Source organism: Cupriavidus sp. U2, from assembly GCF_009663685.2.
Classification (GTDB): Bacteria; Pseudomonadota; Gammaproteobacteria; order Burkholderiales; family Burkholderiaceae; genus Cupriavidus; species Cupriavidus necator_C.
In genome coordinates, this window is sequence record NZ_RCOG02000027.1 from 1 (window position 1) to 57671 (window position 57671).

Sequence of the window (57671 nt, forward strand, 5' to 3'; positions counted from 1 at the left end):
TCACGGGCCAGCACGCGGGCCGGCGCCTCGCGCATGTCGTCGGTATTGGGCTTGAATGCCAGGCCCCAGACACCGAAAGTCTTGCCGGTCAGATCCTCACCAAAGCGATTGACCACCTTGCGGCCCAGCACCTGCTTTTGCGCATCGTTGACGGCCTCCACGGCCTCCAGCACCCGCATCGGCTTGCCATAGGCGCTGGCTGTGCGCATCAGCGCCTGCACGTCCTTGGGAAAGCAGGAGCCACCGTAGCCGGCGCCCGCGTACAGGAAGCTGTAGCCGATGCGGGGGTCCGAGCCGATGCCCATCCGCACCAGTTCGATGTCGGCGCCCACTTCGTCGGCCAGGTTGGCCAGTTCGTTCATGAACGAGATACGCGTGGCCAGCATCGAATTGGCCGCGTACTTCGTGAATTCGGCCGAACGCACGTCCATGTAGAACGTGCGCTCGTGGTTGCGGTTGAACGGCGAGTACAGCTGACGCATGATGGCCTGCGCGTGGCGGCCGGCGACATCCGGCGCGCAGCCCAGCACGATGCGGTCCGGACGCATGAAGTCTTCCACGGCCGCGCCTTCCTTCAGGAACTCGGGGTTGGACACCACCGAGTACTGCAGGTCTTCCAGCCCGCGCGCCGTCAGTTCCTCGCGGATCACGGCGGCCACGCGGTCGCCAGTGCCCACGGGCACGGTCGACTTGTCCACCACCACCTTGAAACCGGTCATATGGCGGCCGATGTTGCGCGCGGCGGCCAGCACGTACTGCAGATCGGCCGAGCCGTCCTCGTCAGGCGGGGTGCCCACGGCGATGAACTGGACATCGGCATGCTCGGCGCTGGCGGCGACATCGGTGGAAAACGTCAGCCGGCCCGCCGCGCGATTGCGGTCGATCAGCTCCTTCAGGCCCGGTTCGTAGATGGGCACGCCACCGGCGTTCAGCAGGGCGATCTTCTTTTCGTCGACATCGAGGCAGAACACGGAATTGCCGAGTTCGGCCAGACAGGCACCGGTCACCAGGCCAACATAGCCGCTGCCGATAATCGTAACTTTCATTGAACAAACATCCGATAAATGGAATTCGCCACTAATGACATGCAGGTTGATGTCCAAACAAGATTGGCAGCACCGAGTTGGGGCTGTCGGACGTCAAAGCTGCAGAATCATTTCCAGCGAGATGAAACCTATTGAAGACAACGCCAATGGCGAAATCAGCGCACGGGTACCCGGCCGTAAACGTCCTCAAACCGGACGATATCGTCCTCACCCAGGTACGAGCCCGATTGCACCTCGATCAACTCGAGCGGAATCTTGCCAGGGTTTTCGAGCCTATGAGTGACACCCAGTGGGATGTACGTTGACTGGTTCTCAGACAGCAACATCTCGTTATCGCCGTTAAAGACCTTTGCGGTGCCGCGAACCACAATCCAGTGCTCGGCACGATGGTGATGCATCTGCAAACTCAACGAAGACCCGGGATTGACGATGATGCGCTTGACCTGAAACCGATCACCTTGATCGATGCCCTCATAGGATCCCCAGGGACGGAAGACCTTGCGATGGGTCACTGACTCGTGCCGGCCGGACTGGTTGAGTTGCTCTACGATCCTTTTTACGTCCTGCGCGCGATCACGATGCGCCACCAGCACGGCATCGGCAGTTTCAACCACCACGAGGTCTTCGACGCCAACCAGAGCCACCATACGATGCTCGGCGCGCACGTAGATGTTGCTGACATCTTCGGCTAGCACGTCACCGATCAGGGCGTTGCCTTTGTCATCCGTCGGCGCGATCTCGGCGAGAGCCGTCCAAGATCCGATATCGTTCCAGCCGAGACCCGCGGCCGTGACCACGGCGGCGCGCTCGGTTTTCTCCATCACCGCATAGTCGATAGAGACGTTTGGGCATTCGGCAAACGCTGCCGCGTCCAGACGCACAAAGTCAGCGTCTCGCTTGGCGGCCTGTACAGCCAGCTCTGCCTGGGTCAGGATCGCTGGTTCGTGTCGGCCAAGTTCCTCCAGGTATGCGGACGCCTTCAGCATGAACATACCGCTATTCCAGTAGTAGCCGCTCTCCTGCAGAAAGCGCTGTGCGGTGGCACTGTCCGGCTTTTCAACGAAGCGCTCGACTTGGTACGCTGCGTCATTGCCTCCGAGGCTCGCGCCGCCGCGAATGTAGCCATAGCCGGTATGCGGTTCGGTCGGTTCGATGCCGAAGGTAACCAGGTAGTTGTCGCGAGCAATGCTCGCTGCAGAGGTTGCCAGGCTGGCAAACCGCTCCTCATCCATGATCACGTGATCGGATGGCAGCACCATCAGCAGAGCGTCGTCGGACTGTTGGCGAGCCAGCAGTGCGGCCACCGCAACCGCAGGCCCCGTGTTGCGTCCCACGGGCTCCAATACGATCGACGACGGCGCGACCTGAACGCCGCGCAGTTGCTCGGCAACGAGAAAGCGTTGTTCCGCGTTGGTGATCACGATCGGCGCCGCGACATTGGACACGCCGTTCAAACGCAATGCCGTTTGCTGTACCAGCGTATTCTCGCCAGTCAGCCTCAGGTATTGCTTCGGATACCCCCCTCGCGACATCGGCCAGAGACGGGTGCCACTGCCCCCGCAAAGAATGACCGGATAAATCTTCATTTCCACCCCTCGTTGGTAACTCATGTTGTTGAAAGCCGTTCACACAGGCGTGCTGTTCCTTCGGTTCCGCAACGTCCATACGCCAAATAGGGCCGCGTTGCACGTCCAGCGCCAAATCTTGCGAGGCCAGCGCATAAGGTCCCCCGCTACGTGCCTCATTGGACGGCCCGCTGTCTTCCCGAGCAAGCGAACTACCGCCTCAGGTGTCGTAAACATTCGCGTGCGCCAATCCCAGTAGAGCGGATAGCGCAGCAATGCTCCGGCCACTAGCATATCGAGCGTCAGTTCTCTTTCACGCCACGGCTGCGGCAATTCATCGTGGGTCAGTCCCCAGCCCGCGTAGAACGGAAGCCCATAGGTAAAGACGCGCTTGCCGCGCAGCAAGGCGTCGAAGCCCGCCAACGATGACAACACGTGAATTTCGTCAGCGCGATCGATCAACGACAACACGTCGGCGTGCGCATCCACTACATCGGCTAGTGTGTTCGCGTGTACGAGGCCATTGCGATTGCCCGACAACACGTCGGGGTGCGGTTTGTAGACGAGGAAGGCATCGGGATTTCGCTGCCGCACCGTTTCCAGCAGCGCCTCCGCGGTACCGATCGCTCCGGTGCCGAAGCGGATGGAGGCGTCGTCCGCCACCTGCCCCGCGACCAGGATCACTCGTTTGCCCCCCGGCGCCTGCCAACAGGGCATACGGCGGCCCAGGTTGTACTTGGTCACGCCACGCCTGCAGACGAGTTGCCGCAGCGCGGCTGCTCGTGTCAGTTCAACGACGTCAAAATACGTGCAATTCAGAATATGCGTCAGTTCACTGGGCTGGCGCGCATCGAAGTACAGTCCCTGTCGATCCAGCACCTGGCTGCATGGAGCCTTCATGTCCGATCCCAGACCATCCGAATGAAAAAAACCGTCCTCCATACGAATAATTGGCGCACCGGAGGGAACGCCTTCAGCGCTCTTGCCGCCCCAAAGGGCGACGCACTCACCCGGAAAAACCTGCAAGGGCAGGTTGCTCCAGCGCAAGCCGCCTCCGGCAACGGTAAGGAATGGCATAGCCAAACGCCGCTTCCACACTTGGAATCTCACGCCAGCAATACTGGCGCAATCGGCATAACGCGCTCGTACGGACCGTTGGAGCTCGATGCTGTCCAACACCTGCACGAGCGTGCCGGGACCATGCGACTCTGGATCCAGGTAGCGTGTCAGACGCAGATAGACCACCTCGAACAACGCCGCAAGAGTCGGTCGCGCAGTGCGTCCCGGCAATGGCAAGTCATCTCGTGTCAGTCCCCAGCCAGCATAGTATGGAGCGCCGAAGACATGCACCGGAACACCAGCGAGCAACGCCTGCATACCCTCAGGCGCATCCACCGTGTAGAAGCGATCGACGTGTGCGAGCGTCGCAAACAGGCTGAAACCGTTGTGAATCAACTGTGCGCCGGGCAGCAGTTGCGCTTGCATCCGGGACAGGTAACCCGGTTTGCCATCGGCCAGTGGCCATATCCAAAATGCTGCGTCAGGATGGTTTGCTATGGCAGCAGTAACCATACGCGTAATGGCCGCGGCTTCGGCATTGGTACGTGCATGACGATCTGACAGCAGCACGCACTCCCGTTTTTCGGCCCGCAGCATTGGCGGACACGCCGGGATAGCGCCGCGCATAGGATCCGCGTTTGCGGCCACTACACGTGCGATGAGGCCATTCAATTCTGACGATTTACCTGGCGAGGGGCCGCCGCTAGGATTGGCCATCGCCGCCTGTACTGCCTCCGCGATCTGGACATCGAGCCCACCCGCGCCGGGTAGCTCGAACCACGACAACATCGGCAGACCCAGGCGGCATGCAGACCAGATCGGCCCCGGGAGCAAGGTTGGAGCAGTCAGCCCAATAACTCGTGCCAGCGGCAACAGTAGTCGTCCAAGCGTCCGATCCGTCCAGATACCATTCGACAAGGCTCCAAGCGACGCTAGCGAGCGCCAGCCGCGCGTCACTCGGCGTATGCCCCAATTCGCCTGTCCGGAAGGCATCTTGAACGCGCCAACACTACTCATCTACGCCAACGCCTCGATAAAATCGTCGACCGCCTTGAAATGCTGCGACCAAGTCGGGGCCTCGAAATGCTGTATACGAGCAAGCTGGGATTGTCGTTTCTGGCTGGCGGGCTTCGCATAATCAAGCACACTTGAAATCCAGCCGGGGCCATCGAGCGGGTCGAGATACTCGGGAACGTCCGCGGCAATTTCGCGAAACACGGGCAAATCGCTGGCAATGACCGGCACCTTCGTGACCAGTGCCTCGACCAACGGCATACCGTAGCCCTCGACGAACGATGGAAACAGCAACGCTTGGGCATGGTGAAGAAAGTCATGGAGGCGCGCATCGGAACAGTGCCCCTCCTCCACAACCTTTCCACGCAACGGTGCGCAGCGCTCAAGCATATCCACCGCGTTTTCGCACTCCCACCCTCTTCGCCCGATGATGACCAGCGTAGGCGCCTGTTTCCCATGCAGTTCCACAAGGCGGCGCCACACGTGAAGCACAAACCAATGATTTTTGCGTGGCTCTATCGTGCCAAGCATCACAAAATACGGCTCCTTGATCGGTCGTTCACCAGGAGCGCTCACGGTCACCCCTGGTGCGAGGCGGGCTATCGTTGTACGAGGTACGTCCCAGCCTTCACATCGGGACTGGTTCACAAGGGAGTCCAGGGTAGCTTGGGAATTAGCAATGATGCCGGCTGCATGAGACAGCGCTACACGCATTCTTTGTCGATGGGTTTCCAGAACACCGGGGCGACAGTACTCGGCATGCGTGAGCGGAATCAAATCGTGCAGCATGAATACAGCACGAACATCCCGCCTCTTCATCGCTTCGAAATACCGATTGAATTCAAGCCCGGAATGACTGGTATGCAAGAGAACGCCAGGCCCAACACGCTCTTTTTTGACGGCGCCGAGGATAGCACGCACCACCAGAGCTCGCACATCCCTCGAACGGGTGAAGTCCTGATTCAGCAAAAGTTCAAACGCCCGCTCCGAGTCACGCACAGACAAAACGACTTGGAAACCGCGCTCGCTCATGACAGCACGCGTGCCGCCCCGGCCGCCGTAGTGGCGAACATATTCCAGCCCGACGCGATCGATGCCAGTGGGCAACTTCCCGCTCACCAGCCGGCTTAGCAATCGAGAGACATCAAGAAAAATTCCAGGCAATTTTTATCCGGCCAGGGCGCCAATGTGACAAAATTCGTGCGGCTTCTTTGGCGCGCTGTTGGCCCGCTTTTCGAAGGCCGACATTGTCCCAAAAGCGAGACCTGAAATACATGAAATATCGCAAAATTGCCGCACGTTTGTTGCTTTTTTCCACCAGCCTCGGGTTGACCGCGTGTGGCATCGTCCCCTCATCAGGCCCCACTACCCAGCAGGTTCTCGGCGCATCGGAGATCTCCAGTGCCGAAGGTGCGCAACCTACCGCAGGCATTCAGATTGTTGACGTCAACGACACCGTGGCGCGCCGCTTGCTAGCGGAGCGCAAGACAGCAGACTTCGCAAGTACCCTTGGCCAAGAACATCCCGGCCGTCAGCAGTTTGGTCCTGGCGACGTGGTAGAAGTGTCGGTTTGGGAGGCGCCACCGGCCACTTTATTCGGCGCGGCCGCCACACAATTCGATAGCTCAACGGGGGCAAAGGCCACTGTTCTGCCGGCTCAGATCATCGACGCCGACGGCAACATCAACATCCCGTTCGCAGGACAGATCAAGGCTGCCGGCCGCTCGTCTACTGAACTGTCTCAGCACATCGCCTCCCGCCTGAAAGGCAAGGCCAACCAGCCGCAGGTCATCACCCGGCTGGTCAAAAATGCGACATCCTACGTAACAGTGGTGGGCGACGTAAATTCCAGTAGCCGCATGGAACTGACCGCTGGTAGCGAACGCCTGCTCGACGCTCTAGCTAACGCTGGCGGTGTGCGACAGCCCGTCGACAAGACGACCATCCAGGTAACGCGTGGTAACCGGGTGGAGGCGTTGCCTTTGCAAAGCATCATTCGTGACCCGCGCCAGAACGTGCCGTTGCACGCCGGCGACGTGGTCACGGCGCTTTTCCAGCCGCTTAGCTTTACGGTGTTGGGTGCCTCCGGGAAAAATGATGAGATCAATTTCGAGGCTCAAGGCATCTCGCTAGCTCAGGCATTGGCACGCAGCGGTGGTCTCAATGACGCCCGCGCAGATGCCAAGGGCGTATTCATTTTCCGTTTTGAGTCTCAAGACGCCCTAGACTGGCCGAATCAGCCTGTCCGGATGACATCGGATAATCGTGTACCGGTCGTTTATCGCGTAGACCTGAAGGATCCAGCCAGTTTCTTCGTGGCGCAGTCGTTCCCGATGAGCAACAAAGACTTGATCTACGTTTCGAACGCACCAGTTGCGGAAGTGCAGAAATTCTTGAATCTGGTGTTTTCGGTGGTGTATCCGCTTACAACTGTTATTCGGGCATATTGATCGACGGATTTGCAAGCAACGAAATATAAAAAAGTATCTGCCGCCATTAAGGCGGCCTCGTACTTATGAAACAGCGGATGAAACCGCTTGGAGCGAGTCGCGCACTTGCTCCCAACCGCTGCCCTGGTCGCTCCGCGTCCAGGACACCCCCCGCTTGACAATTTTGGCGGGCACACCTGCAGCAACAGAACAAGGCGGGACATCACCCTTCACCACGGCTCCCGCCGCAATCGTCGACCCTGCGCCTATATGGGCATCTCCGATAATGGTCGCACGCGACGCCAACCAAACATGGTGGCCAATGTCCACGATCGGGTTGCTACGGACATTCAGCAATGAGCCAGTCTTCATGTCAAACAACGCATGATTGTCTGTCACATGTATATATCCGTTAGCAAACATGCAATCATCACCGACATTTAGTGTGCTGCCGTCAGTCAGGTACACGTCCATTCCATTCGACGTAACATCATTACCTACGCAAACGTCGGCCCTCCCCCAAAGGTGAAATACCCATCTCCCGGTACAACGCTCTCCAAATTTAATCTTTTGCCCGGAGTGCGATATATCAATAAAAAGATTGGGAATGGAGAGGAGATTTATTTCGACACCCTCCAAAGTGACTGGGTTTATCCCGCCGTGAAATCCGATTGTAAGATTGCCAAGTTTGCTTTCATCCTGCGCACGGTAGCGTATAGTCCCTTCGATCAGGGCACCGCTCTCATTCCGAAAACAAGTTCTAGGGAGTTCTTTTATATTGATAGTTTTCATCTCCATCAACGAAGGAGATGATGTGCCGTGAATAATCGGCTTCACCGACATTTCGCGGGGCGGTACGTTGGCAGCCGATTTGTGAAAGTAACCTTTATATCTCGAGGAATTTTTGAATTCGGACGAGCGAAGCAGACGCTCGATGAGTCCCACCTCGTCGGCTGCAGCCATGTGACTGAGAATAACCTCCTCCGACTCGGGAGCCCGGCCGAGCATGAATTTGAACGCCCAGATTACAGCGTCCCTTGATACCGACATTGTATAACCCCTTCAAAATCACAACGTCCCAAAAATCTTACCCTCGCATGATTCTTGAGCAAATTACTTTGGCTCGTAAGCGTCGCTTATCGGCCTTCAGCGATTTGTCATTTGGCGCGAGTTTTAATGCTTGCTTTATACCCGCCAACCCGGCTTCAAACATCCCGAGCCGCTCGAGCAAACTGCCTTTGAGTCTGAAGAACTCGCTATCGCCCGCATCCCTTTGGATTGCTCTTTCAATTGTAATGAGTGCCTGCTCCAGAAGGCCATGATGAGTCTGAATATGTGCAAATTTCGCGATATCCGCAATAGTTGAATCGCCCAGTCGATCCAAGCACTTTGCAGCTTCCAGCGACACAACATTTGGAAAATTATCGTCACGTGCACGAATAAGCTCATCTCGTCGCGCAGCTGAAATTCTTCGATAATCCTCTTCGACTTCCATTTGATGTGGGAGCAATTCGGCGGCTTTCGCTGCCACTATCTGCGCTTCTTCGAGTCGTCCCATGCGTTCAAGCAAGCTGGCTTTCAGCCGAAAATGCTCGCCGTTTGCAGCATCTAGCACTATCACACGATCAACACTCGCGAGCGCCTCATCCAGGATGCCGTGACGGGCCTGAATATGTGCCAATGCTGCGATGTTACTCGAACTGCAATCTATCCTAACTAACTCTACCGCCGCTACAAGACCATCTTGGGTATCAGGGGCGCTTCCTCGAACGGTCATGAGTTGATCGCGACGTTTAGCAAGAATTCGCCCCAGATCCGCCCGAACTTCACCGTTATTTTTCGAAAGATCAACGGCGTTTTGAGCAGCGTTGAGAGCATCGTGAAATCGCCCCAAACGCTCAAAAATGCTGGCTCGAAATCTCTGTAGCTCACAATCCTGATCCCTATCAGAAACTGAATCGGTCAGCAGGATGGCGTCTTTGAGTTGCCCTGCGTGAGCTAGAATATGTGCTGACGTCAGGATATCTCCGCGATTGGATAGTCCATGCTTCGAAAGCTTGTCGCAGGTCGTCAGCGCTTCCGAAAGCTTGCCCTCGCTGAGGCGTTTGTCACGTGCCCGGCGTAGACGTTCACCCCAATGAGTCCGTAATGACGTAATTTCGCCATCCAAGGCGTCTAGCGCATCGTCGTCCACATCCTTAGTTGCGAGGAAGCGTTCCAAAAGGGCAGATACCGGCTTTTTCTTGCCAGCTTCTTCCAAAAGGCGCTCTGTCACAATTGCAATCAGCGGGAGACTCCATTCAGGATGCCTCCTTAGATGCTCCGAGGCCAACGCCAGCACTTGGGCAGCCTCTTCCAGGGTTCCATCTTGTATACAGGTTGTCTGCAACGTGCGTTCTCCATGCACGGACCTCTTTACCCACGTTCCGGGGAAGATAGTCGGAGTAAACTTATATTTAATTCAATCAACTGACGTTATTCGAACACCAATCACCAATCAGTGGCACCAAAGTGCTTCAAAAAACTCACACTATCGCCAAGTTCTTCGACTTAAACCTACTGGGATCCTTGAGATAAATTTTCGACTGCTCGTTCAACATTTTCGAGTAGGTCTCATCCGTCAGTTCGGCAGCTTCTTCAAGCGGGTCGGGACATACTTGACTAGTCGAGAAACCCATTTTTGAGAACAGCTCCGGCGTACAGTGGACACCTTGCCTACCGATATAAAGGCCGTAGTTTGGAAAGGTGGCAATTCTAACCCCGCCAACCAATAGCGTTGCACATTGCTTAATGTAATCCTGACTGGACGCCCTTCCATGCAATCCGTAACCCTCTAGCCATTCGATAATTTCTTTCGTCGGCCGATCCTTGTATTGAATGTTGCGAACGAAATTTAAATATAAGTCCACAAAAGGCTGGCGGCGACGCCAAAACTCCCGTGATAGGCCGAATGCCCAATTGTGATCCATCGAAACATACCGCGTCCTATTTTCCATTTGAACGGAAATCGGCTGGAAAGCACCTGTTGAGTTTGCTGCGAGCATGCCGACCCGTTGATCGTGGCGGAATTTCTTTCGCAACAGGTCCAGGGTTTGCATATGACCCGGCGCGATTAGTAGATCATCCTCGAAAAAGAACGCATAATCGTGGCCTCTTTCCTCAAACAAAAATCGCTCTATAAAGTCGAAATGCATAGCGATCCCCAGATTTCGAGGTTGCGCGATGTAATCAAGAGAATCTTTTTTTTCGGTCACCAGTTTTGCAATGGCTGAGTGGGCCCGGGAAGTGTCAGAGTCTGCGTTGCCTGATAAGCCATCCTGAAATACATAGACGTCATATAGATCAAAGATGCAAGTACCATTAATTCGTTGATTAACAATTGAAGAAAATACAAGCTCAAAATATCTATCCCGCGAATATGTTACTATGGCTACTGCATCTTTTTTTTTCATGGATTTTCGGTACGTCGGCTGGCGTTTCTTGTACGTGGGGGGGGCAAATGTGCGTGACTTCCGTATTCACCAAATAATTGGAATTAGGAAGTGGCTTTGCTCATTACGTCTTGTACGTTATCTCGATCTAATGCCCCGTTTTTTCCTTTAGTCCTTGCGAGTTTTCCAATGAAGCGCTCCCATTGAGGAAGAATTTCGTCCGGCAGATAACGTGCCGATACGATCTGCCCCTGCTCACGAAGGGTAGTTTGTCGCTGCTCCGATTCCTCATCGTAGAGAACCGCCTTAAGCGCTTTCACCAGGCTTGCTGTTGAATAGGGGTCGAAGTATTCTGCGGCATCGCTGTACACTTCGCGATGCACCGGGATGTCCGAGGCTACGACTACACCGCCGCTTCGCATGGACTCAATCCCTGAAAAATCGAATCCCTCTCCCAGACTTGGGCACACGGTTGCCACCGCGTTCCGGTAGAGCGCACGCAGGTCCGGCGCCGGCACAGCGTTGAGCATGAACAGCTCACCCTGGTCGATCCATGAACGGAATCCTTTGATGGTACCTGCATAGTCCCATCCTAGGCCGCCGACCACGACGAGTTTGATATCCGGGTCAATGTCGGCCTTGAGCACTTCCCATGCCGCCAAAAGACGCGTGTGGTTTTTGCGCGGTTCCACTGTGGAGACGACGAGCAGATACTTGAATGGCCTTTGGGAGAGCACCCGTCGGTAAAAACTCTCCTGCTCTCGCAAGCTGAAGAAATTCGGCTGTACCTCCACGCCCTTTGACTTGTCGCCTTCGTGTAGGCGGGCCCGAATGATGCCGGGTACACGCTCCTCACTTTTCTCTTCCAAGAAATAGTGATGCGAAACCATGTTGTAGATCGTCACGGTTCGATCCTTGGCTTCTGGATGTAGCCGCAACAGGTCTTGCCGGGTGGCCTCCGACACGCAGGCAAAGTACGCCCCCTCGCGCACATTGTTCATAAGCGCATAGAAATGTGTCGCCTGATGAATCGACTTGTCCGGAATGGTATGAGGCATAAATACCGGGATCGCATCGTGGTAACGAACTACAAGCGTGGTGTTCTTCGACACAGTTGCGGGATATGGTGTCTGCGCGATAAAAATATCGAGTCCCTGCGTATCAAGTCGAGCATACTTTGGCGTTGAACCAAACGTGAGCGTTCCCAGCCCCGCCATATGCATAGCATGCCATGGCATAGAGCAAATGCGTTGGTTGGACGTCGAAACCAAGCCGAAATCAGATGCCGGCAAGGTCTTCGAAAATAGCGTACGCCAAATGAAGTCCCCAAAGTGCTTGCTCTCGAACCGAGTTAGCCGTACGCGACCGAACCCGAGCAAAGTACGTGATGAAAGGAACGTATGCGACAGCTTTTTCTCGACGTAACCGAGAGCGATATCGAAAAAGTTTCGATAAGGCTTCTCGGCGAGCGAAACAATGACACGTGAATAGCGATTGAGCTTTCTTGCTTCCGACATGCGGACAAACCGACTCTGCTTCAGCGGCGTCCCACGAGAGAGAACACGATGCGACGTTTGAATCATGCCTTCTACTTCAACGCTTTCGATCATCCGCAAACCGCGAAAAAGCAGGCGGGCCTCCTGCGGGATGCCAGCGAACCCCTCCAATGCCGGCCGCATTTCTAAAAGAACGTTTACCTTTTTGCCGTCTTTCATTTTGAATCCTGATCGCTAATTTGAGTTGTAGTATTCGTACGCAGCATCGATGTCCGCAAAATTCAATAGCGTCCCACTATCGAGAACACATACTCGCGAGCAATGCTCACGAATATTGTGCACTTCGTGCGAGACGATAATCATCGCGCGATCACGTCTTTTTTCGAACAACTCGCTCCGACATTTTTCATGGAATCTGGCGTCGCCTACGGAAATCACTTCGTCAATCAGAAAACAATCGAATTCGATGGCCATAGACATCGCAAATGCCAAACGGGCTCTCATCCCGGCGGAGTAATTTTTTACCGGCTCTCGCAAATATTGGCCAAGCTCAGAAAATTCCTCCACAAACGGTATCGTGTCTTCGTATGATGCCCCGTAAACTCTACAAATGAAGCGTAGATTGTCCAGACCAGTAAGGCTGCCTTGAAAACCGCCTCCAAATGCCAACGGCCACGACACCGTCATTTCCCTGCTAATGCTTCCGTCGGTAGGCTCTTCTGATCCCGCTATAAGACGGATCAAAGTGGATTTTCCTGATCCGTTCCGCCCTAGAATGCCAATTCGCTCACCATGTCGAACCGTCAAATTGAGATCATTCAGAATTTTTCGACGACCCTGGCGAGTAGCGTAATATTTTGTTATTCCCTTTAGTTCTATCATTGTGGCTCGACTTTTTTCGAGATATCCCGAATCACCCAAAGCCCTACAAACGTCATAACCAAGAGGATGGATGCGACGTACGGTACGTCGTAATACGCCTTGACCGCGTCACCGAAGTATCCAAGCCTGAATACCTCCACGCAATTTGGCAAAGGGAAAAGTAAAACAATATCTCGCAACCCAGGCGGTAGCCAAGCTGCCATTGCAAACGCGCCGGATACGGGTAACTGGAAATACGCGATCGGATGCCAGAATCGCTCCACCAATTCGCTGTATTCGCATAATCCTCCAACTAACAAGCCCATCGACACAGCATACCAAGCCAGTAACGCCCAGCCATAGAGCATGTAAAGAGGATCGGCTGGCGGCGGGATAATCTGAGCGACTATAAACAACGTCAGAAGTACTACCAATGAAATCGTCGCACCCGCTATTTCAAGGATAATTCGCGAGAAAAATAAGTCTACAACTCTCACGTTCCGGTGGAAGAGCAAAGCAGTATTGGGCTCGACAGCAAGCGTGCATCGTCCAATTGTGTTACGCCAGATGAGCACTGTGGAATAGCTCACTATTGAGTAAGCTATGACATTAATATGGTGCGAGGTCCCCGTGTCGTGGACCAAGGTCCACAGTGCCGTAACACCAATTGTAAACAACATTGGCTCGGCAAAAAGCCAAGCAAAACCGATGTTGTGGCGTCCATAACGCGTAATAATTTCCCGCATCAACAGCGCATGGAGAACGCGCATCTGGATACGGAGAGATCGCCGAAAAGGCGTTTCGGTACCCATCACCTTAATCCTTGTGTTCTCGGACGGCTGATATCAGAAGTGCGAGTACTCCCCACATGATCATGCCGACGAGGAACACGGTGATAATTCCTCGAATTCTGCGCGGTTCGATTGCCTTGTCCGGCAAACTCGGCTGTGAAATGCGCTCGAGATAAAGCTGCTTGCGTCGTGCCTGGCTGCGCGATGTCTCCAGCGACGTCATGGCAGACGCCAGTTGCTTCTCAGCAAATTCCCTCTCGAGTATCAAACGCTCATACGCTGGCGCCTTGCCTGCAAACGAACCCTTGCGTCCCACCACGCTACCAGAAGCCTTGGCCATTTCGGCTTCAAGCGTAGCGATTTTGTTCTTCAAGACCGGAATCTGAGGATTCTGTGGTGCAATTGCCTGCAATTGCGCGAGCTGCGTGCGGCTGGCTACCAGGGACTCCTGAATGCCGGAGGCCTGCTGTAATTGGAGTGCCGATTGGCGGTCCGGATCGAAAATCGATTGGTCGCTACGGTAACCTGAAACAGCAACAGCAGCAGCTTTTACCCGAGCCTCGGCCCGTGCCACTTCCTCACTGGCAGCCTCCACCATATCTCGGCGCGCCCGGTCATTCATTCGATTGACGAGCTGCTCACCCTGTTCCAGCAGGAGCTGATTGATCCGACGCGCATCCTCTGCCTTGAAAGCATCCACAGTCAGCGTGGTAATGGAGGATGTACTGTCTAGCGTAACGTCGACCTGCTTCTTATAGTAGCGAAACAGGCCCTCAAAGCTGCGATCGAAATCGAACGCAGGAAAGCGGCCGATGAAATCAGCGTCTTTCGTGGAGTATGCCTTCAGGAAATAGTCATCCTGATTTAGCACAGACAGCGCGTCGCGGGACAAGACATAGTCGTTGACCGCGTAAATGTCATCCTGCGACCGGGAGAACCCCGTGCTCTGCAGCAGCGCACCCACCAAACTTGCCTGCGATTCCTTTTCCGGGCTGCGTACAACAAATCGCGATTCGGAGATGTAGACATCGGATGCGATCAAGCCGTAGTAGACCGTCGCAAGAATCGTCGGGATGATGACCGTACATACAAGGAGCCGGTCCAAGTTCCTCACCCGTTGCACAACCTTGTTGACCAGCTTGGTGGACAAGGTTCCTTCGGGTTGCTTCAATACCGTTTCCAACATCTTTTCCAAAACAAAAGGCCCTCAAATCTCAAACAGCGTTCGGGCCTAATCGGCTTACTACGAGTTGAACGACAGCGCTTGACCCCACACCTATACAGCATCACGTCAAGCGCCATGAATGAAAAAAACGGCAAAAAAGCTGACTGTGCGCGGGCGGGAGTATATCTGCCAGAGAAGCAGTGTGCCATACCCCATTCGGGGCAAAGTTGCAGGTAGCACACGATTAAATGACTTCATTTGCAGACAAACGTCGATCTTAAGCTATGCTCGCGCCTCCCAAGGGCGATCCAGGCCACCCGATACGCCTCGACACTGCCAACGTAGTAGGCAGGCGAACCTGAAAAAGCACCTGCCCTATCGCACACTCCAACCGCCATAGATGCAACGCTCGTTCCTGGCCCTGCAAGGCACGGCCTCCCCTTTTTTTCGCCAACTGTTGGCGGCTTTGGCTGAACGCAGACACAAAACACAACGCGTCAATTTTTGCGGTGGAGATCTCGCATATGCCGGAACCGGGCCTTCCTGGAACTACCAAGAGCGGCTTGAGGACTTACCGGCGCGCTACGCGGAAATGCTCCGGTCCGGAAGCTTCACAGATGTTGTACTTTTCGGGGATTGCAGGAAAATTCATCAGGCCATATTTGCCCCCGCCGGTGAGTTGGGTGTAAGAGTCCATGTCTTTGAAGAAGGATACGTACGACCACATTGGCTCACGCTGGAGCAACACGGTGTCAATGGGCGTTCCCGGCTCCCGCGCGATCCCGAATGGTATCTCGCGCATCGTGGCACGATTCCCTCCCCTCCCCGCGTGCATGCAACGGGCTACAACCTTTATGAGCGCGCCTACCACGATATCCGCTATCGCGCCGCAAATGCGCTATACGCGAGCCGCTTTCCGCATTATCAAAGCCATCGCCCGCACAGCGGCTTGCGCGAATACGCCGGGCTTGCTCGCCGCCTTCTCCAGCAGCGGCAGCATCGCGCCGAGGCCCACCGCGTTGCTGAACGCCTGTTGACAACGAAGCAGCCCTTTTTTCTTTTTCCGCTGCAACTCAACTCGGATTCGCAGATACAGGTTCACTCGCCATTCATAAGCATCCGACACGTGATCGATCACGTGCTAACCTCCTTCGCTGCGCACGCACCGGCAGACACCCTGCTTGTCATCAAAAACCACCCGCTAGACACGGGGCTAATCGACTATCGCCACTACACCAGGAAATGCGCAAAGGTGCTGGGCATAGGCGATCGCCTCGAGTTCATCGACGCCGGCCATCTGCCGACGCTGCTCGATCACGCCCGGGGTGTGGTGGTCGTCAACAGTACGGTGGGACTCTCCGCTTTGCATCACCGGCGACCGCTCATGGCGTTGGGAACTTCGATTTACGGTATGGAGGGCATGACTTGGCAAGGCAGCTTGGATGATTTCTGGCGTGATGCACAAGGGCCGAATATGGATTTGTACCAGGCATTCTTGGGCTACTTGTTGCATCACACGCAGATCAATGGTGATTTCTATACGAGTACCGGCATTCCCATGGCTGTGGCCGGAGCAGTAGAGCGGCTGGAGACTGCCTCGCAATGACCAACCGCGGCCCCCGCAACATCGTGATTACCGGCGCCAGCGCAGGCATCGGCCAGGCGCTCGCCCACGCCTACGCGGCCCCGGGTGTCGCGCTAGGCCTAGTCGCCCGCGACCCCGCCCGCCTCGCGGCCTGCGCAAACCAGTGCCGCAAGGCCGGCGCCGTCGTGGAAGCCGCGCAACTCGATGTTCGCGACTCCGCCAGTATGGGCGCATGGCTTACGTCATTCGACGACACCCACCCCATCGACCTGCTGATCGCCAACGCCGGAGTCGCCAGCACCCTGGCTACGGCTTGCGACTGGGAAGACCTCCAGCGCACGCAGCACGTTTTCGACACCAATTTCTACGGTGCCATGCACGCGTTGCTGCCCGTAGTCGAACGAATGCGTGAGCGCAAGCGTGGACATGTTGCGATGATCAGTTCCCTGGCCGCACTGCGCGGCATGGCGATTTCTCCCGCGTACTGTGCCAGCAAGTCTGCCATCAAGGCCTACGGTGAATCGGTGCGACCGCTCCTCGCCCGCGACGGCATCAAGCTTTCCCTTGTGTTTCCCGGCTTCGTAAAGACTGCGATGAGCGATGTTTTTCCCGGGGACAAGCGTATGCTTTGGTCCGCAGAAAAGGCGGCAAAACACATTCGAGCCAAGCTAGCCTCCGGCCGATCGGAAATCGCGTTTCCCAGCCTGTTGGCGATCGGGATGGGCCTACTGCCCCTGCTGCCGGCCCGACTGGGAGATGCGATCCTCGACCTGATGTCCTACGTGCCACGGGAGGAGCGGTAGGGCGCATGTCAGGCTATATCTGCTTTCTCCTGGCGATTGTCACCTCTTTTGTGCCGGACGCTATCGTTCTGCCACGGCCCCGCGCACCTTGGCGCCGCGGCATTCGGGCACTCGGCATTCACTGCCTGTCGGTCACGAGCCTCTTTTCGCTGACGCTCCTTTGCACCGCGCGCCCTGCCTTTGCCTCACTCGTTGCCGTCGCGCTCGTCGCCCTACTCTCGGTCGTCAGCAATGCCAAATTTGCATCGCTACGAGAGCCGTTCGTCTTCACGGATCTGAGCCTTTTCAGCCAACTGTTCCGCCATCCACGCCTGTACCTGCCGTTCCTCAGCGCCACGGATGTCATTGCGATGCTGGTCGGCACAGGTCTCTTTGTCGGCGTCTTCCTCGCTAACTCGGAGCTGCCGGGCATGCCCGCCATCGCGCTGCTGGCCGTATCCGCTGCGTGCCTGGCCGGTTGCATGATGCTCTCCGCCGCCCTGCCACTCACGCTCGACCCCAGCAACGATCAGCAGCATCACGGCTTTTTCGCAGTGTTCGTCGCCTACCTGTTGAACGGCCTACGGCCGTCGGTCGTGCGAAATTTCCGGGCAGCGCTTTTGACCGGCCCCTACTCGCGCCAGGCTGCGCCCGCGAAGCGTCCGGATGTCATCCTGATCCAGAGCGAATCCTTCTTCGATGCGCGACGGCTCGGCGATTCGGTCCACCCCGAATTGCTGCAGCATTTCGACGCAGCCCAACGTTCTGCCCTGCAATATGGTGAGCTGCGTGTGCCTGCCTGGGGCGCCAACACGATGCGAACGGAATTTGCCGTGCTGACGGGATTGCCCGAATCGATGCTTGGTCTGGCCCGTTTCTATCCCTATGCGTTCATCCGCCGCCCATGTGCGTCGCTCGCTGGCTGGTTCCGCCGCGCCGCATACCGCACAGTCGCAGTACATCCGTACTACGCAGACTTCTTCGGACGCAACCGAACACTGCCGCTGATGCACTTTGAGCGCTTCCTTGACATTCGCCACTTCGCCGACGCAAAGCGAGCCGGCCCCTATATTTCGGATGCGGCGGTTGCCAACGCCATTCTCGCGGAGCTGGAAGCCGCCGCCAGTGAGCCCGCATTCATCATGGCGATGACTATGGAAAACCATGGGCCGCTTCACCTCGAGCAAGTGACGCCCGGCGAAGGCGCGCAATATCACACGCGTGGCGATGGTACGCCGTGGAACGACCTAACGGCCTACTTACGGCACCTGGCGGCCGCCGACGCTATGATCGGCCGTCTCATGGAAGCTCTGCGGGCGCGGGAACGCGGCACAATTCTATGCTTTTACGGGGACCATGTTCCGGCGTTGCCCAAGGTGTTCGAGGCGCTCGGGGGCTTACAGACACACAGTGACTATTTCATCTGGAGCAGCGACAGTCGGCAAAATCCTGCCCCCGTGCGCAAAGACATTTACGCAGCGGAACTTGGGCAGGAACTGATCGGGCATATCCCACAAGAGGAGAATGCCCGCCCGCAAGAACAGACAATAAGTACGAACTAAGCAGTAGCAGCGAGAGCAGGATCGAAGAAAAACATGAAAGATGTAATTGCAATTGTCGGTATGTCGTGCAGATTTCCGGGTGGCGTGCGCACGCCGGACGATTTCTGGAGTCTGCTGCTGGCCGAGACCGATGCGGTCACCAACGTGCCGGCCGACCGGTTCGGCACCGAGTTCTACCAGCATCCAGAAAAGCGCGAACCCGGCAAGAGCTACACGTTCTCAGCCGGCGTACTCGACGATGTCGCCGGTTTCGATGCGCACTTCTTTGGCATCTCGCCGCGCGAAGCCCGGCAGATGGACCCGCAGCAACGCCTGCTGCTCGAACTCGCATGGGAGACCTTCGAGCATGCGGGCCGTCAACCGCGCGATATGGTCGGCAGCAACTGTGCAGTCTTCGTCGGCATTGCCAGCCAGGACTATGGCGATCGCAGCGTGGACGATCTGGGCGCGGTTGACGCCTACTCTGCCACCGGCAATACGTTGAGCATCGCCTCGAACCGGGTGTCTTACCTCTTCGACCTGCGTGGTCCCAGCATGTCGATTGACACGGCATGTTCGTCTTCGCTGGTGGCCCTGCACCAAGCCTGTAACGCCATCCATTCCGGCGAAGCCGAGATGGCGCTGGCCGGGGGGGTCAACCTGTTGCTGCATCCTTTTCCCTTCATCACCTTTTCGAAGGCATCGATGCTGTCGCCGACGGGTCGCTGCCGCGCCTTCGATGCCTCCGGCGATGGCTACGTCCGCTCCGAAGGCGGCGCGCTCGTGCTACTCAAGCCGCTCGACAAGGCAATCGCCGATGGCGACACGATTCACGCGGTAATCGCCGCCTCCGGCGTAAACTCGGACGGCTACTCGCAGGGCGGCATCAGTGTCCCCGGTGCGGCCACGCAAGCCGCCTTGCTCGAGCACGTCTACAAGCGCGCGGGCGTGCATCCGCGCGACATCGCTTACGTGGAGGCGCACGGCACAGGTACCGCCGTCGGCGATCCGATCGAAGCGCAGGCTTTGATCGAGGTGATTGGGAGGAACCGCGAGCCAGGCAGGCCACTGCTGATCGGTTCGGCAAAGACAAATCTCGGCCACCTGGAAACGGCGTCCGGCATGGCGGGGCTGCTGAAGGCCATCCTGTGCCTCAAACATAGGGCCGTGCCGACCTCGCTCCATTTCAAGAATCCGAACCCGAACATCGACTTTGCGGGCGGCAACCTGCGCGTTGTTGATCGGTTCCTGCCGTTGCAGGCGGGCGCTGAAGCGTTGCTGATGGGCGTGAATTCCTTCGGTTTCGGGGGAACCAACGCCCACGTGCTGCTGCGTGAACCAGATCCTCGGCCAGAAGCCGTCAACACGGCGCGGCCGCCGGCCAGCACGCCGCTGCCCATGATTTTGAGCGCGCGCGCCCCTGAGGCATTGCATGCGCTGGCCGAAGCCTATCGCGTGCGCCTGCAAGCCGGCGCTGCCTGGGATGCGCTGGCAAGCGGCGCGGCCCGCAGGCGCCAATGGCTGAACCACCGCGTCGTCATCAGCCCCGCCAGCGTGGAAGAGGGGACCTCGGCGCTTGCGTTGCTGGCGCGCGGAGAGCGCGCTCCTTGCGTCGCGGCCGGTGAGGCGCCCGCCGGTGACAACAAGCTTGCGCTTGTGTTCTCCGGCAATGGTTCGCAATGGGTCAACATGGGCCAGCGCCTGCTGGCTGAAGACCCGGTGTTCCGCAATGCCATGCAAGATATCGACGCGCTGTGGCAGGCAGATGGCAGCGCCGCGCTGAGCGAGGTAATGCGCCAGGGTGCTCCAGCGGCCTGGCTCGCCAAGACGGAAAACGCCCAGCCTCTGTTGTTTGCCATGCAGGTTGGTATCGTCCATGTGCTGCAGGCACGCGGCCTGCGCTACGACGCCTGTTTTGGCCATAGCGTCGGTGAAGTTGCGGCCGCTTGGGCCTCTGGCGCCCTCACGCTGGCGCAAGCGGTGCACGTCATCAAAATGCGTAGCCGTGCCCAGGCCAGAACAGCCGGCAGCGGCAAGATGGCGGCGGCCGGCCTGGGCGAAGCGGCCGCGCTGCAACTGATCGAGCGACTAGGCCTGGGTGGGGAACTTGAGGTTGCCGGCATCAACAGTCCCGACGCCGTCACGCTGGCGGGTTCGCCGCTGGCGCTCGCGACTGCACAGACGGCTCTCGTAGAAAGTGGCATCTTTTTCCAGAACCTTGATCTGGACTACGCCTTCCATAGCAGGCAGATGGATGCCATCCGCGACATTGTCTTGGCCGGACTCGAGGATCTTCGCCCCCAAAAGGCGCAGAGGCAGTTCGTCTCCACCGTCAGCGGCGCCCCGCTCTGCGGCACTCAACTGGATGCGCACTACTGGTGGCGCAATATCCGGGAACCTGTTCGCTTCGAGCAAGCCACCCGTCACCTCATGGACGATGGCGTTCGCGTGTTCCTGGAGATCGGTCCGCATTCGATTTTGCGTAGCTATGTGATGCAGACCGCCGAGCGGGCGAAGCTCGGGACGCGCGCCCTGCCGACGCTCAAGCGCAATCACGACAGCGCGATGCAATTGGAGCACGCGCTCTGCGCCGCGATTGCGGACGGTGCAAGCCTCGATCTTGACAAGGCCTACCCGCCAGCCGACCCTGGCCTGGCGCTGCCGAACTATCCTTGGCAGAAGAGTCCGCACTGGTTGGCAGCCAGCAGCGAAGGTTACGAGCTGGTCAACCGGCACCGGGCACACCCGCTTCTTGGGTATCGCCTGAAGGCCGGCTCCGCTATCTGGGAGAACCAGTTGGATCCAGTCAAGCTACCAGCTCTCGCTGACCACGTCGTGGACGGCGCCATCACGTTCCCTGGTGCCGGGTACGCTGAAATGGCGCTGGCCGCTGGGCTAATGCATTTCGGTACCACGACCAGCGCTGTCGAGAATCTGGAAATCCGCTCCCCGGTAGTCTTTCAGCCACAACAAGCCAAGCTGTTCCGCTTCACGCTGGAGCCGCGTACAGGTGGATTCGTGATCGAGACGCGCCCGCGAATGAGCGCCGATCCGTGGACACTCAATGTCACGGGCCGCCTGCTCGCCGGCGGCCCTGCTCTGGCGGATTCGCCGGTACTCGCGTCGGACGAACTGGCAGCGCTAGAAGCAGTGGCGCCAGTCGGTGCCACCGCGCTCTATGACGCCGCTGCAGCGGTCGGCCTGAGCTATGGCGCCGCGTTCCAGTGGGTACAGTCTCTGAAGATTGCAGGCGAGATCGCCGTCGCCGAATTGGCGGCCCCGACCGCACTGCGAGGCGAACTCAGCCGGTATGCCGTGCATCCGGCTGCGATGGATAGCGGCTTTCATCCGCTCTTCGCCTTGCTGGCTCAGGCGGCCAATCTGGCGGACGGCGCGGCGTACGTTCCGGTGCAGATGGGGCGTATCGACTACTACGGCAATGGTACAACAGCCTCGCGCGTGGTCGCCCGGATTGAGCGCCGCAGCCCCCACTCCCTGGTAGCCTCGTTCACCTACCTGGATCACACAGGCAATACCGTCCTGGGTCTGCGTGCATGCCGTTTCCGCCGGGTGGACCTGCTGGCCCGGCGACGCAGCGCGCCTGGCCGCTTTGCCTTCGTAGCCGAAGCTAGGCCTTATGCAGCTCAACTCAGCGCGGCCGCCCTGCCGGCACCCGAGACGCTCCTGGCGTCGGCCGTCAAGGTCCTGTCCGCGCGCGAAGACGCCACGCACAGGCACACGCACCTGACCGAAGTGATGCCCCTGCTCGACGTCCTGGCGGCGGCATATGCCCTGCGCGCAGTCGAGACGCTGGGCGTGCTGGACCAGCCGGAGCTGCCGGCCAGTGCGAACCGGCCATTACTCGAGCGACTGGTCGGCATGCTCGTGGAAGATGGGGTGCTGGCCAAACGGGACGGGCGTCTGTTGCGCGGCGACGAAACCCTGCCGGGCATCGAAGAATTGTGGCGCGGACTGATTTCGGTCTCGCCTGGCCATGTTGCCGAGCTCGCGCTGCTGGCACATTGCGGGGCTTCGTTGCCTGCAGTGCTCAGGGGTGAAACGAAAAGCCAGGCTGTGTTGCCGAGCGGCCGCAGCAGCTTGCTTGATCATCTCTACGAGGCTTCGCCCACCTGGTCGCACATCAATGCGCTGGCCAGCGCGTGCTTGGACGAGGCGGTCGAGGCCTGGCGCGAACCCCGCCCATTGCGCATTCTCGAGATAATCGCGCCTGGCACGAACCTGTTCCAGCCATTCGGGTCGCATCTGCAGTCGCGTTGCGAGTACGCGATTGCCGGGAGCGCTGAGCAACTTGATGCGTTCGATACCGCGGCGCATCCGCTGGTTCGCACGGTGCAATTCCAGACGAGTCCCACCCCGACGCTCGCGACCGAGCTTGGCCGTCCAACCTGCTATGACGTCCTGATCGTCAACAATTGTCTGCGGACCAGCGCTGATCCCGCCCACCTACTGCAAGCGGCCAGGGAATGGATAACGCCTGACGGCCTGCTGATCGTGACGGAGAGCCAGCCGAGCCGCTTCTCGGACATTGTGTTCGGTCTCGACCCCAACTGGTGGCAACATGGCCGCGGCGAGTTTCTCCCGGCCAATGCCATCGCCGCACAGTTGCTGGATCACGGTTACCAGGCATTGGCACGCCATGCCGAAGGCTCGCTGGAGATCGAGGGCGCACCGACACTCATTGTTGCACGGCGCGCCGCCGACGCGGGCGGGCGGGCCAAGTCATCGGAAATTCCCACTGCGGGGGCACATTGGTTGCTGGTGAATCCCGCCACGCGGGAATCCCTCACCGCCGCGTTAGCAGATACGTTGCAGAGCCAAGATCCGTCGAGCCAAGTCGCGGTGTTCAGCTCTGTCGAGGCCCTTCTTGCCCATCCGGATCTTAGCGCTAGCGGCGATGCACCGCGTCATGTGGTCTTCCTGGGTGCGGACCTCGATGCCGTAGCGGGCGACGCCGATGGCGCCGCGTTGATGCGGGCGCAGGAAGACACCTCGATTGCATTGGCACGACTGACGCGCGGCGTGGCTGCAGCGCCTGGTTTGACGCGCCTGTGGGTCGTCACGCGCGGTGGCGCGCCACTTGGCGCGCCAACGGCCGATGCTTCGGCTTTCCGGCCGGAACAGGCGACCCTGTGGGGACTCGGCCGCGTGCTGATGAACGAACACGCGGAGCTTCACTGTCGCCTGATCGATATCGATCCCGCCTGCGAGCGTGCCGCAAGCCGGCTGGCGCGCGAACTGATGTCGACCGAGCATGAGGACGAAGTCCTGCTGACCCGCGCTGGACGCTTCGTGCCGCGCATGATGCCAGCCACCACCGTCGAAATGCGCGCACGAGACGGGCAAATGCCGCAAGCCTCGCACAGCGTACTCGCTTTCGAGTCGCCTGGATCGCTGCGCCACCTGCAGTGGTTTGCGTTGGCCAGCCGCGACCTCGCAGACGATGAGGTGGAGATTGAGCCCGCCGCGACCGGTCTTAACTTCCGTGACGTCATGTACGCCATGGGCCTGCTTTCCGACGAGGCGGTAGAGCAAGGCTTTGCCGGACCGACCATCGGCATGGAACTCTCCGGGCGCATTGCCCGCGTCGGCGCGGACGTACGCAACTTCCGCGTGGGTGACGCCGTACTCGGTTTTGCGCCCGCCTGCTTTGCCAGCCGCGTGCGTACGCATGTCGGTGCGGTCGCGCTCAAGCCAGAGCGGCTCAGCTTTGAAGAGGCTGCCACCATTCCGACCACCTTCTTCACGGCCTATTATGCGCTGTGCGAACTGGCGAGGTTGCGCAAGGGCGAACGCGTGCTCGTGCATGGCGCCGCCGGCGGCGTGGGGATCGCCGCGATCCAGTTGGCCCGCCATCTGGGCGCGGAAGTCTTCGCCACCGCCAGTTCCAACGAGAAGCGCGAATTCGTCCGCCTGCTTGGCGCTGACCATGTGCTTGATTCACGCAGTCTTGCCTTTGCGGACGAAGTACTGCGCCGTACCGGCGGTGAAGGTGTCGACGTCGTACTCAACTCGCTGGCCGGCGAAGCCATGGTGCGCAGCATCGACGTGCTGCGGCCATTTGGCCGTTTCCTTGAATTAGGCAAGCGCGATTTCTACGAGAACAGCCAGATCGGCTTGCGGCCTTTCCGCAACAACATCAGCTACTTCGGCATCGATGCGGACCAGTTGATGCGTGCACAGCCCGCGCTGACTGCACGGCTGTTCACCGACGTCATGGGCCTGTTGGCCGAGGGCGCGCTCGATCCCCTCCCCTATCGCGCCTTCCCGGCCGATCGAGTGGAGGAAGCATTCCGCTATATGCAGCAGGCGCGCCAGATCGGCAAGATCGTCATCACATTCCCCACTGGCGCGCCGGCACCTTCCGCGCCAGAACCAGCTCGCCTGGCGCTCGACCCCTGTGGTACCTATTTGGTAGCGGGGGGCACCGGCGGCCTCGGCTTTGCCACAGCGCGATGGATCGTCGAGAAAGGCGGGCGTCACCTGCTGCTAGCAAGTCGCGGCGGCAAGCTTGCTCCCGAACTTGACGAAGAAGTGCGGCGCTGGAATGCGGAGCTAGGCGTATCGGTGACCGTGGCAGCGTGCGACCTGACCGATGCCAGCGCCGTTGCCGCCCTGATCGCCGGCATTGATGATGGCCGCACGCCGCTCAAGGGCGTGGTCCACTCGGCGATGACAATCGCCGATGGCCTGATTTCCAATCTCGACGACGCAGCATTCCGCGATGTACTGGCGCCCAAGGTAGCCGGCGCGTGGAACCTGCATCAAGCGACCCGCGGGGTGGCGCTCGATTTCTTCATTGTCTATTCGTCGGCCACAACGTTCCTCGGCAATCCCGGCCAGGCCAACTACGTTGCCGCCAACACCTTCCTTGAATCCCTGGTCTGTCTGCGCCGCGCCCAGGGACTGCCAGCCTGCTTCATGGCCTGGGGGCCGCTCGAAGACGTGGGCTTCCTGGCGCGCAACGCGCAGACCCGTGAAGCGCTACAAGCCCGCGTCGGCGGGCGTTCGATCACGTCCCGCGATGCCATGGCCGCACTGGAACATGTGCTGCTCGCGCAACGCGCTGGCGAAGCCGTGCTTTGGCTCGACTGGCAGGCGATCGCCCGCGTCATGCCGGCGGCTCGCTCGCTGCGCTATGTCGAGATGCAGGGCAGCGGACATCGTGACGCGCAGCATTCCATCAGCACCAGTCTGCATGGCGAAGTACAATCGTTACCGCCTGGGCAGGCCTTGCAACTCGTCATCGAAACCCTGCAAGCCCAAATTGCGCGAATTCTCCATCTTTCCGCAAAGAAAATTGAGCCGGACCGTTCCATCGTCGACCTCGGCATGGATTCGTTGATGGGTATGGAACTGGGCATGGCAGTCGAAGAGTGCTTCGAGGTCAAACTTTCAGTAATGCTGCTGGCCGAAGGCGCAACGGTGCGCGCGCTTGCGCAGAAGATCGTCGACTCGATTCGTTCGGACGACACGGCGGGCCAGGAAAACCCCGGGCCGACCGACGCGGAACAGCAAGTGGCAGCGCTGGCCGCGCGCCATGCTCTGGACATGGAAGCCGTGGATATCCGCCACACGGCTGTAGCGGTCGCTGCCATGGCGCCCGGCAACGAGGTGGGCACGTGATCGGGCTCAGCGGCTGGCAGGCAAGCCAGGGCACGCTGGCAGGCGACCTCGTGCTCGCCGGTCGCGGCTTGCACACCGGGCGCCGCGTCAATGTGCGAATCCGGCCGGCCAGCGCAGGGCAAGGGATCATCTTCCGCCGCATGCAGTCCGGCCGCCTCTTGGCCGAATTCCCGGCCTCGCCACGGCTACGTGTGGCGCAGCCGCTATGCACAGCGCTGCAAGTAGGCGACGGCGTGCGAGTGCGCACCGTGGAGCATCTGATGGCCGCCCTACTGGCCTGCGAGATCGACCACGCTACCGTCGAACTCGACGCCGAGGAAGTACCGATTCTCGATGGCAGCGCACTGCCCTGGTTGCAGTGCATCCAAGCTTGCGGCCGCACCGCCCTCCCAGTTCCAAAACGCTTCCTGCGGGTCTTGCGGCGAATTACGGTGGAGGATGACGGCATGCGCCGGCTGGTCGTCGAACCGGCCGAGCGCTATGAGATGCACGTCACCAATGATCTCAAGGGATTCGGCGATCTAAGCTGGGAGGGCACGATCAATCCCGCGCAGTTCGCAAGTGAGATTGCCCCTTCGCGTTCCTATGGCCGCCTCAAATGGGCTGTGCCAGCGATCGTATTTGGTTATATACGTGGCAGGCCGATCCTGCGTGGCGCGCGACCGTCATGCACGGCAACCATCGTCGGAAAATCCGTGATCGGTGGCATGCGCCTTCCCGAGGAATTCGTGCGCCACCGCGTGCTCGACTTGGTAGGCGACCTCGCCTTACTGGGCGCACCTTTGCTCGCGAAAGTGACCGCCCTGCGTCCCAGCCACGAAATGAACCATCGCCTGAGCTCGGCGCTGCTCGCCCAACCCGATGCCTGGGAATGGGTGCAGCCTGCCAACTGTTGAGAGAGTATCTATGGGACTAGCTGACCAGATGCGCCGGCAACTCGCGGCAAAGGCGTTGCAGCGCCAGCTCGAGCGCGTATCCGACGAGATGAGTACACCTGCACCGACAGCGGCCAAGCCGGCGTTATCAGCCGACTTGGCGCAGCTATGTCGCTTCGATACGCTGCCTGCCTACCAGCAAGTATCGATAATGCGCCAGATGAGCGAACGGCTCCAGATCGACTCGCCATTCTTCCGCGTGCACGAAGGCGCGGCGGGCGCCACCACGCAGATCGGTGGCCAGACGTACATCAACTTTGCCAACTACAACTACTTGGGGTTGGCTGGCGATGTCGCAGTATCGGCGCGCGCCAAGGCCGCCATCGACCAGTACGGCACCTCGGCCTCGGCCAGCCGCATAGTGGCGGGCGAGCGGCCTGTTCAGCGCGAACTGGAACACGCCATTGCGCAACTATACGAAGTCGACGATTGCGTCGCCTTTGTCAGCGGACATGCGACTAACGTGACCGTCATCGGTTCACTGTTTGGCCCGGCGGACCTAATCGTCCATGATACGCTGGCGCATAACAGCATTGTCCAGGGTGCGCAGCTCAGTGGGGCCAAGCGGCTAAGTTTCCCGCACAATGACTGGGCTGCGCTCGACGAGCTGCTTGGCCGTGTGCGACGCCAGTACCAACGTGTCCTGATTGTCGTTGAAGGCATCTACAGCATGGACGGCGACTTCCCGGATCTCGATTGTTTCATCGAGATCAAGCGGCGGCACGCCGCCTTTCTGATGGTTGACGAAGCCCACTCTCTTGGCGTGATGGGCACTCGAGGGTGGGGCATTCGCGAACATTTCGGGCTAGCCGGCCGGGATGTCGACATCTGGATGGGCACCTTCAGCAAGACGCTGGCCGGCTGCGGCGGCTACATCGCCGGCGAACAGGCGCTGATCGACGTGCTGCGGCATCTGGCACCCGGCTTTCTATATAGCGTAGGCCTCGCCCCCGTGCTGGCCGCGGCGTCGCTAGCAGCGCTGCAATGCATGTTGCGCGAGCCGCAGCGCGTGGCGAGCTTGCGCCAACGCGGGGTCCAGTTTCTTGAAGAAGCGCGCCGTGCGGGGCTCAATACGGGCCTGAGCGCTGGCTACTCGGTCATTCCGGTCATCACGGGTAGCTCGAGGAAGGCAGCGCAATGGGCCAATGCGTTGTTTGACCAAGGCATCAATGTACAGCCAATCTTCTATCCGGCGGTGGAAGAGAAGGCGGCGCGGCTTCGATTCTTCATCTGCTCGACGCACACGCCCGAGCAGATCAGCGCCACTGTCGACGCCCTGGCGCGGCTTGCGCGGGGCTGACAATTTTGGAGGCTCGGACCATGCGCGGACGTCTCGGCTTCCGACCTGCCATGGCGCGCGACGCAAATGCGCTCGCCTCGCTAGTGCTGGCCTCCGGCGAGCAGGAATTCCAATTCCTGTTCGACGACGTCAACGCAGCTTGCGAAGATTTCCTGGCGTATGCCATTGCGACACCAAACGGGCGCTTTTCGTGGCGGCGGCACTATGTCGCTACCGTCGATGACGCGCCCGTAGCCGTGATGGCTATCCAAGACGGCCGTGCGGGCTGGTTGGACGATCCCGTCGCGGCCGGCCAGTTCCTGCGCTACTTCGGCGCCCGCCGTACGGCTGGCATCATCCGACGCGGCCTGCTGCTGGAGCGCGAGATTCCCAAGCCGTCGCGGCATGAAACGCTGATGGCGCATTGCGCCACTCACCCCGACCTTCGCGGCTCAGGTGTCTTTCGCGCACTGTTCCAGCAAGTTATCGAGACGAACCGGCTGCCTGCGTCCGCCGGACAGGCACTGGTGCTTGATGTGCTCAAGCACAATACGCGCGCGGCGGCGTTATACCGCAGGCTGGGTTTTGTGGTCGCTACGTGCAACCGCCCATCGCCGCGAGGCCTGCCCACTTCTCTTGCTGCGGATAGAATGATCTTCATCCACTGCGCTGAAAACGGCCGTAAAACGGGTGCCGCATGACGACGTTGAGCAGTCACGGCCGCGAACCGCTTTACAATCTTGCTTCCGCATACTGCCAGTCGCCCTATACATGCGCCAAATTCTTCTCTCCGACTTGAACAGCCAACGCTTGCGCGAGCGTGCCGAAACGATCCTCTGGATAAAAACTCAGATGGCAAAACTCGGCTTGCACTTGGCCGACCTGCAGGCGGCGGGCTGTTTTGTCGAGTCGAGGGCCGCCACCCAGCCCGGACCTGTCCGTTTCCGCGATGCCGAAGGTCACGTCTGGGACGGACGGGGTGATCTGCCGAATTGGCTGCAGCGTGCCGTCAATGCCGGCCAATCTATTGAACATTTTCAGGTCAACCGCCAAGCCTTGTAGCTTTGCCGTCTCCACACTACTAGCAGCGGCATTTCTTTAACTGAAACGCGCTCGCCGCTTCAACTGCGCATCGTAAATCAGCTCGGACTTCTAGGTGAGCGTAACTCGCTTAGAAGCAGCAGGCAGCCGCTCCGACGAGCGACACCACACTGGATGCGTCACACTCACGCGACCCACGCGCTGGCGAAGGGCGTCGAACTGAGCGCTGTGCGTGACAACCTGCGCCACGCGTCGATTTCGACCACCTCCATCTACTTGCATACCGATGATGTCAAGCGGGCCCGGCAGTTCGGCCAGGCATTCGCAGCCTGAATCGCTTGTACAACAATGAAATTAGAGGTGCAGGTGCCGTGAGTGCGGAACGTGAGGAGATAGAAGCGTTGGCCGCACTGACTGCACGTCTTGACGCCCAGCAACAGGTACTGACGGACTATCTCATCTCACGCATCTCGGCGCCGTATGGCCCGACAGCCCGAAGTGCGCCAGATTTTTCATGCGCAGGACGGCAAGCGGGAAGTTCGCGACCGCACAAGGCATTGATCTATAAGAAGAATTCAGACCAAACCGCCAGATTTTGCACGGACAGTACGATAACCCCGAACATCGCTGCCGCGAGAGCAGCAACAGTTTGGCTGACAGGGTACCGCACGCCCTCGCAAAGCCCTTAGTGTGTTGCATCGACCGGTTGAATCCGCACTTGCTTCCTGCCATTCACTTGCTACGCTAAAGGTAGGGGATTTCCCCTACTTCATCGATGAACCTTGCGCGCTGGCTAGACATCAACCTGCATCGCTAAGAGACCTCTTGCCCTGCTGCTCGGCGAGCAACGCCCCTCGAATGTCGGACATGTCTACCAGACGGTCAAGTTCATCGATGGGACGAACGAGACACAGTTGAAGGATTAGCACCAACGGAAAGTTTCCGTCATTGCATGCACTTCCAAGCACGACATCGTCAATCAAAACGCCAAGATCTCGAAGACGGAAGGCCACCTGCCGTAGTGGCATGCCGATGTCTAATAGCTCGTGGCGAAGAATTCTTGCGCTGGCATCGTCCCAGTTCGCCGCCCTTGCAACCACGGGCTTCCAGTGAGCAGGATGATCTGACTTAATGGCGCTTAAAATTTGGAGAAACAACGAAAATTTGAAGGTGCCGCGAAGCAGTTTCCCTTCAATCGAGCGTGGCGTTTCAGACGTGCCTACTAGCCGTAAGCTTTCGACCAAGGTCCCTTGGGTGATCCCCTTCCTCACCAACAGACCTCGCGCCGTCCGAGACGCGACCCGCGACCATGGTGTTTCGATGTGACTCACGTTTTTCGTCGTCAGCAGGGTTGTGTGAACTAAAAAACTTCCGTCCGTCGCGTTCCCTCGGAATTCGCCAAAAAGTAGAACTAAATATGGCGAAACGGCTCTGTCTTACGTGACTCAGCGCACAAGTCGGGGCGAGCCCGAGTTGCCCGCACTGGCCACCACTCGAAATTCAGTGGTCCAATGAAGAACAACGTTACTATCTACCTGGGCATCGATGGCGTACTACATCCGCGTCTCGTCAACCTCCGCACAGGCAGGGTTCCCTCGCTAGCAATAGCAGGACATTCACTGTTCGAGAACAATTGGGTGTTGGAAAACGTGATCGTCGAATTCCCGAACACTTACATTATTCTTCATTCGTGGTGGGTGCCATGCTATGGTTTTTCTCCAACACTGCGTAGGCTTCCTCCACGCACTCACGACCACGTTGTCGGCGCTACGTATGCAGGAAACAGGTGCTATCGATTCAGGAATAAGTTAGCTGGTTCCCGCCGTGAGTGGCTCCGCAATGACCTTCTGCGGCGGCGTCCGGTCAATCCTACCATCGTCGATAGCGACTGGATGCAAGTACTCCCTGGAATGGAGAATCAATCCTTCATCTTTGACACTGTAAGAGGAATTGCAGAGCTAAATGGAGACACGTCTTGCCGTCTTTGGACGGCACTCGCGCGGACAGGGCTTTAACCGACGCCCGCTCCGGTTATGTTCTCGCCTCCATATCAAACTCCCCCATGTAACAATAAGCTAGGCGCGGACTTCGAGTATTCGCTTCCGAAATGCGAAGTCTTTGCCATCCTGACCAGCTGGCGTCTCATGCGGACAGCGTTGGGGACCATCCACGTCGTTGGTATCGACGAACACACTGAACCAAAGTGTGGCCGAATTAGCTCCCCCATATTGGTAATGGATCTCGAACGTCGATGCCTGACATCCGCGGGCGGCAAGCAGTATCGCCTGGATGGCCCGTCCGGATCGGCAGAATTTGCATCCCGCGCCTGGAAGATTTTTAGCCCTCTGCTCGCCGAAGACGTCACATCTCAGCTGACCAATGCCAATTTACCTAGATCCAAATAGGCGAGATTCTCCGCAACTCAAATTTTTTGTCGCTAATGAGGGCAACACCGTAGATTCGGCCACGGCAGGGTGCAGATTCTCCCCAACAATAGTCAACCCAAGGCTGGCTCCCCCGCGTGCAGGGGCACGCGACAGAGCCAGTATAGATAGCCACGTTCAGATTGCGACACCTGCCGCAAGCCGTCCGTGCCCGGGCGGGCCGTTGCGACCCGCCCGGTCAGCCCCTCGGGGGACAGGTCAGCGCCCGGTCACAACCCGGTCGCCGCCGCCTTGTCGAAGCGATCGAGGTTCATGACCTTGACCCAGGCCTTGGCAAAGTCCTGCACGAACTTTTCCTTGCTGTCGTCAGAGCCATAGACTTCCGCGACGGCGCGCAGCTCCGCATTCGACCCGAAGATCAGGTCCACCGGGGTAGCCTGCCACTTGACCTTCCCGGTCGCACGGTCGCGGCCCTCATACATCCCCTGGTCGGTCGACGACTTCGACCACTTGGTAGACATGTCGAGCAGATTGACGAAGAAGTCGTTGCTCAGCGTGCCGGGCCGGTCGGTGAACACACCGTGGCGCGTGCCGCCGGCATTGGCGCCCAGCGCCCGCATGCCGCCAACCAGCACGGTCATCTCGGGCACCCTCAGGTTCAGGTAGCTCGCGCGCTCGACCAGCATGTCCGCCGGCGAGCGGGAACTCTGCTTGCCATAGTAGTTGCGGAAACCGTCGGCCACCGGCTCAAGCACGGCGAAGGACTGCACGCTCGTCTGTTCCGCCGTGGCGTCCATGCGGCCCGGCGTGAACGGCACATTCACCTTGTGGCCACCCTTCTTGGCTGCTTCTTCCACGGCCGCCGTCCCGCCCAGCACGATGAGGTCGGCCAGCGACACCTTCTTGCCACTGCCCTTCTGCGCCGCATTGAAGTCCTTCTGGATGGCCTCCAGACGATTCAGCACCTTGGCAAGCTCGGCCGGGTCGTTGACCCCCCAATCCTTCTGCGGCGCCAGGCGAATGCGCGCACCGTTGGCGCCACCGCGCATATCCGTCACCCGGAAGGTCGCGGCCGACGCCCAGGCGGTGCGGACCAGCTCGGGGATGGTCAGGCCCGACGACAGGATGGTGGTCTTCAGGCTGGCCACGTCCTTGTCGTCCACCAGCTTGTGATCGACCGGAGGAATCGGATCCTGCCAGATCAGGTCTTCCTTGGGCACATCGGGCCCGAGGTAGCGCGACTTCGGCCCCAGGTCGCGATGCATGAGCTTGAACCACGCCCTGGCGAACGCGTCCTCGAATTCCTTCGGATTCTCGAGGAATCGCTTCGAGATCTTGTGGTACTCGGGGTCCATCTTCAGCGCGATGTCCGTGGTGAACATCATCAGCTTGTGCCGCTTCTTCGGATCATGGGCATCGGGCACGAAATTGGCGCTGGCGTTGTTCTTCGGCACCCACTGGATCGCGCCGCCCGGGCCCTTGGTCGTTTCCCAGTCGAAGCTGTAGAGCCACGTCAGGAATTCGTGGGTCCAACGCGTCGGATTGGTCGACCACGCGCCTTCCAGGCCACTGCCGACGGTGTCCACGCCATGCCCCGTGCCACATTTGCTGACCCAGCCCAGCCCCTGCTCTTCCAGCCCGGCAGCAGCCGGCTCCTTGCCCACGCAGCCCGCCGGCTTGTGCGCGCCATGTGCCTTGCCGAAGGTGTGTCCGCCGGCGATCAGCGCCACCGTGTCCACATCGTCCATGCTCATGCGGCCAAAGGTCTCGCGGATTTCCTTGGCCGAGGCCAGCGGGTCGGGCTTGCCTGCGGGGCCTTCGGGATTGACGTAGATGAGCCCCATCTCGGTTGCCGCGTAGGGCTTCTTCAGGGCGCCCTTCGCATCCTGGCGCTGATGGGCAAGCATTTTCTTTTCCGGGCCCCAGTTCACCATCTCGGCTTCCCAGTCGTCCACGCGCCCGCCGGCGTAACCGAATGTCTTGAAGCCCATTTCTTCCAGCGCCACGTTGCCTGCCAGGACCATGAGGTCGCCCCACGAGATCTTCTGGCCGTACTTCTGCTTGACCGGCCACAGCAGGCGCCGCGCCTTGTCCAGGCCGACGTTGTCCGGCCAGCTGTTGAGCGGTTCGAACCGCTGCTGGGCGCCCGAAGCGCCGCCCCGGCCATCGAAGACGCGATAGACGCCCGCGCCGTGCCAGGCCATGCGGATAAAGAATGGCCCATAGTTGCCGAAGTCAGCCGGCCACCAGGGCTGGGAGGTCTTCATGACCCCTGCGATGTCCCGCTTGACCGCCTCGATATCGAGCGTCTTGAATGCCTCCGCATAATTGAAGGCCTTGCCCATGGGATCGGATTCCGCCGAATTGAAACGCAGGGGCTGCAGGTTGAGTTGCTCTGGCCACCAGAAACTATTCGGCGTCACATCCGTACTCGCCACCAGCGGATTGGTGTACAGCGCGGCAGATACGGCCACCGCCATGACGGAAAGTTTTAAAGTTTTTCCGATGTTCATGGAATCAATACCTCCTTGTAGTTGGTTACAAAAGCCGCTGCCGTAATGCAAATGAATTGAAATGCAAAATGGGGATATCTCGGCCTTGCTCGCGGGGCTTCCTGCGCGCGTTCGGCAAATATTCACTTGTCAGGGAATACGGCCGGACGCGGCCGGCAGCAAGCGTTTTGCACTCTACGTGGACGGTTATCTCCGGAAAATTCAATTGTTTCAATTGGCTTGATTAGCCAAGTCAATTGGAATACCGCATCGCCATGCGAAAGGCTTGGCCGCGTATATGCTGAGGCCCGATAAACACGAGCATTCCGGGGAATCGATGGGGTGGGGACGCGCGCAGGACATACCGCATGCCTTGCCTTTACGAGACGGCATGGCAATCTCATCGAATTAAAATACCGTCGTTATATTGACGATAATCAAATGTCGCCGCGCCTGCGGGATGACGCCGTCAGAGGGCCGGGCGGTTTCAAGTGCGAAGTGCAACACCCCTCAGTTATTGAACAGGAAGCCGGTCCGTGGGATTGGCCAGAACCTGAGCGAGGACTTGTAGCGGGGAGTGCCAGTTCAGGGTTTTGCGCGGGCGGCCGTTGAGGCTGTCGGCGATGGCGTCAAGTTCCTCCTGCGAGTAGACGGACAGGTCGGTGCCCTTGGGTAAGTACTGGCGCAGCAGACCATTGGTGTTCTCACAGGTGCCGCGCTGCCAGGGGCTATGCGGGTCGCAGAAGTACACGCGCACGCCAGTGGCGGCGCTCAGTTCGGCGTGCCGGGCCATCTCTCGACCCTGGTCGTAGGTCAGGGTCTGGCGCAGCGGGGCCACCAGGGCTTGCAGCTTCCCGGTGAAGCCGGCCAGAGCCGATGCAGCGGTGGCGTCCGGCATCTTGACCAGCAGTACGGCGCGGCTCATACGCTCGACCAGCACACCTACGGCGGATTGGTTGCCCGCACCCTTGATGAGGTCGCCCTCCCAGTGCCCGGGCATGAGCCGGTCGTTGACCTCGGGCGGGCGCACGTGGATGCTGACCATGTCGGGAATCTGGCCGCGCCGGTCGGTTCCACGCGAGCGCGGCAGACGTTTGGTTCGGGCCTGTCGCAAGCAGGCGATGAGCTGGCGGCGCAGCTCACCCCGCGGGTATGCGTAGATGGCGTTGTAGATGGTCTCGTGGGACACGTTGAGGTCGGGTTGATCAGGAAAGGCCCGCTTGAGCGTAGCGGAGATTTCCTGGGGCGACCACTTCTGATCGAGGAAGTGGCGCACCACGCCCCACAGTACGCCATCAGGAGCGAGCTTGGCGACTGGACGGCTGGCCTTGAGGCGTTGCGTACGGCAGGCTTGCGCGCTCATTGCGCCATAGCCGCCACGGGCGGTGGCATTGCGGCGAAGCTCCCGCATCAGTGTCGAAGGCGCGCGGCCAAGCCTGCGAGCCATGGCTCGCAGGCTGACATCTTCGGCCTTCCAAATCTCGATGCGCATGCGTTCTTCAGGTTGTAGTTGTTGGTACTTCGTTCTCGTCATTAATCACACCTTACCGAATGGCAAGGTGTTGCACTTCAAATTTGAGGCCGCCCCGGAAAGAAATAGAGCCGTCCTGACGGACGGCTCGGATCCCCGCGTACTTCACTGCAACACCGCCGTTCCTTCACTGGTGTCTCTGCGGACTGCCATGTGATCCGCTGGAACGGTGCGGCTGCCGGCCCGCGGCGACCCCTCCGGTCGCATATGCGTTCCCAACGTGTTCAGTCGGGCCGACGAGATGACATTCTCGTCATGAAATATTTCGGAAATAAGAACATGGTGCGGCGCCGCCAGCACAATTCGGGAATGGCCCAGGCAGGCGCAACTTCCGCGACCGCCGCCGATCACTAGAATGAATCGACCTCAACGGGGAGCCGACATGAAACATGATCCAGCCGTCGCAACAGAGACCACGGCAGAGGGGCTTGCGGCCCTGATCTATCACATTGCACATGGCGCCAGCCAGGGCCAGTTGGACCCCGAGTTCGTGCGCAAGCTGTGCAAGCGCGTGGACAAGGAAATCGAGGCCATGGAGGACACCGACAAGCTTGCGGCGCCGGACCGCGAGCGCCTGCACCACGCCGTGCAGACGCTGCGTGCGACGGCCGATGCCGAGGAAGGCGCCTTGCTGACGCGGGCGCTGGACCGGTTGCGTTCGGTCGATGCCCAGGCCGACCGGGCAAACCGCCCCGCCGAGGGCGCCGCGACCTGAAGCGGACGCGGGGACCCCCGAAGCAGAACGCCCCTCCTCCCGCCAAGCCGGGTGAGGGGCGTTTGTTATCCGGCAGGCGCGGAGGGAAAGGCCCCGTCTGCCGGCTGTCTCCCTGCTTAGAAGCGGTGACGGATACCGACCACGGCGCCGGTCTGGTTGGCTCCCGGGGTGACCGGAGCGGAGCTGCTCATCGACAGTGCCGACGCATCCTTGTTCTTCGTGTACGCGACGTTCAGGTAGACGTCGGTACGCTTCGAGAACGAGTAGTCGGCCGACAGCACGAACATCCACGGATCATTGCCGCTGTTGTGCGCGTCCTGGTAGTAGGCGGCGCCCGTCAACGACAGGGCCGGCGTCACGCGATACAGGCCACCCAGCCAGTACACGTTGTTGCGCGCCGAAGCCGTGGTGGGCGAAGCGATGCCGTCGTCACGCATCCAGCGGTAACCGGCGAACAGCTTGGCCACGCCAAGGTCGTACGAACCGCCCACGGCCAGGCGCTTGACGGCGCGGTCGGCGACGTTGGCGGCATTGCCCTGGTACTGATCGTAGGCGGTGCCCACCGAGAACGCGCCGGCGGTATAGGCCAGGCCAGCGCCGAAGTTGCGGCCGATGCGATAGTTGCCCGGCACTTCCGTGCTGCCCGACACGGTCGAATCGCGGCCCGTGCTGTAGAAGGCGGTACCCGTCAGGCCACCGAACTTGCCCGTGTACTTGATGGCATTGTCGGCGCGGCCGTTGAAGGCCGAGTCGACCGAGTTCAGCGAGTACTTCGGGCCCACGCCCATTGGGTCGTAGGCACCGAACAGGTCATACAGCGCGTTTTGCTGGCGACCCAGGGTGACGGCGCCGAAGTTGCCTTGCATGCCAACGAAAGCCTGGCGGCCGAACAGGCGGCTGCCCTGGCCCGACGTGCCGGTGTCGATGTCGAAGCCCGATTCCAGGGTGAAGATGGCCTTGAGGCCGCCACCGAGGTCTTCGGCGCCACGCAGGCCCCAGCGCGAGCCGGACATATTGCCCGAGCTCACCATCGCCTTGCTGCCCGTGGCGGCCGGTGCGGTGCCCGAGTGGTTGGCGAATTCGATGCCGGCGTCGGCAATGCCGTACAGCGTCACGGAGGTGTTGGACTGGGCCGATGCAACGCCGGAGACCGCGCAGGTACCCGCTGCCGCCAGCGCAAATAGTGCTTTCTTCACTGTGAGTTCTCGTATTTATTAAGACATTGAGATGCTTCCCCGTCACTATTTCAGAACGGGGCTACGAGATACGTACTGCCGCTTTCCGAAACGATGACCCGTGGGGGCAGGCGAATTGTTTCAATGAAATATGAAACCCATGTGTCTGTTGCGACGCGGCAACGGGCGGGGACACCCCACTTTTGTGGGATATTTGGCGGATGGCAGCGAAGAATGCGGGTTTTCCCCACCCACCTTCAGGTAGGATGCACACTTTTCCGTGAAAGGCATTTGACAGGTCCATGACGGTGCGCACCGGCCCTGCCTCGCCTTGCGTCAATGCGCCTGGATTCATACAAGACCTATATCGGCCCACGGCTGGCCCAGCTCAGGCAACGCCTGCGCCGGCCCAGCCGACGCACCGTCCTGCTGGCCGTGGCCGCGCTTCCCGCGCTGTTGCTGCTGTACCTGCTGCTGCTGATTCCGTTTACGCCCGGCATCAGCGACATCCGCAAGGCCAAGTCGGAGCAGCCGGCCCAGGTGCTGTCGGCCGACGGCAAGGAACTGGCCGTCTACCGCTGGGCCAACCGCGACTGGGTCAAGCTGGCCGACATTTCGCCCAATGTCGTCAACGCGCTGATCGCCACCGAGGATCACCGCTTCTACCAGCACTTCGGGCTGGACTGGCGCCGTACCGCATCGGCGGCGCTGCACACGTTCTCGGGCGACCGCCAGGGTGGCTCGACCATCACCCAGCAGCTGGCGCGCAACCGCTATCCGGACGAGATCGGCCGGGCCCCCACACTGACGCGCAAGCTCAAGGAGGCCATTACGGCGCTGAAGATCGAGGCGCTGTACTCTAAGGACGAGATCCTGGAAACGTACCTGAACACGGTGCCGTTCCTGTACAACGCGTTCGGCATCGAGATGGCCGCGCGCACCTATTTCGACAAGTCCGCCCGCCAGCTCGACGTGCTGGAAGCCGCCACGCTGATCGGCATGCTCAAGGGCAACAGCTACTACAACCCGGTACTGAACCCGCAGCGGGCACTGGAACGCCGCAATATCGTGCTGGCGCAGATGGTCAAGCGCGGCAAGCTCGACGCCGCCCGCTACGAAGTGCTGGCGAGGCGCCCGCTGCGCATCGATTTCGAGCGGCAGGTCGAGGAACCCGGCCCGGCCGCCCACTTCGCGCAGCAGCTGCGCAAGTGGCTGATCTCGTGGGCCGACAGCAACGACTACAACCTGTATACCGACGGCCTGGTCATCCATACGACGATCGATGCCCGCCTGCAGGCCATGGCCAACCAGGCGCTGGCACGCCAGGCCAACCAGCTGCAGTCGATTGCCAATGCCGCCTGGGCGCCGCGCGCCGGCTGGGCCGAAAGCCGGGGCCTGGTGCAGCAGTTTGTGCGCGAAACGCCCGAATACCGCGCCGCCGTGGCCGGCGGCCAGACCGACGCCGATGCGCTGAACCACCTGATGCGCGACAACGCGTTCATGCAGAACCTGCGCCAGAACAAGACCCGCGTGCAGGCCGGCTTCATGGCGCTGGACCCGGCCACCGGCGAAATCCGCGCCTGGGTGGGCAGCCGCGATTTCACCGTGGACGCGTTCGACCACGTGGCCCAGGCCCGCCGCCAGCCCGGTTCCACGTTCAAGCCATTCGTCTATGGCGCCGCATTCGCGCGCGGACAGAGCCCCGACGAGACGTTCATCGACCAGCCCGTGGAAATCAAGCTGGCCGGCGGCGAGATCTGGCGGCCGACCGACGAAACGGCGCCCACCGGCCGCGCGATGAGCCTGCGCGACGGTCTGGTCTATTCCAAGAACACCATCACGGCGCAACTGGTGCAGAACCTGGGCCCCGACCGCGTGGCCCGACTGGCCCGCGCCATGGGCGTGCGCGACAGCAAACTGGAGGAAGTGCCATCGCTGGCACTGGGCACGAGCCCCGTCACGCTCAAGGAGATGGTCAGCGCCTACGGCACGATCGCCAACGGCGGCCAGTACCTCGCGCCGTCGATGATCACCCGCATCACGGACCGCGACGGCAAGGAACTGGCCCGCTTCCGGCCCGCGTCGCCCGAGCGCGCGCTATCGGCCACGGCCAACGAAACGCTGCTCGACGTGATGCGCGACGTGGTCGATCGCGGCACCGGCACGGCCATCCGCACGCGCTACGGCATTCGCGCCGATGTGGCCGGCAAGACCGGCACGACCCAGGACAACGCCGACGGCTGGTTCATCCTGATGCATCCGCAACTGGTGGCCGGGGCCTGGGTAGGCTTCAACGACAGCCGCGTGACGCTGCGCAGCGACTACTGGGGCCAGGGTGCGCACAGTGCGCTGCCCATCGTGGGTGACTTCTACCAGCGCGCCCTGCGCGCACGCATCGTGGACGCGCGCGCGCGGTTTGCCGAAGTCGACGAGAAAACCTGGTATTCGGGGCTGACCGATACGGTACGCGGCTGGTATCAGAAGCTGTTTGCCTCGGACCGCAAGGACGACAGCGCGCCACTGCCGCGCCCGGCACCGCGCCGGCCGGTCTTGCCGGCCACGGACGCCGACGCCATGCCGCCAGCCTCGGCGCCCGCCACGGCCGCATCCGCGGACAACGGCCTGGCGCTGGACCCCGGTGAAGTGGTGGAGGCCGTGCCCCCTGGCGGCCATGAGATGGCAGCATCGAGCGAACCGTCGGCAGCGCCGCCGATACCGACCCCGGCACCGACCCCGGCACCGACCCCGGCGCCCACCCCGGCACCATCCTCCACGCCTGCGCCAGCCTCGGCGCCCGCGGCGCTCTGACCTGCGCCACGCCCCCGCACGGCAAGCGGAAGCGCGGAGAAAACCATCCGCACCCTGTTACCTGGCGATCCTCAGCCGGCCGCGATGCAGCGCGCGCAGGGCTGCATCGGACAGCGACAGCGGCGGTTCCGGCGACGGGCGGGCCAGCAGGTAGCCCTGCGCCAGATCGATACCCATGTCGCGGCACACCAGCAGATCGTCCACGCGTTCGAGGCCTTCGGCAATCAGCCGCGTGCCGGCCGTGCGGGCCAGCTTGCATAGCCCCTGCAGCGCCTCGCGCTGGAACGGCGACGACGCCACGCCGTCAATGATGACGCGCGCGATCTTCACGTAGTCGGGTTGCAGGGCAATCCACTGCCCCAGGCCGGCGTGTCCGGTGCCGTAGTCGTCCAGCGCGAATTGCGCGCCGCGGCTGCGAATCGAATACACGGCCTTGGCCAGCGTGTCCAACGGCCCCAGCGGCGCCTGCTCGGTCAGCTCCAGCACAATGCGTTCGGATTGCAGCCCCTGGGCCTGCAGAAAGGTCCGTACCTCGTCGCGCGTGTCCTCGATATTGCGCAGGGAATCGGCGCTGTAGTTCAGGAACAGCTTGCCCGGCAGGTCGAATTCCATGAACGCCCGGATCGAGATGCGCGCCGCCAGCCGTTCGAGTTCCACGTGCTTGCCCTCGCGTGCCGCTTCGGCGAACAGCGCGATCGGGCTCTCCAGCGGCGTGCCCGTCGGGCCGCGGATCAGTGCCTCGTATCCAAACACCTCGCCCGTGACGAGCGAGCCGATCGGCTGGAAGACCGGCCGCAGCAGTTGTTGCTCGAGGCAATCGGCAATGGATGGCGTCAGGGGTCGCGACAAGGCTTGCACTCAAACTGGCTAGGAATCGTGTTGTACGAATCATTTGGTGGGCAGGTGCCACGCCCACTGTTGAGATAACGGCACTTCCCGGACCGACTTGAGGCGTTGCACGTACTGCTTTGGGAGGGTGACCGAGCCAAGGAGGCTTTTGACAAGGTTGCGCATCGCAACTAATATTGCTTGCGCATCGCAACCAATTCCCTCAATTGACCGCCGGCCGGAGGCCACCATGGACCTGATCGAAGCACCCGCCCAGTCCCGCGACGGGACCATCCTGGAACTCCGCGATTTCTCGCGCCGGCTGGTGCGCGAACTGGGCTTCATGCGCGCCACGCTGGCCGATAGTGACCTGGCGCCTTCGGCCGTGCACGCGGTGCTGGAGATTGGCATGACGCCCGGCATCAGTGCCAAGGACCTGGGCCAGGTCTTGCGGCTGGACAAATCGAACACCAGCCGGCAGGTGGCGCGGCTGGAAGCCGCCGGGTTCCTGCATCGTCGAATCTCCAGCGAGGATGCGCGTGCCACGGAGCTGTTCCTGACGCCGAAAGGGAAAAAGCTGCGGGAGAAAATTGACCAGTTCGCGACCGACCAGGTATCCAATGCGTTGCGCCGCATGCTCCCGTCCGACCAGCAGGCGCTGCTGCGGTCCCTGGCGCTCTATGCCGACGCGCTGGCGCAGGACAACGCCGCCAGGGCCGCCGCAGGCACGCCCGACAGCCTGCCCATCGTCGAAGGCTACCGGCCCGGGTGCATCGGCGATATCGCGAGCCTGCACGGGCGCTTCTATGCCGAGCATTGGGGATTTGGCGCGTTCTTCGAAAAGCGGGTGGCCACCGAACTGGCCGAGTTTGCCGCCACGCTGCCGGCACCGGGCAAGGCGCTGTGGCTGTACCACGACGACGGCCGCACGCTGGCGTCTCTGGCCATCGACGGCGACCCGGCGCTGGGGACGGCCCATCTGCGCTGGTTTATCGTCGACGACGCGCTGCGCGGTTCAGGCGTGGGCCGGCAACTGATGGCCAACGCGATGCAGTTCGTGGACGCGCACGCGTTTGACGAGACCTGGCTCTGGACCTTCAAGGGCCTCGATTCGGCCCGGCATCTCTATGAGTCGTTCGGCTTTGTACTGACCAGCGAGGCGGCCGGCACCCAATGGGGCAGCGAGGTGACCGAGCAACGCTTCAGCCGTCGCAAGCCTTGATCGACGTCGCGCCCTGCCCTACACCAGCCCGATATCGCTTGGCCGGCTACCCGGAAAGACCTGCGCCAGGCGGCCGTCGTCCAGCCCGTACAGCCTTCGGAACAGGCCGCCCAGCACCGACCGGTAGTCGTTGAGCACCGGATAGTCGCGGTTCTGGTTCAAGGTTGACGGGGCAATCGCGACCTGTTCACCCACCATGCGCCCGCCCCGCACGTTGCCGCCGGCCACCCAGTAGACCGTGCCGTGCCCGTGGTCGGTGCCGCGCGTGCCGTTCTCGCGGAAGGTGCGGCCGAATTCGGAGATGGCCACCACGGTGGTGTTGCGCCACGCCGGCCCCATTTCCTCCGAGAATCCGGCGATGCCGCGGCCCAGGTTGTCCAGCAGGTTGGCCAGCTGCCCTTGCGCGCCGCCCTGGTTGACGTGCGTGTCCCAGCCGCCCACGTCGATAAAGCCGAGATTGAATTTATCGCGCATCAGCCCGGCCATGCGGCGCGCTTCCTGCTCGAAACCGCGTGCCGTCAGCGCACGCCGGTTGGCGGCCTGCATTTCCTGCATGCGCCCGGACATGGTGTCGCCCGCCGCGCCCGCGCTGGCCGCGCGCATGGCCGCCTCGTGCTTGCGCATCGCCTCGGCCTGTTCGGCCACGGTCTGGCGCAGATCGAAACCTTCCGCAATCAGCGACTCGAAGCGCGTGCCCTTGTACATCTGCGCCAGTGTTTGCGTCTGGCGGGCATCGAACGGAGCGCGGCCGGTGCCCTTGAGCGACACATTGGGCACGTTGGCCGCGCCGGACAGCACCATCGGCAGGCCATCGGTGAAGGCCACCGGCGCCGCCTGCCCGCCCATGGCCTGCGTCAGCCGGTTCAGGAAGCCGCTGCCTTTGGGTGTGCCTGCGCCATGGCCGTCGCCGGCCAGCCCCGCCTCGATACCGTCCTGCGTTTCGAAGTGACTGCGCGACATGTCGCTGGTGCCCGCGAACGGCACGAACGCCAACTGCTGGCGCTGCCACACCGGCAACATCGTGGCGCCCAGCGCGGGATGCAGGGCCCAGCCATCGACACCCAGCGACAGCGCGGCGGCCGGGTCGGGCGCGGCGCCCTGGGCCACCGGCGGCCAGATGGCGATATTGGGTCGCGACGCGTAGTAGAAATCGCTGCCGGACGGCACCAGCACGTTGGCCGCATCGTAGCCGCCGCGCAGGAATACCAGCAAAAAGCGCGCATCGGCCTGGGCCGGTAGCGCGAACACGCGCGATGTCACGGTCGGCAGCGTCAGCGCAAGCCCCGCGCCGCCCATCGTCCTGAGCCAGTGGCGTCGATTCATGGTTGCCCCTATCGTTGGATGACCGGTGCCCTACCGCTGCATCCATTCCGGCGAACTGAGCAGCACGGCGTTCCATTCCTGCTGCGACCCCGCCTGGGCAAGCGCCTGGCGCGTGGCCGTACCCAGCGTGCCCTCGATGGTGTCGTAGAACACGCGGTTGTTCGGCATCGGGAATCCGCGTTGCGCGGCGGGCTGACCGCTCTCGTCGGAGAACAGCCCGGCCGGCCCGCTGCCGATCGTGCGTGCGATCTCGAAACGCTTGACCAGTTGCCCCGAACTGGCCCATGCGCTCTCGGTCAGCGGATAGCCGTCGGGTGCCACATGGCCATACAGCGGCTCGCCAAGCTGGTTCAGCCAGTTGATCATCGGACGCAGGTTCGACACCGGCCGGCCATCGTAGGCCAGCCGCATCGACGACACCACGAAGACCATCGGGTCCTTGAACTTGCGCGCGCCCTCGGCAGCCGACTGGTCGAACCAGTGCGACAGGAACATCGTGCGCAGCACCGCGCCGATATCGCCGTCGGTGCGCGTGAACGTGGCGGCCATCTGCGTCACCAGCTGCGGCGGCGGGTTGTCCGACACGAAGTACGTGGCCAGCCTGGCCGACACGAAGCGCGCCGTGGCCGGGTCGCGCGCCAGGATCGACACGGCCTGCTCCACCTCGGCAAACCCGCGCGGCGCGATGGTCTGGCCCAGCAGCGTCTTGGCGCCGAAGTCGTGGCGGTTCGGATTGAACTCGAACAGGCCGTCGCTGCGGTACATGGCCGCGCGTTCGGCCGACAGCCGCGGCGGCTCGCCGCGCGCGTTGATGCCCAGCCCGGTCAGCACGCGCGCCAGTTCCTGCACGTCCTGCTGGGTATAGCGCGACCCGCTCGGGCCGCCGGCCACACCCAGGGTATGCAGTTCCATCAGCTCGCGCGCGTAGTTCTCGTTGATGCGATTGGCCGCGCTCTGGGCGTTGTCCAGGTATTCGAGCATGGCCGGCGACGTGACCGTAGCCATCAGCAGGTCGCGGAACTTGCCCAGCGCATGCGGCCGGATCGCGCGTGCCTCGAAATCGGCCAGCGCGTAGCGCACCTGTCCTTTCTCGGCGTAGACGTTGAAATGATTCAGCCAGAACCACGTCATCTGCTCGCGCAGTTGCGACGGGGAATAGAGCGCGCGCAGCAGGTGGCGGCGGCCGGTATCGATCACGAGCTCCCGCCCCTGGCGGTTCAGCGCCTCGCGGGCCTGCTGCTTTTCGGTCTCGTCGGTCAGCGCCTGGATACGCTGCCGCTCGGCGCGCACGGCCTGCGTCCGCTGCACAGCATCGCCCTGGCTGAGCGGCAATGCGGCAATGGCCTGGGCCAACTGGGGCGGATCGGCCAGCGGCATCCGGATCTGCTCGTCGAGATAGCGCTGCCGCCCGATCGCTTGCAGGCGCTGCACGCTGGCCTGGTCGGCACCAAAGCTGACCGTGTTGAGCCAGCGCAGGTCAGCCGCCGACAGCTTGCCATGGTGCGTTGCATCATCGGACGCCGTTGACGCACAGGCGGCCAGCGCCGCCGATAGCGCCAGCCATGCCAGCAAGGCCGGCCAACCGGGTATGCGCCATTGCCGCAGCCTGCTGATCCGTGGGGGTTCCATAGGCGCCCGTTCCTTTGTCCTGTGCGCACATCGCGTGCCGGAATGCCGGTTTGACGTCCGGCGCGCCGGTTGGTTGACCGGGCCGCCCTCGCAGTCTGTTACGAAAATTTTCCCGCCCCGGTCCACGGCACATTCCAAGTCGGTTTTGCATACAATTTACGGATACAATGAACGGCCCGATCGGCCCGGGCGCACGATTCCGGGCCAGCGCAACCCGCATCAATACGGAGGACAGACATGACCGCACACGCCGCCACTTCGCAGCACATTCCCGCCCTGGCACCGCTGGAGCAGTACCTGGAAGCCCATCGCACCGGCAAGGCCGAGCACATCTTCGAGGCGTTCCACGCCGACGCCCGCATCATTTCGTTCCGCGACGGCGCGCTGCATTCGCTGACGGTGGACGAGTTCTCGAAGCGTTTCCAGGGCCAGCCGCAGCCCGACGAGGCCCAGCGCCGCCGCCATATCGCCAGCTTCGACGTGGTCGGCAACGCCGCCACGGCCAAGATCGTGCTGGACTATCCCGAGGTGACGTTCACCGACTACATGAACCTGCTGCAGATCGACGGCGTGTGGAAGATCGCCAACAAGACGTTCAGCGCCGCGCCCAAGACCAGGTAAGGCCGCCCCGGCCAGATCGGACCGGACCCCTCCCCTGTCATCGTCCCGTCACAGAGCCCCGTGACAATGCGCGTCGATGACAGGCGCGGGAGCCTGCGCAGCCCACTTTGCGGCAGCGCAGCGCAAATATTCCTTGACGCCTGATTTTCCGGCACTTCAATGAAAACGTTTTCATCCTGAAGTGCGCCATCCGATGAGGAATGCATGCCAACATCCCGCCGCGCCGTCCTGCCGCCCCGCCTGGCTTCCGCCGAACCTGGCCAGGGGGTCACGCTGGCCGACGTGGCGCTGGCCGCCAAGGTGTCGCTGGCCACTGCGTCACGCGTCTTCAGCCATCCGCAGCTGGTGCGCGAAGCCACCGCCCAGCGCGTGCACGAGGCCGCGCGCCGGCTGTCGTTCCGCCCCAACCTGCTGGGCGCCAAGCTGCGCGCGCAACGCACCCGTATCGTCGGCGTCATGCTGCCCACGCTGGACAATGCCGTGTTTGCCGAATGCTGGCGCGGAATTGAAGAATCGGCCATGGAGGCAGGCTACTCCCTGATGCTGGTCACCAGCAACTACGATCCGGCCCGCGAACGTGCGCGCATCGAATATCTGTTGCGTCACCGCGTCGATGGCATGGTGCTGACCGTGGCCGACGCCTGCGACAGCACCGTGCTGGACCAGCTCGACCGCGAATCGGTGCCCTACGTGCTGGCTTACAACCAGGTGTCGGGCGACGGCATGCAGCGTGGCCGGCATTCGGTGTCGGTGGACAACCAGACCAGCGCCTGCGAGGGCGTCAACGCGCTGATCGCGGCCGGCCATCGGCGCATCGCGGTGATTTCGGGGGCCTTCACCGCGTCCGACCGCGCCCGCCAACGCTTTGCCGGCTATGCCGATGCCATGCGCGCCCACGGCCTGCCGGTACGCGACCCGGTCAACCTGCCGTCCCACACGGCCAGCAACGCGCCCCAGATCCAGGCGCTGATGGCCCAGCCCGACGCGCCTACCGCGTTTTTCTGCACCAACGACCTGCTCGCCATCGGCGTGATCTCCGATCTCAAGCGGCTGGGGCTGCGCGTGCCGCGCGATGTCTCGGTCCTGGGCTACGACGGTATCGCCCTTGGCGCGCTGGTGGAGCCGCCGCTGGCCACCGTTGTCCAGCCCAATGCCGACATTGGCACGCAGGCCATCACGCAATTGCTGCACCGGCTCGATGTGGGCTCGGCGGGCGCCGACGGCAACGCCATGCTGCTGCCGCATGCATTACGTATCGAGGGCACCGTCAGCGCGCCCGCAGTTCCTGCCTGATCCAACCACCGACTGACTGACCGACCGACCGACCTAACCAGGGAGCCTTACATGTCGACGCAATCCTTCTGGCGCCGTCCGCTGCGCTGGCTGGCCACCGCCGCCGCTGTCGCCACCACCTTTGCCGCCTTCAGCCAGGGCGCCGCCGCGCAGACCGCCATCTGCTACAACTGCCCGCCCGAATGGGCCGACTGGGCCGCGCAGATCCGCGCGATCAAGGAAAAGACCGGCGTCACCGTGCCGTTCGACAACAAGAACTCGGGCCAGTCGCTGGCGCAGCTGGTGGCCGAAAAGGCCGCCCCGGTGGCCGACGTGACCTACCTGGGCGTGACCTTCGGCATCCAGGCCAAGGCCGACGGCGTGACCCAGCCGTACAAGCCGGCCCACTGGAACGACATCCCCGACGGCCTGAAAGACCCGCAAGGCCACTGGTTCGCCATCCACTCGGGCACGCTGGGCTTCATGGTCAACGTCGACGCGCTACGCGGCAAGCCCGTGCCGCAGTCGTGGGCCGACCTGCTCAAGCCCGAATACAAGGGCCTGGTGGGCTACCTCGATCCGGCCAGCGCCTTTGTGGGCTATGTGGGCGCAGTGGCCGTGAACCAGGCCATGGGCGGCTCGCTGGACAACTTCGGCCCGGCCTTCAAGTACTTCCGCGACCTGCAGAAGAACCAGCCCATCGTGCCGAAGCAGACCGCCTATGCGCGCGTGCTGTCCGGCGAGATCCCCATCCTGCTGGACTACGACTTCAACGCCTACCGCGCCAAGTACAAGGATCGCGCCAACGTGGCCTTCGTGATTCCGAAGGAAGGCACGCTGGTGGTGCCTTACGTGATGAGCCTGGTCAACAACGCGCCGCACGCCGCCGAAGGCCGCAAGGTGCTGGACTTCGTGCTGTCCGACCAGGGCCAGGCGCTGTGGGCCAACGCCTACCTGCGTCCGGTGCGCAATGTGCCGATGCCGGCCGAAGTGCAGTCGCGCTTCCTGCCCGCCGCCGACTATGCCCGGGCCAAGCCGGTGGACTTCGGCAAGATGGCCCAGTCGCAGAAGGCCTTCAGCGACCAGTACCTGAAGGAAGTGCGCTAAACCACCGGCCCGCACCCGCACCATGACCCAGCGATCACCCGCCCTCTTCCTGTTCGCGCTGCCCGCGCTGCTCGTGTTCCTGGCGTTCTTCTGCCTGCCGATGGCGCGGCTGATCGAAGTCAGCCTGACCGGCCGCGACGGCGCGGGAGTCTACTGGACCGTGCTGACCAGCGCCCGCTATCTGCACAGCCTGATGGTCACGGTGGTGCTGTCCGCGCTGGTCACGCTGGCCACGCTGGCAATCGCCGGCATCGCGGGCACCTTCCTGCAGCGCCACCCGGTGCCGGGCAAGCCGGTGCTGGTGGCGATGCTGACCTTTCCGCTGGCGTTCCCGGGCGTGGTGATCGGCTTCATGGTCATCATGCTCGGGGGCCGCAACGGACTGCTGGCCAGCATCGGCGATGTGCTGGCGGGCGAGCGATGGACGTTTGCCTACGGGCTGGCCGGCCTGTTCGTCGGCTATCTCTATTTCTCGATTCCACGCGTGATCCTGACCGTGATGGCCGCCGTGGAAAAGCTCGACCCATCGCTGGAGGAAGCGGCGCGCTCGCTGGGCGCCAGCCCGTGGCGCGTGGTGCGCGACGTGATGCTGCCCGCGCTGATGCCGGCCATGCTGTCCAGCGGCGCCATCTGCTTTGCCACCAGCATGGGCGCGTTCGGCACGGCCTTCACGCTGGCCACGCAACTCGACGTGCTGCCGCTGACGATCTACAACGAGTTCACCAACTACGCCAACTTCGGCATGGCCGCCGCGCTGTCGATCCTGCTTGGCGTGGTCACATGGGCCCTGCTGGCGCTGGCGCGCTGGTACTCCGGCGACACCGTCGCCGCCACCGCCTGAGGATTGCCGCATGCGCACCGCCCAACCCCGCCGCGCCGGCTACTGGCTGCAACTGACGCTGACCCTGCTGGTCTGCGCCTTCATGACCGTGCCCGTGGTGCTGTCCGTGCTGGCCGGCCTGACCAACAACATCTTCGTGGGCCTGTCGAGCGGGCTCACTACGCGCTGGCTCGAAGAAGTCTGGTCGCTCTATCGCAACACCATCTTCCTGTCGCTGGGCATCGCACTGGCCTGCCTGGCCTGCACGCTGGTGATCGGCGTGCCCGCGGCGTACTACATGGCCCTGCGGCGCAACCGCGTGACGCGCCTGATCGAGGAACTGCTGATGCTGCCCGTGGCGCTGCCCGGGCTGGCCACGGCGCTGGGCCTGATCCTGCTCTACGGCAGCTGGCAAGGCCTGCGCACGAGCTGGGTGTTCATCCTGATCGGCCATGTGGTGTTCACACTGCCGTTCATGGTACGGGCGGTGCTGGCCATCCTGGCGGCCATCGATATCCGCACGCTGGAAGATGCCGCCGCCAGCCTGGGCGCCACGCGCCTGCAGCGATTCTTCACCGTGGTGCTGCCGAACTGCCGCCAGGGCATCCTGGCCGGCGCGCTGATGGTGGTGACGCTGTCCGTGGGCGAGTTCAACCTGACCTGGATGCTGCACACCCCCACCACGCAGACGCTGCCGGTGGGCCTGGCCGACAGCTACGCGTCGATGCGGCTCGAAATCGGGTCGGCCTACACCATCGTGTTCTTCGTCATGATCATTCCGATGCTGGTGTTCATGCAGGCCGCCAGCGCACTGGGGGCCCGCGCACGGCGCCACGCGCCGGTTGCCGAACCTGCCCAGGACGCGCCCGTGGGCCTGCCACAGACCGTTCCCACCCCCAACGCCTCCACCGTTCCAGGAAGCCGCCATGCATGAGCCCACTCCCATCCGCCTGCGCCAGTGCGCCAAGACGTTCGCAGACGGCACACTGGCGCTGCAGCCGCTGGACCTGGATATCGGCGCCGGTGAAACCGTGGTGCTGCTGGGGCCGTCGGGCTGCGGCAAGACCACCACGCTGCGCATCATCGCCGGCCTGGAGCAGCCCGATGCCGGCGGCGAGGTCTGGTTTGGCGACACGCGCGTGACCGACCAGCCCATCGAGCAGCGCGGGGTGGGCATGGTGTTCCAGAACTACGCGCTGTTTCCGAACATGAGCGTGTCCGAGAACATCGCCTATGGTCTGCGCGTACGGCGCGTGGACAGCGCCGCGCGCCGCCGCCGCGTGGACGAGATGCTGGCGATGATGCACCTGGAGCCGTTTGCCGACCGCCGCATCGACCAGCTGTCCGGCGGCCAGCGCCAGCGTGTGGCGCTTGCGCGCGCCATCGCCGTGCAGCCGCGCGTGCTGCTGCTGGACGAGCCGCTGACCGCGCTCGATGCCAAGCTGCGCGATGCGCTGCGCGCCGATATCAACCAGCTGCTGCGCAGCCTGCATATCACCGCCGTGTACGTCACGCACGACCAGGCCGAGGCCATGGCGCTGGGCGACCGCATCATCGTGATGGACAAGGGCCGCATTGCCCAGGCCGGCACGCCGCAGAACATCTACCGCGCCCCGGCCAACGCGTTCGTGGCCGACTTCATCGGCACCATGAACCACCTGCCGGGCACGGCCGAGGCAGGCCGCTGGCGCGTGCCCGGCGGCACCGTGCCGATGGGGCCGCCCGACGATGCGCCGACGACGGCGACCGCGCGCCTGATGTTCCGGCCCGAGGACGTGGCGCTGGTGCACGCCGACGATGCCCATGTGGAAGGCACGGTCGTCACGGCGCTGTTCCTGGGCAACCACACCCGCCTGCTGGTGGATGTGGGCGCCACCGCGCCGCTGATCGTCGATACCGCCCGCCGCGATGCCTGGGCGGCCGGCACGCGCGTGGGCCTGCGCATCGATACCCAACACCTGATCACGCTTTGCCAAGCCGTATGACCCTCGCAAACCCGGCGCCCTACCTCGTGGCGCAACTGACCGATCTGCACATCAAGGCCGGCGGCAAGCTGTCCTACCGCATGGTGGACACTGCCGGCGCGCTGCACGCGGCCATCGACACGCTGCTGGCGGCCCCGCAACTGCCCGATCTGGTGGTGGTCACCGGCGACCTGGTGGACTTCGGCGATGTCCACGAGTACCGCTTCCTGCGCGACATCCTGCAGCGCCTGCCGATGCCCGTGAAGCTGCTGCCCGGCAACCACGACCACCGCACGTCGCTGCGCAGCGTGTTTGCCGATCACGACTACCTGTTCGCCAGCGGCGACGGCGAGGCGCCGGTGCACTACGCCATCGATGCCGGCCCGCTGCGGCTGGTGGGCTTCGACTGCACCGTGCCCGGCAAGCCGGGAGGCCGTGCCGAGCCCGACGGGCTGGCCTGGCTCGATGCCACGCTGTCCGCCGCGCCGCAGCAGCCCACGCTGGTCATGCTGCACCATCCGCCGTTCCATACCGGCATCGGCCACATGGACGTGCAGGGGCTGGACAACGCGGCGGCCCTGGAAGCGGTCATCGCCCGGCATCCGCAGGTGGAACGCGTGATCTGCGGCCATCTGCACCGGCAGATCACGCGCCGCTTTGGCGGGACCATCGCCATGACCGCGCCCGGCCCTGCGCACCAGGTGGCGCTGGACCTGGACCCCCAAGCGCCGTCGTGCTTCCGCATGGAGCCGCCGGGCTACCTGCTGCACTGGTGGCATCCGCAACACGGCCTGGTCACGCATCTGGCGGCCATTGGCGACCACGGGGCGCGGCACCCGTTCTTCGACGCGGACGGCAAGCTGATCGACTGAGGGCAGCGGCACACGCCCGGTGCGCGTGCTGCTTCCATTGGCATACCATTGTCGGTTTCTTTTGATTTATGGACCGACGTTCCGCAAGGCGGAACTCCGCGACACCCCGACATGGACCTGCTTCTGCTCAGCAACTCGACCTCGGACGAGGGCTACCTCGTTCACGCTGCCCCAGCCATCGCCGAACTGGCCGATGGCCGTACCGACGCCCTGTTCGTGCCTTACGCGGGCGTGACGCGCGACTGGGACAACTACGCCGCCCAGGTACGCGAGGCCTTCGCGCGGGTCGGCATCGCGGTACGGTCGCTGCACGAGCAGGCCGATACGCTGGCTGCGGTCAACGCCGCCACGTTGATCGTGGTGGGCGGCGGCAATACCTTCCGCCTGCTGCAGGTGCTGCGCCAGCAAGGCCTTCTGGCGCCGATGGCCGCCCGCGTGCGCAGCGGCGCCGCGCGCTATATCGGCTGGAGCGCCGGGTCCAACCTGGCCACGCCGACCATTCGCACGACCAACGACATGCCGGTGGTGGACCCGGGCGGCTTCGATGCGCTCGGGCTGGTGCCGTTCCAGATCAACCCGCACTACTACAACCTGGAAATCGAAGGCTTCCGGGGCGAGACACGCGACCAGCGGCTGTCCGAATTCACCACGCTGTCGCCGGATACCCCGGTGCTGGGCCTGCCCGAAGGCGACTGGGTGCGTGTGTCGGGCGATCGCCACGTGCTGCATGGTCCACATGCGGCGCGCTGGTTCCTCGATGCCACGACCTGGGACGTGACGGCCGGGCCACTGTCGATCCCGGTCTGACGCCGGCGGCGGGGCCCGGATGCGGACAAAAAAATACCCGCAGCCGGGAGGAGCGGGTATCAGAAGTGGTATGGACAAGTCGCGGAATTCGTCCACGGCAACATGCTGGCATCGCGCCACTACGCTGCCAATAATCTTTCCGGACTAGAGGCCGGTATTCATGGCATGGCTGGCGCCGGCGTCCCCCCGGCGCGCCCCCAATGCTGGCGATGGACAACGCGCGTCGAATCCAGTCCAATCGATCCCCATGTCGCCCCCTGCACTTTGTGCGTGTTTCCATGTCGCGTGCCCGACTCCTGCTGATCGATGACCACACCCTGTTTCGTACGGGGCTCAAGCTGCTGCTCGCCGACAGCCCCAGCGTGGCGTCGATCATCGAGGCCGGGTCGGTCATGGAGGCCGTGCAGGCCCACGCCAGCCAGCCCGTGGACATCCTGCTGCTGGATATCCAGATGCCGGGCCTGAACGGCATCGAAGGCATCAAGGTGCTGCGCCGGCACTTTGCCGCGGCGCGCATCCTGATCGTCTCGGGCACGTCGCATATCGACGCCATCCCCGCCGAATCGCGGCGCGAGATCGCCGGCTTCCTGCCGAAGTCTGCCGATGCGGTGGACATCGAACGCGCCATCGCCAGTTGCCTGTCGGGCGGCACGCATTTCCCGGCCGATGGCAGCGGTTATGGCTCGGGCGCGGACCGCCCCGCCGCCGGCGATGGCCCGGCCTACGAACCGAGCCAGCTCACGCCGCGCCAGCTGGAGGTGCTGACACAATTGAGCCTGGGGCGATCGAACAAGGTCATCGCCTACCACCTGGGGCTGTCCGAAAACACCGTGCGCGTGCACGTGGCGGCCATCCTGGACCACCTTGGCGTGGTCAGCCGCGTGGAGGCCATCCTCGAAGCGCAGCGCCGCGGGCTGGTGCAGGCGCATCGCTGACCGCCATCTCAACCCGCCCCGCCCGCCGCGCGACCATGGCGTTGCCCTTCCTTCCGCACTACGACGAGCCCCGGCTGCTGTCCGCGCAGATGGAGCTGATCGACCAGAGCTTCGGCATGGCCATGCTGGGCTGTGCGCTGGCGGCGATCATCCTGGGCGCCGGGCTGTCGCTGACCGATGGCCACCCCGGCGCGCTGCCGTGGGCAGCGGCGATGGCGGTCGTCTGCGCCGCCGCCCACTTTGGCCGGTTGGCCATGCGCGACCGGCTGACCGAGGCGCGCTCCGGCCTGTATGCGCGCAGCATGACCGCGATGCTGGTGCTGATCGGCAGCCTGTGGGGGCTGGCGGGCTGGCTCTATCTCGATATCCGCTCGCCCGCCGTGGTGATCTGCGTGCTGTCGCTGATTGCCGGCATGAGCGCGGCGGCGCTGGCCGTGTTCTCGGCTTGCCTGCCTGTGGCGGTGGGCTTTTTCATCCCGGCCATCGTGCCGGTCTGGGCGGCCTTCATCGTCACGCACGATATCGCCTACCTGCCGATGTTCCTGGCCACCCCGCTGTACCTGTTCGTGCTGATCGTATTCGCGCGCAACTACTCGCGCATGGCGCGGCATTCGCTCACGCTGCGCTTCGAGAACGTCGAGCTGATCTCGCAGTTGCGCGACCAGACCGCGCGCGCCGGCCAGGCCCAGCGCGAGGCCGAGCAGGCCAACCGGGCCAAATCGGTGTTCCTGGCGTCGGCCAGCCATGACCTGCGCCAGCCGCTGCATGCGCTGGGACTGTTCCTGGTGTCGCTGGGCCGCACGCCGCTGGACGCGCGGCAGCGCCAGCTGCTTGATCATATCGAGGCATCGTCCGGCGCGGCGCGCGAAATGCTGAACACGCTGCTCGATTTCTCCAAGCTCGATGCCGGCGTGGTCACGCCGCGGCCCCGGCCCTTCCGGCTGCAGCCGCTGCTGCACAAGCTCGAAAACGAGTTCGCCCCGCAGGCCAACGCGCGCGGACTGGTCTATCGCACGCGCGATACCACGGCCACTGCCTTTGGCGATCCCACGCTGACCGAACTGATCCTGCGCAACCTGATCGCCAACGCCATCCGCTATACGCGCACGGGCGGCGTGCTGGTGGCCTGTCGCAAGCGGCGCTTCCATATGTCGATCGAAGTCTGGGACACCGGCATCGGCATTCCGGCCACCCAGCATCGGGCGATCTTCCGCGAGTTCCATCAACTGGGGAATCCCGAGCGCGACCAGCGCAAGGGGCTGGGCCTGGGGCTGGCCATCGTGGACGGCCTGGCGCGGACGATGCACACCTCGGTGACGCTGGCATCGGTACCGGACCGGGGCTCGGTGTTCCGCCTGCGCCTGCCGCTGGCCTGGACGGCGCCCGAGGAATCGGTCCTGCCCGGTGCGGCCACGCGGCTGGATGGGCTGCGCGTGCTGGTGATCGACGACGATCCGGCCATCCGCGAAGCCATGTCCGGCCTGCTCACGGTCTGGAACTGCCCGAACCGCGCCGCCGAAACCGAAGAAGAGGCGCTGGCCTTGCTTTCGGAATTCGCGCCGGACCTGATCCTGGCCGACTATCGCCTGCGCGGCCACCGCACGGGACTGGAGGCGATTGCCGCCATCCGGGAGCGCACGGGCCGCGACCTGCCCGCCATCGTCATCACGGGCGACACTGCCGCCGATCGCCTGCGCAACGTCCACGCCGGCGGCACCGCCCTGCTTCACAAACCCGTGGTGCCCGGCGAACTGCACGCCGCCATCGGCGCCCTGCTCCACGACGCTGGCTGAAAGCGCCGGGCTGCTCCGCTGCCGTCGGGCACTGCCACACCTGATGGCATGGCGTCGGACGATAAGGACATCCGTCATTCATGCATTAATCGTATGAATGAATCATTCCTATTAATTGGACTTAGGTCTGACGCCCGCCCACACTCCAGAAACAAAGCGGGCTGATTGTTGTGATGCTTCGGCCACCGCGCCCGTCATTCCAGAACCACGACACAAGCGAGGAGCCTGTTATGACCGCCTCACGTCCCGACCTGCCCCGGCATGACCTGCTGATCGACGGCAAGCGCCTGCCGCCCGGCACGGGCGAGTATTCCACCGACATCAATCCGGCCACTGAAGCGCCCATTGCGCTGGTGGCGCAAGGCAGCGCCGCCGACGTGGATACCGCGGTCAAGGCCGCCCGCACGGCATTGAAAGGCTGGGCGGGCATGCGCGCGGCAGACCGCGCGCGCATCCTGAACCGCTTTGCCGACCTGCTCGAAGCCCATGCCGAGGAACTGGTGACGCTGGAAAGCCAGGACGCCGGCAAGCCGCTGGCCTCCGTACGCCGGCAGGACATGCCCGCCGTGATCGACACGGTGCGCTACTACGCGGGCTGGTGCGACAAGATCCACGGCAGTGTGATCCCGGCCCGCCCTGACGCGCTCACCTATACGGTGCGCGAACCCGTGGGCGTGGTAGCAGCCATCGTGCCGTGGAATTTCCCGCTGATGATCGGCATGTGGAAGATCGCCCCGGCGCTGGCCTGCGGCTGCACGCTGATCGTGAAGCCCGCCGAGATCACGCCGCTGACCGCGCTGCGGGTGGCCGAACTGGCCCTCGAAGCGGGCGTGCCGCCCGGCGTGTTCAACGTGGTCACCGGCAAGGGCAGCGTGGTGGGCAACGCCATGGTGGCGCACCCGGGCATCGACAAGGTGACCTTTACCGGATCGCCCGGCGTGGGCCGCGGCATCATGCAGGGCGCGGCGGCCAACTTCAAGCGCGTGACGCTGGAACTGGGCGGCAAGTCGGCCAACGTGATCTTCGCCGATGCCAACCTGGATGCCGCCACGCGCGCAGCCGCCTCGGGCATCTTCTTCAACGCGGGGCAGGTGTGCTCGGCCGGTTCGCGCATCCTGGCGCAGCGCCAGGTGTATGACGAAGTGGTGGAGCGGCTGTCGGCGCGCGCCCGGGCCATCCGCGTGGGCGACCCGTCCGCCCCCGACACCACCATGGGGCCGCTGGTATCGGCCGCGCAGATGAAGACCGTGCTCGACTACGTCGACATCGGCAGGCAGGAAGGCGCCAGCGCGGTAACGGGCGGTGTGCGCGTGGGCGAGCGCGGCTTCTTTGTCGAGCCCACCGTGTTTGCCAACGTGGCGCACGAGATGCGCATTTCGCAGGAGGAAATCTTCGGCCCGGTGGCCAGCGTGATCCCCTTCGACGATGAGGAAGATGCCGTGCGCATTGCCAACGGCACCGCGTTCAGCCTGGCCGCCGGCGTGTGGAGCGCGGACATCCAGCGCGTGCACAAGGTGGCCGGCGAACTGCGTGCCGGGACGGTCTGGATCAACACCTATGGGTACACCGACGTGCGCCTGCCGTGGGGCGGCGCGGGAGACTCCGGCCTGGGTCGCGAGCATGGCGACGCCGCCATCGAGAACTTCACGGAACCGAAGGCGATCTGGTTGTCGCTGCGCTAGGCGTCAACGGGCATGGCCGCCACGGCG

General features: G+C 62.3%; 42 protein-coding genes and 1 pseudogene. 25 read left to right on the forward strand and 18 right to left on the reverse strand.

The annotated features are described in order from the left end of the window. From D9X30_RS19630 to D9X30_RS19645, 4 genes are all read right to left on the reverse strand, one after another. A partial coding sequence (locus tag D9X30_RS19630) for a UDP-glucose dehydrogenase family protein (protein ID WP_153948844.1) occupies positions 1-1046 on the reverse strand: 1046 nt, incomplete at its 3' end. A 155-nt stretch (positions 1047-1201) separates the two neighbouring features. Continuing rightward, entirely contained in the window at positions 1202-2632 is a 1431-nt protein-coding gene (locus D9X30_RS19635) for a mannose-1-phosphate guanylyltransferase/mannose-6-phosphate isomerase (RefSeq protein WP_153948843.1), read from the reverse strand. Positions 2633-2671: 39 nt separating this feature from the next. Beyond that, positions 2672-4687, reverse strand: coding sequence for a capsule polysaccharide biogenesis protein (locus D9X30_RS19640; protein ID WP_502799655.1), 2016 nt, complete (start codon positions 4685-4687; stop codon positions 2672-2674). Beyond that, positions 4688-5848 (reverse strand): glycosyltransferase family 4 protein, encoded by a 1161-nt coding sequence (locus D9X30_RS19645; RefSeq protein ID WP_153948842.1) that lies wholly within the window; start codon positions 5846-5848, stop codon positions 4688-4690. It lies immediately after the preceding gene. Positions 5849-5958: 110 nt separating this feature from the next. On the opposite strand from D9X30_RS19645, the gene D9X30_RS19650 reads away from it, so the two are divergent. Beyond that, positions 5959-7134 (forward strand): polysaccharide biosynthesis/export family protein, encoded by a 1176-nt coding sequence (locus D9X30_RS19650; protein ID WP_153948841.1) that lies wholly within the window; start codon positions 5959-5961, stop codon positions 7132-7134. 63 nt (positions 7135-7197) lie between these two features. On the opposite strand, the gene D9X30_RS19655 is transcribed toward D9X30_RS19650, so the two are convergent. From D9X30_RS19655 to D9X30_RS19685, 7 genes are all read right to left on the reverse strand, one after another. Next, entirely contained in the window at positions 7198-8076 is an 879-nt protein-coding gene (locus D9X30_RS19655; RefSeq protein WP_194946554.1) for an acyltransferase, read from the reverse strand. Between the two features lie 124 nt (positions 8077-8200). Next, the gene (locus tag D9X30_RS19660; RefSeq protein WP_153948839.1) at positions 8201-9502 is read right to left on the reverse strand and encodes a tetratricopeptide repeat protein; all 1302 of its coding nucleotides are present in this window, start codon (positions 9500-9502) and stop codon (positions 8201-8203) included. 136 nt (positions 9503-9638) lie between these two features. Beyond that, positions 9639-10565, reverse strand: coding sequence for a glycosyltransferase family protein (locus D9X30_RS19665; RefSeq protein ID WP_153948838.1), 927 nt, complete (start codon positions 10563-10565; stop codon positions 9639-9641). An 83-nt stretch (positions 10566-10648) separates the two neighbouring features. Beyond that, positions 10649-12259 (reverse strand): glycosyltransferase family 4 protein, encoded by a 1611-nt coding sequence (locus D9X30_RS19670; protein ID WP_153948837.1) that lies wholly within the window; start codon positions 12257-12259, stop codon positions 10649-10651. A 15-nt stretch (positions 12260-12274) separates the two neighbouring features. Further along, a complete protein-coding gene (locus tag D9X30_RS19675) occupies positions 12275-12922 on the reverse strand; it encodes an ABC transporter ATP-binding protein (protein WP_153948836.1) in 648 nt (215 codons plus the stop codon). Then, positions 12919-13713: an ABC transporter permease gene (locus D9X30_RS19680; RefSeq protein ID WP_153948835.1), complete on the reverse strand. Its 795-nt coding sequence runs from the start codon at positions 13711-13713 to the stop codon at positions 12919-12921. Before D9X30_RS19680 ends, D9X30_RS19675 begins: the two co-directional genes overlap by 4 nt. A 4-nt stretch (positions 13714-13717) precedes the next feature. Then, the gene (locus tag D9X30_RS19685; RefSeq protein WP_228770988.1) at positions 13718-14863 is read right to left on the reverse strand and encodes a KpsE/RkpR family capsule polysaccharide export protein; all 1146 of its coding nucleotides are present in this window, start codon (positions 14861-14863) and stop codon (positions 13718-13720) included. 394 nt (positions 14864-15257) lie between these two features. On the opposite strand from D9X30_RS19685, the gene D9X30_RS19690 reads away from it, so the two are divergent. The 9 genes and pseudogenes from D9X30_RS19690 to D9X30_RS19730 all read left to right on the forward strand — a co-directional run. Further along, positions 15258-16463, forward strand: a complete 1206-nt coding sequence (locus D9X30_RS19690; protein ID WP_153948834.1) for a capsule polysaccharide biogenesis protein — start codon at positions 15258-15260, stop codon at positions 16461-16463. After that, positions 16460-17245, forward strand: a complete 786-nt coding sequence (locus D9X30_RS19695; protein WP_153948833.1) for an SDR family NAD(P)-dependent oxidoreductase — start codon at positions 16460-16462, stop codon at positions 17243-17245. Before D9X30_RS19690 ends, D9X30_RS19695 begins: the two co-directional genes overlap by 4 nt. A gap of 5 nt (positions 17246-17250) precedes the next feature. Further along, positions 17251-18786 (forward strand): LTA synthase family protein, encoded by a 1536-nt coding sequence (locus tag D9X30_RS19700; protein ID WP_153948832.1) that lies wholly within the window; start codon positions 17251-17253, stop codon positions 18784-18786. 33 nt (positions 18787-18819) lie between these two features. Then, the gene (locus tag D9X30_RS19705) at positions 18820-26409 is read left to right on the forward strand and encodes a type I polyketide synthase (RefSeq protein ID WP_153948831.1); all 7590 of its coding nucleotides are present in this window, start codon (positions 18820-18822) and stop codon (positions 26407-26409) included. Next, the gene (locus tag D9X30_RS19710) at positions 26406-27305 is read left to right on the forward strand and encodes a UDP-3-O-acyl N-acetylglycosamine deacetylase (protein ID WP_249641017.1); all 900 of its coding nucleotides are present in this window, start codon (positions 26406-26408) and stop codon (positions 27303-27305) included. Before D9X30_RS19705 ends, D9X30_RS19710 begins: the two co-directional genes overlap by 4 nt. A 10-nt stretch (positions 27306-27315) precedes the next feature. Further along, positions 27316-28644, forward strand: a complete 1329-nt coding sequence (locus D9X30_RS19715; RefSeq protein ID WP_153948830.1) for an aminotransferase class I/II-fold pyridoxal phosphate-dependent enzyme — start codon at positions 27316-27318, stop codon at positions 28642-28644. Positions 28645-28664: 20 nt separating this feature from the next. Beyond that, positions 28665-29324 carry a GNAT family N-acetyltransferase gene (locus D9X30_RS19720; protein ID WP_153948829.1) on the forward strand — a complete coding sequence of 220 codons (660 nt, stop codon included), beginning with the start codon at positions 28665-28667 and terminating at the stop codon, positions 29322-29324. Positions 29325-29394: 70 nt separating this feature from the next. After that, the gene (locus tag D9X30_RS19725; protein WP_153948828.1) at positions 29395-29685 is read left to right on the forward strand and encodes an H-NS histone family protein; all 291 of its coding nucleotides are present in this window, start codon (positions 29395-29397) and stop codon (positions 29683-29685) included. 123 nt (positions 29686-29808) lie between these two features. Further along, positions 29809-29997, forward strand: a pseudogene (locus tag D9X30_RS19730) (tyrosine-type recombinase/integrase); the annotation flags it as partial. A gap of 467 nt (positions 29998-30464) precedes the next feature. On the opposite strand, the gene D9X30_RS19735 reads toward D9X30_RS19730, so the two are convergent. Then, positions 30465-30995, reverse strand: coding sequence for a DUF6471 domain-containing protein (locus D9X30_RS19735; RefSeq protein WP_153948827.1), 531 nt, complete (start codon positions 30993-30995; stop codon positions 30465-30467). A 180-nt stretch (positions 30996-31175) separates the two neighbouring features. Between D9X30_RS19735 and D9X30_RS29875 the strand changes: the two genes are divergently transcribed. Further along, entirely contained in the window at positions 31176-31679 is a 504-nt protein-coding gene (locus D9X30_RS29875; protein WP_502799656.1) for an HAD domain-containing protein, read from the forward strand. A gap of 638 nt (positions 31680-32317) precedes the next feature. On the opposite strand, the gene katG is transcribed toward D9X30_RS29875, so the two are convergent. Then, positions 32318-34528 carry a catalase/peroxidase HPI gene (gene katG / locus D9X30_RS19740; protein ID WP_502799665.1) on the reverse strand — a complete coding sequence of 737 codons (2211 nt, stop codon included), beginning with the start codon at positions 34526-34528 and terminating at the stop codon, positions 32318-32320. 526 nt (positions 34529-35054) lie between these two features. Next, positions 35055-36074, reverse strand: coding sequence for an IS30-like element IS1086 family transposase (locus tag D9X30_RS19745; RefSeq protein ID WP_153948825.1), 1020 nt, complete (start codon positions 36072-36074; stop codon positions 35055-35057). A 379-nt stretch (positions 36075-36453) separates the two neighbouring features. Between D9X30_RS19745 and D9X30_RS19750 the strand changes: the two genes are divergently transcribed. Next, positions 36454-36786, forward strand: a complete 333-nt coding sequence (locus D9X30_RS19750) for a hypothetical protein (protein ID WP_153948824.1) — start codon at positions 36454-36456, stop codon at positions 36784-36786. 116 nt (positions 36787-36902) lie between these two features. On the opposite strand, the gene D9X30_RS19755 is transcribed toward D9X30_RS19750, so the two are convergent. Beyond that, positions 36903-37982: a porin gene (locus D9X30_RS19755; protein WP_249641018.1), complete on the reverse strand. Its 1080-nt coding sequence runs from the start codon at positions 37980-37982 to the stop codon at positions 36903-36905. A gap of 318 nt (positions 37983-38300) precedes the next feature. On the opposite strand from D9X30_RS19755, the gene D9X30_RS19760 reads away from it, so the two are divergent. Next, on the forward strand, positions 38301-40769 hold the full coding sequence (locus D9X30_RS19760; protein WP_153948823.1) for a penicillin-binding protein 1A: 2469 nt from the start codon (positions 38301-38303) through the stop codon (positions 40767-40769). A 57-nt stretch (positions 40770-40826) separates the two neighbouring features. Here the strand turns inward: D9X30_RS19760 and D9X30_RS19765 are convergent, their stop codons facing one another. Beyond that, complete coding sequence (locus D9X30_RS19765) at positions 40827-41618, reverse strand: EAL domain-containing protein (RefSeq protein WP_228770987.1); 792 nt, start codon at positions 41616-41618, stop codon at positions 40827-40829. A 229-nt stretch (positions 41619-41847) separates the two neighbouring features. Here D9X30_RS19765 and D9X30_RS19770 point away from each other — a divergent pair, with 229 nt between their 5' ends. Further along, on the forward strand, positions 41848-42819 hold the full coding sequence (locus D9X30_RS19770) for a bifunctional helix-turn-helix transcriptional regulator/GNAT family N-acetyltransferase (protein ID WP_153948822.1): 972 nt from the start codon (positions 41848-41850) through the stop codon (positions 42817-42819). Positions 42820-42837: 18 nt separating this feature from the next. Here the strand turns inward: D9X30_RS19770 and D9X30_RS19775 are convergent, their stop codons facing one another. Continuing rightward, entirely contained in the window at positions 42838-44142 is a 1305-nt protein-coding gene (locus D9X30_RS19775; RefSeq protein WP_153948821.1) for a DUF1501 domain-containing protein, read from the reverse strand. 30 nt (positions 44143-44172) lie between these two features. Then, complete coding sequence (locus D9X30_RS19780) at positions 44173-45771, reverse strand: DUF1800 domain-containing protein (RefSeq protein WP_153948820.1); 1599 nt, start codon at positions 45769-45771, stop codon at positions 44173-44175. Between the two features lie 237 nt (positions 45772-46008). On the opposite strand from D9X30_RS19780, the gene D9X30_RS19785 reads away from it, so the two are divergent. From D9X30_RS19785 to D9X30_RS19835, 11 genes are all read left to right on the forward strand, one after another. After that, positions 46009-46392, forward strand: coding sequence for a nuclear transport factor 2 family protein (locus tag D9X30_RS19785; RefSeq protein WP_153948819.1), 384 nt, complete (start codon positions 46009-46011; stop codon positions 46390-46392). A gap of 204 nt (positions 46393-46596) precedes the next feature. After that, positions 46597-47685: a substrate-binding domain-containing protein gene (locus tag D9X30_RS19790; protein ID WP_153948818.1), complete on the forward strand. Its 1089-nt coding sequence runs from the start codon at positions 46597-46599 to the stop codon at positions 47683-47685. A 51-nt stretch (positions 47686-47736) separates the two neighbouring features. Next, positions 47737-48771 (forward strand): ABC transporter substrate-binding protein, encoded by a 1035-nt coding sequence (locus D9X30_RS19795; RefSeq protein WP_153948817.1) that lies wholly within the window; start codon positions 47737-47739, stop codon positions 48769-48771. A gap of 22 nt (positions 48772-48793) precedes the next feature. Then, positions 48794-49612 carry an ABC transporter permease gene (locus D9X30_RS19800; protein WP_153948816.1) on the forward strand — a complete coding sequence of 273 codons (819 nt, stop codon included), beginning with the start codon at positions 48794-48796 and terminating at the stop codon, positions 49610-49612. 10 nt (positions 49613-49622) lie between these two features. Next, on the forward strand, positions 49623-50525 hold the full coding sequence (locus D9X30_RS19805; protein ID WP_153948815.1) for an ABC transporter permease: 903 nt from the start codon (positions 49623-49625) through the stop codon (positions 50523-50525). Beyond that, on the forward strand, positions 50518-51576 hold the full coding sequence (locus tag D9X30_RS19810; protein WP_153948814.1) for an ABC transporter ATP-binding protein: 1059 nt from the start codon (positions 50518-50520) through the stop codon (positions 51574-51576). The genes D9X30_RS19805 and D9X30_RS19810 overlap by 8 nt, the downstream gene beginning before the upstream one ends. After that, positions 51573-52427 (forward strand): phosphodiesterase, encoded by an 855-nt coding sequence (locus D9X30_RS19815; RefSeq protein WP_153948813.1) that lies wholly within the window; start codon positions 51573-51575, stop codon positions 52425-52427. The genes D9X30_RS19810 and D9X30_RS19815 overlap by 4 nt, the downstream gene beginning before the upstream one ends. 111 nt (positions 52428-52538) lie before the next feature. After that, positions 52539-53234, forward strand: a complete 696-nt coding sequence (gene pepE, locus D9X30_RS19820) for a dipeptidase PepE (protein WP_153948812.1) — start codon at positions 52539-52541, stop codon at positions 53232-53234. Positions 53235-53512: 278 nt separating this feature from the next. Further along, positions 53513-54169, forward strand: a complete 657-nt coding sequence (locus tag D9X30_RS19825) for a response regulator (protein WP_153948811.1) — start codon at positions 53513-53515, stop codon at positions 54167-54169. Between the two features lie 35 nt (positions 54170-54204). Continuing rightward, complete coding sequence (locus D9X30_RS19830) at positions 54205-55962, forward strand: ATP-binding response regulator (RefSeq protein ID WP_153948810.1); 1758 nt, start codon at positions 54205-54207, stop codon at positions 55960-55962. A gap of 230 nt (positions 55963-56192) precedes the next feature. Next, positions 56193-57644 carry an aldehyde dehydrogenase family protein gene (locus D9X30_RS19835; protein ID WP_153948809.1) on the forward strand — a complete coding sequence of 484 codons (1452 nt, stop codon included), beginning with the start codon at positions 56193-56195 and terminating at the stop codon, positions 57642-57644. Positions 57645-57671: the final 27 nt, after the last annotated feature.

Coding starts and splice junctions, on each gene's coding strand:
- D9X30_RS19800 (WP_153948816.1), top strand. CDS start 48,794: ATGACCCAGCGATCACCCGCCCTCTTCCTGTTCGCGCTGCCCGCGCTG.
- D9X30_RS19700 (WP_153948832.1), top strand. CDS start 17,251: ATGTCAGGCTATATCTGCTTTCTCCTGGCGATTGTCACCTCTTTTGTG.
- D9X30_RS19665 (WP_153948838.1), bottom strand. CDS start 10,565: ATGAAAAAAAAAGATGCAGTAGCCATAGTAACATATTCGCGGGATAGA.
- D9X30_RS19635 (WP_153948843.1), bottom strand. CDS start 2,632: ATGAAGATTTATCCGGTCATTCTTTGCGGGGGCAGTGGCACCCGTCTC.
- D9X30_RS19690 (WP_153948834.1), top strand. CDS start 15,258: ATGCAACGCTCGTTCCTGGCCCTGCAAGGCACGGCCTCCCCTTTTTTT.
- D9X30_RS19695 (WP_153948833.1), top strand. CDS start 16,460: ATGACCAACCGCGGCCCCCGCAACATCGTGATTACCGGCGCCAGCGCA.
- D9X30_RS19750 (WP_153948824.1), top strand. CDS start 36,454: ATGAAACATGATCCAGCCGTCGCAACAGAGACCACGGCAGAGGGGCTT.
- D9X30_RS19680 (WP_153948835.1), bottom strand. CDS start 13,713: ATGGGTACCGAAACGCCTTTTCGGCGATCTCTCCGTATCCAGATGCGC.
- D9X30_RS19650 (WP_153948841.1), top strand. CDS start 5,959: ATGAAATATCGCAAAATTGCCGCACGTTTGTTGCTTTTTTCCACCAGC.
- D9X30_RS19830 (WP_153948810.1), top strand. CDS start 54,205: ATGGCGTTGCCCTTCCTTCCGCACTACGACGAGCCCCGGCTGCTGTCC.
- D9X30_RS19780 (WP_153948820.1), bottom strand. CDS start 45,771: ATGGAACCCCCACGGATCAGCAGGCTGCGGCAATGGCGCATACCCGGT.
- D9X30_RS19775 (WP_153948821.1), bottom strand. CDS start 44,142: ATGAATCGACGCCACTGGCTCAGGACGATGGGCGGCGCGGGGCTTGCG.
- katG (WP_502799665.1), bottom strand. CDS start 34,528: ATGGCGGTGGCCGTATCTGCCGCGCTGTACACCAATCCGCTGGTGGCG.
- D9X30_RS19745 (WP_153948825.1), bottom strand. CDS start 36,074: ATGACGAGAACGAAGTACCAACAACTACAACCTGAAGAACGCATGCGC.
- D9X30_RS19715 (WP_153948830.1), top strand. CDS start 27,316: ATGGGACTAGCTGACCAGATGCGCCGGCAACTCGCGGCAAAGGCGTTG.
- D9X30_RS19655 (WP_194946554.1), bottom strand. CDS start 8,076: ATGGCTGCAGCCGACGAGGTGGGACTCATCGAGCGTCTGCTTCGCTCG.
- D9X30_RS29875 (WP_502799656.1), top strand. CDS start 31,176: ATGAAGAACAACGTTACTATCTACCTGGGCATCGATGGCGTACTACAT.
- D9X30_RS19795 (WP_153948817.1), top strand. CDS start 47,737: ATGTCGACGCAATCCTTCTGGCGCCGTCCGCTGCGCTGGCTGGCCACC.
- D9X30_RS19835 (WP_153948809.1), top strand. CDS start 56,193: ATGACCGCCTCACGTCCCGACCTGCCCCGGCATGACCTGCTGATCGAC.
- D9X30_RS19810 (WP_153948814.1), top strand. CDS start 50,518: ATGCATGAGCCCACTCCCATCCGCCTGCGCCAGTGCGCCAAGACGTTC.
- D9X30_RS19825 (WP_153948811.1), top strand. CDS start 53,513: ATGTCGCGTGCCCGACTCCTGCTGATCGATGACCACACCCTGTTTCGT.
- D9X30_RS19705 (WP_153948831.1), top strand. CDS start 18,820: ATGAAAGATGTAATTGCAATTGTCGGTATGTCGTGCAGATTTCCGGGT.
- D9X30_RS19640 (WP_502799655.1), bottom strand. CDS start 4,687: ATGAGTAGTGTTGGCGCGTTCAAGATGCCTTCCGGACAGGCGAATTGG.
- D9X30_RS19675 (WP_153948836.1), bottom strand. CDS start 12,922: ATGATAGAACTAAAGGGAATAACAAAATATTACGCTACTCGCCAGGGT.
- D9X30_RS19770 (WP_153948822.1), top strand. CDS start 41,848: ATGGACCTGATCGAAGCACCCGCCCAGTCCCGCGACGGGACCATCCTG.
- D9X30_RS19670 (WP_153948837.1), bottom strand. CDS start 12,259: ATGAAAGACGGCAAAAAGGTAAACGTTCTTTTAGAAATGCGGCCGGCA.
- pepE (WP_153948812.1), top strand. CDS start 52,539: ATGGACCTGCTTCTGCTCAGCAACTCGACCTCGGACGAGGGCTACCTC.
- D9X30_RS19790 (WP_153948818.1), top strand. CDS start 46,597: ATGCCAACATCCCGCCGCGCCGTCCTGCCGCCCCGCCTGGCTTCCGCC.
- D9X30_RS19805 (WP_153948815.1), top strand. CDS start 49,623: ATGCGCACCGCCCAACCCCGCCGCGCCGGCTACTGGCTGCAACTGACG.
- D9X30_RS19725 (WP_153948828.1), top strand. CDS start 29,395: ATGCGCCAAATTCTTCTCTCCGACTTGAACAGCCAACGCTTGCGCGAG.
- D9X30_RS19760 (WP_153948823.1), top strand. CDS start 38,301: ATGCGCCTGGATTCATACAAGACCTATATCGGCCCACGGCTGGCCCAG.
- D9X30_RS19815 (WP_153948813.1), top strand. CDS start 51,573: ATGACCCTCGCAAACCCGGCGCCCTACCTCGTGGCGCAACTGACCGAT.
- D9X30_RS19785 (WP_153948819.1), top strand. CDS start 46,009: ATGACCGCACACGCCGCCACTTCGCAGCACATTCCCGCCCTGGCACCG.
- D9X30_RS19720 (WP_153948829.1), top strand. CDS start 28,665: ATGCGCGGACGTCTCGGCTTCCGACCTGCCATGGCGCGCGACGCAAAT.